At 67.5% G+C, this 40,912-nt stretch carries 40 protein-coding genes; 21 read left to right on the forward strand and 19 right to left on the reverse strand.

Annotated features, from left to right (window positions below; genetic code table 11):
* Nucleotides 1-101: 101 nt before the first annotated feature.
* From LOC57_RS12430 to LOC57_RS12440, 3 genes are all read right to left on the reverse strand, one after another.
* Entirely contained in the window at nt 102-305 is a 204-nt protein-coding gene (locus LOC57_RS12430; protein ID WP_227913533.1) for a cold-shock protein, read from the reverse strand.
* A gap of 211 nt (nt 306-516) precedes the next feature.
* Nucleotides 517-1,134: a LytR C-terminal domain-containing protein gene (locus LOC57_RS12435; protein WP_227913534.1), complete on the reverse strand. Its 618-nt coding sequence runs from the start codon at nt 1,132-1,134 to the stop codon at nt 517-519.
* 68 nt (nt 1,135-1,202) lie between these two features.
* Complete coding sequence (locus LOC57_RS12440) at nt 1,203-1,511, reverse strand: DUF3263 domain-containing protein (RefSeq protein WP_227913535.1); 309 nt, start codon at nt 1,509-1,511, stop codon at nt 1,203-1,205.
* Between the two features lie 140 nt (nt 1,512-1,651).
* Between LOC57_RS12440 and LOC57_RS12445 the strand changes: the two genes are divergently transcribed.
* Nucleotides 1,652-2,431 carry a uracil-DNA glycosylase gene (locus LOC57_RS12445; RefSeq protein WP_227913536.1) on the forward strand — a complete coding sequence of 260 codons (780 nt, stop codon included), beginning with the start codon at nt 1,652-1,654 and terminating at the stop codon, nt 2,429-2,431.
* A 28-nt stretch (nt 2,432-2,459) separates the two neighbouring features.
* On the forward strand, nt 2,460-3,314 hold the full coding sequence (locus LOC57_RS12450) for a siderophore-interacting protein (protein WP_229960094.1): 855 nt from the start codon (nt 2,460-2,462) through the stop codon (nt 3,312-3,314).
* A 290-nt stretch (nt 3,315-3,604) separates the two neighbouring features.
* Here the strand turns inward: LOC57_RS12450 and LOC57_RS12455 are convergent, their stop codons facing one another.
* From LOC57_RS12455 to LOC57_RS12470, 4 genes are all read right to left on the reverse strand, one after another.
* Complete coding sequence (locus LOC57_RS12455; RefSeq protein ID WP_331460670.1) at nt 3,605-5,494, reverse strand: threonine/serine ThrE exporter family protein; 1,890 nt, start codon at nt 5,492-5,494, stop codon at nt 3,605-3,607.
* A gap of 58 nt (nt 5,495-5,552) precedes the next feature.
* Nucleotides 5,553-6,626, reverse strand: a complete 1,074-nt coding sequence (locus tag LOC57_RS12460) for a lipid II:glycine glycyltransferase FemX (protein ID WP_229960096.1) — start codon at nt 6,624-6,626, stop codon at nt 5,553-5,555.
* A gap of 142 nt (nt 6,627-6,768) precedes the next feature.
* Nucleotides 6,769-8,343 carry an MFS transporter gene (locus tag LOC57_RS12465; protein WP_227913539.1) on the reverse strand — a complete coding sequence of 525 codons (1,575 nt, stop codon included), beginning with the start codon at nt 8,341-8,343 and terminating at the stop codon, nt 6,769-6,771.
* Nucleotides 8,344-8,379: 36 nt separating this feature from the next.
* Complete coding sequence (locus LOC57_RS12470) at nt 8,380-9,864, reverse strand: CYTH and CHAD domain-containing protein (RefSeq protein WP_227913540.1); 1,485 nt, start codon at nt 9,862-9,864, stop codon at nt 8,380-8,382.
* Nucleotides 9,865-10,006: 142 nt separating this feature from the next.
* On the opposite strand from LOC57_RS12470, the gene LOC57_RS12475 reads away from it, so the two are divergent.
* Nucleotides 10,007-10,984 (forward strand): aldo/keto reductase, encoded by a 978-nt coding sequence (locus LOC57_RS12475; RefSeq protein ID WP_229960147.1) that lies wholly within the window; start codon nt 10,007-10,009, stop codon nt 10,982-10,984.
* Here the strand turns inward: LOC57_RS12475 and LOC57_RS12480 are convergent.
* Nucleotides 10,981-11,139 carry a hypothetical protein gene (locus tag LOC57_RS12480; RefSeq protein WP_442860178.1) on the reverse strand — a complete coding sequence of 53 codons (159 nt, stop codon included), beginning with the start codon at nt 11,137-11,139 and terminating at the stop codon, nt 10,981-10,983. The genes LOC57_RS12475 and LOC57_RS12480 overlap by 4 nt on opposite strands.
* A 169-nt stretch (nt 11,140-11,308) precedes the next feature.
* Between LOC57_RS12480 and LOC57_RS12485 the strand changes: the two genes are divergently transcribed.
* The 4 genes from LOC57_RS12485 (at nt 11,309) to LOC57_RS12500 (ending at nt 15,578) form a co-directional block, all read left to right on the forward strand.
* On the forward strand, nt 11,309-13,012 hold the full coding sequence (locus tag LOC57_RS12485) for a glycoside hydrolase family 13 protein (RefSeq protein WP_229960098.1): 1,704 nt from the start codon (nt 11,309-11,311) through the stop codon (nt 13,010-13,012).
* Between the two features lie 35 nt (nt 13,013-13,047).
* On the forward strand, nt 13,048-14,064 hold the full coding sequence (locus LOC57_RS12490; RefSeq protein ID WP_229960107.1) for a LacI family DNA-binding transcriptional regulator: 1,017 nt from the start codon (nt 13,048-13,050) through the stop codon (nt 14,062-14,064).
* A 143-nt stretch (nt 14,065-14,207) separates the two neighbouring features.
* Entirely contained in the window at nt 14,208-14,591 is a 384-nt protein-coding gene (locus LOC57_RS12495; protein ID WP_227913543.1) for a DoxX family protein, read from the forward strand.
* A gap of 9 nt (nt 14,592-14,600) precedes the next feature.
* Nucleotides 14,601-15,578 carry a hypothetical protein gene (locus tag LOC57_RS12500; RefSeq protein WP_229960110.1) on the forward strand — a complete coding sequence of 326 codons (978 nt, stop codon included), beginning with the start codon at nt 14,601-14,603 and terminating at the stop codon, nt 15,576-15,578.
* A 20-nt stretch (nt 15,579-15,598) separates the two neighbouring features.
* Here LOC57_RS12500 and zapE read toward each other — a convergent pair whose 3' ends face one another.
* The gene (gene zapE, locus LOC57_RS12505) at nt 15,599-16,669 is read right to left on the reverse strand and encodes a cell division protein ZapE (RefSeq protein WP_229960111.1); all 1,071 of its coding nucleotides are present in this window, start codon (nt 16,667-16,669) and stop codon (nt 15,599-15,601) included.
* A 230-nt stretch (nt 16,670-16,899) separates the two neighbouring features.
* Here zapE and LOC57_RS12510 point away from each other — a divergent pair, with 230 nt between their 5' ends.
* From LOC57_RS12510 to LOC57_RS12540, 7 genes are all read left to right on the forward strand, one after another.
* Nucleotides 16,900-17,190, forward strand: coding sequence for a DUF1540 domain-containing protein (locus tag LOC57_RS12510; protein WP_227913546.1), 291 nt, complete (start codon nt 16,900-16,902; stop codon nt 17,188-17,190).
* Nucleotides 17,191-17,193: 3 nt separating this feature from the next.
* On the forward strand, nt 17,194-18,069 hold the full coding sequence (locus tag LOC57_RS12515) for an HNH endonuclease (RefSeq protein ID WP_229960113.1): 876 nt from the start codon (nt 17,194-17,196) through the stop codon (nt 18,067-18,069).
* 12 nt (nt 18,070-18,081) lie between these two features.
* Nucleotides 18,082-18,465 (forward strand): RNA-binding S4 domain-containing protein, encoded by a 384-nt coding sequence (locus tag LOC57_RS12520; RefSeq protein WP_227926659.1) that lies wholly within the window; start codon nt 18,082-18,084, stop codon nt 18,463-18,465.
* Between the two features lie 134 nt (nt 18,466-18,599).
* On the forward strand, nt 18,600-19,427 hold the full coding sequence (locus LOC57_RS12525) for a tyrosine-protein phosphatase (protein ID WP_229960115.1): 828 nt from the start codon (nt 18,600-18,602) through the stop codon (nt 19,425-19,427).
* A gap of 11 nt (nt 19,428-19,438) precedes the next feature.
* Nucleotides 19,439-21,277, forward strand: coding sequence for a Na+/H+ antiporter NhaA (gene nhaA, locus LOC57_RS12530; protein WP_229960117.1), 1,839 nt, complete (start codon nt 19,439-19,441; stop codon nt 21,275-21,277).
* A 94-nt stretch (nt 21,278-21,371) separates the two neighbouring features.
* Nucleotides 21,372-22,130 (forward strand): SDR family NAD(P)-dependent oxidoreductase, encoded by a 759-nt coding sequence (locus tag LOC57_RS12535; RefSeq protein WP_229960119.1) that lies wholly within the window; start codon nt 21,372-21,374, stop codon nt 22,128-22,130.
* Between the two features lie 244 nt (nt 22,131-22,374).
* Entirely contained in the window at nt 22,375-24,024 is a 1,650-nt protein-coding gene (locus LOC57_RS12540; RefSeq protein ID WP_229960121.1) for an HNH endonuclease signature motif containing protein, read from the forward strand.
* 111 nt (nt 24,025-24,135) lie between these two features.
* Here the strand turns inward: LOC57_RS12540 and LOC57_RS12545 are convergent, their stop codons facing one another.
* From LOC57_RS12545 to LOC57_RS12555, 3 genes are read right to left on the reverse strand one after another with little or no spacing between them, the layout of a single operon-like run.
* Nucleotides 24,136-24,903 carry an SDR family NAD(P)-dependent oxidoreductase gene (locus LOC57_RS12545; protein ID WP_229960124.1) on the reverse strand — a complete coding sequence of 256 codons (768 nt, stop codon included), beginning with the start codon at nt 24,901-24,903 and terminating at the stop codon, nt 24,136-24,138.
* A gap of 60 nt (nt 24,904-24,963) precedes the next feature.
* Nucleotides 24,964-26,205, reverse strand: a complete 1,242-nt coding sequence (locus LOC57_RS12550) for an MFS transporter (protein WP_229960126.1) — start codon at nt 26,203-26,205, stop codon at nt 24,964-24,966.
* 20 nt (nt 26,206-26,225) lie between these two features.
* Complete coding sequence (locus LOC57_RS12555; protein ID WP_229960128.1) at nt 26,226-26,885, reverse strand: peptidyl-tRNA hydrolase; 660 nt, start codon at nt 26,883-26,885, stop codon at nt 26,226-26,228.
* Between the two features lie 95 nt (nt 26,886-26,980).
* Between LOC57_RS12555 and LOC57_RS12560 the strand changes: the two genes are divergently transcribed.
* Both LOC57_RS12560 and LOC57_RS12565 read left to right on the forward strand, forming a co-directional pair.
* On the forward strand, nt 26,981-27,841 hold the full coding sequence (locus LOC57_RS12560; protein WP_229960130.1) for a DUF1684 domain-containing protein: 861 nt from the start codon (nt 26,981-26,983) through the stop codon (nt 27,839-27,841).
* A gap of 78 nt (nt 27,842-27,919) precedes the next feature.
* The gene (locus LOC57_RS12565) at nt 27,920-28,396 is read left to right on the forward strand and encodes a hypothetical protein (RefSeq protein ID WP_229960132.1); all 477 of its coding nucleotides are present in this window, start codon (nt 27,920-27,922) and stop codon (nt 28,394-28,396) included.
* Nucleotides 28,397-28,406: 10 nt separating this feature from the next.
* Here the strand turns inward: LOC57_RS12565 and LOC57_RS12570 are convergent, their stop codons facing one another.
* From LOC57_RS12570 to LOC57_RS12590, 5 genes are all read right to left on the reverse strand, one after another.
* Nucleotides 28,407-31,454, reverse strand: coding sequence for an alpha-mannosidase (locus LOC57_RS12570; protein WP_229960134.1), 3,048 nt, complete (start codon nt 31,452-31,454; stop codon nt 28,407-28,409).
* Between the two features lie 92 nt (nt 31,455-31,546).
* Complete coding sequence (locus LOC57_RS12575; protein WP_227913559.1) at nt 31,547-31,966, reverse strand: hypothetical protein; 420 nt, start codon at nt 31,964-31,966, stop codon at nt 31,547-31,549.
* A gap of 102 nt (nt 31,967-32,068) precedes the next feature.
* Nucleotides 32,069-32,611 (reverse strand): hypothetical protein, encoded by a 543-nt coding sequence (locus tag LOC57_RS12580; protein ID WP_227913560.1) that lies wholly within the window; start codon nt 32,609-32,611, stop codon nt 32,069-32,071.
* Nucleotides 32,608-32,982 (reverse strand): hypothetical protein, encoded by a 375-nt coding sequence (locus LOC57_RS12585; protein WP_229960136.1) that lies wholly within the window; start codon nt 32,980-32,982, stop codon nt 32,608-32,610. The genes LOC57_RS12580 and LOC57_RS12585 overlap by 4 nt, the downstream gene beginning before the upstream one ends.
* Nucleotides 32,983-33,298: 316 nt before the next feature.
* Nucleotides 33,299-34,297 (reverse strand): patatin-like phospholipase family protein, encoded by a 999-nt coding sequence (locus LOC57_RS12590; RefSeq protein ID WP_227913562.1) that lies wholly within the window; start codon nt 34,295-34,297, stop codon nt 33,299-33,301.
* A 134-nt stretch (nt 34,298-34,431) separates the two neighbouring features.
* Between LOC57_RS12590 and LOC57_RS12595 the strand changes: the two genes are divergently transcribed.
* A complete protein-coding gene (locus LOC57_RS12595) occupies nt 34,432-35,034 on the forward strand; it encodes a GNAT family N-acetyltransferase (RefSeq protein ID WP_229960137.1) in 603 nt (200 codons plus the stop codon).
* Nucleotides 34,955-35,629, forward strand: a complete 675-nt coding sequence (locus LOC57_RS12600) for a GNAT family N-acetyltransferase (RefSeq protein ID WP_227913564.1) — start codon at nt 34,955-34,957, stop codon at nt 35,627-35,629. Before LOC57_RS12595 ends, LOC57_RS12600 begins: the two co-directional genes overlap by 80 nt.
* On the opposite strand, the gene LOC57_RS12605 is transcribed toward LOC57_RS12600, so the two are convergent.
* Both LOC57_RS12605 and LOC57_RS12610 read right to left on the reverse strand, forming a co-directional pair.
* Nucleotides 35,626-36,708, reverse strand: a complete 1,083-nt coding sequence (locus LOC57_RS12605) for a PLP-dependent cysteine synthase family protein (RefSeq protein ID WP_227913565.1) — start codon at nt 36,706-36,708, stop codon at nt 35,626-35,628. The two genes, LOC57_RS12600 and LOC57_RS12605, sit on opposite strands and share 4 nt — an antisense overlap.
* A 10-nt stretch (nt 36,709-36,718) precedes the next feature.
* On the reverse strand, nt 36,719-37,990 hold the full coding sequence (locus LOC57_RS12610; protein WP_229960139.1) for an MFS transporter: 1,272 nt from the start codon (nt 37,988-37,990) through the stop codon (nt 36,719-36,721).
* A gap of 201 nt (nt 37,991-38,191) precedes the next feature.
* Between LOC57_RS12610 and LOC57_RS12615 the strand changes: the two genes are divergently transcribed.
* The 3 genes from LOC57_RS12615 (at nt 38,192) to LOC57_RS12625 (ending at nt 40,832) form a co-directional block, all read left to right on the forward strand.
* Entirely contained in the window at nt 38,192-39,364 is a 1,173-nt protein-coding gene (locus LOC57_RS12615) for an SDR family oxidoreductase (RefSeq protein ID WP_229960141.1), read from the forward strand.
* A gap of 41 nt (nt 39,365-39,405) precedes the next feature.
* Nucleotides 39,406-40,335, forward strand: coding sequence for an NADP-dependent oxidoreductase (locus tag LOC57_RS12620; protein WP_229960143.1), 930 nt, complete (start codon nt 39,406-39,408; stop codon nt 40,333-40,335).
* A 245-nt stretch (nt 40,336-40,580) separates the two neighbouring features.
* On the forward strand, nt 40,581-40,832 hold the full coding sequence (locus LOC57_RS12625; protein ID WP_227913569.1) for a hypothetical protein: 252 nt from the start codon (nt 40,581-40,583) through the stop codon (nt 40,830-40,832).
* Nucleotides 40,833-40,912 lie beyond the last annotated feature (80 nt).

The following is a 40,912-nucleotide window of genomic DNA, read 5'->3' on the forward strand; positions in this document are numbered from 1 at the left end:
ACCCCCACAAACACCCGCGGGGGCCCACCCCCGCCCGCCCCGGGGGCCCCCCCCGCTGCGGATCCCGTCCCCAAGCCGGGCGGATGTAGTGCATAACCGGCCTAGACTGCCCGGACTTCCTCGGCCTGCGGACCTTTCTGCCCCTGGCCGATTTCGAACTCCACCCGCTGGCCCTCTTCCAGGGTCCGGTAACCGGAGGCCTGTATCGCCGACCAGTGGACGAACACGTCCGTTTCTGCCTCGTCGAGGGTGATGAAGCCGTACCCCTTCTCCCCGTTAAACCACTTGACGATCCCCTGCGCCATGATGTTTCTCCAACCTAGATTCCAATGCAGCCCTCCGGCGTCGCACTTGGGCTCCGGAGCCGCCGGCCACTGCGCAGGCTTTCGATTCCAGTGGAGACCGAGGCCAGCGCCGCAGACCGGCTGGCAACACTCTAACCACAGTGACGTACATCACAAGTGGGTTGTTGATAACGTTATGGTCTTTTTACACCCTTGGGGGTTGGCGCTCTTCCTACCGGAAGCCGGGGGCCAGGACCACGGTGACGTTCGTGAATCCGGGCGATTCCACCACGGTGGGAATACCCAGGTCGGCGCCCAGCTGCTGGGCGTTCACGGCTTGGGCCGGGTTGCCGTAGTAGACGGCTGTAACCTGCTGGGGTGCTCCGGTCCAGTTCCCAACCGTGCCCACGGCCCATCCGGCACCGGACACACGCCCGGAGACATTGGCGCCAAGCCCGCTCACGCCGCTGGCGTTCAGCACCACAACCGGCTGCGTACGGTCTACCGCAGGCTCAGGCGCAGGCTCGGGCACGGGTTCAGCAGTGTCGCTTGCCGCCGGCGTGGGCTCAGCACTATCTTCGGGCTCAGCCTCTGCGGGCTCACTCGATGCGCTCGGTGCCGGCGTAGCGGTGGACTGCGCTTCAGCGGACGGCCCGGGGTTGCCCGCGCCAATGCCCAGGCGCGGCAGCACGAAGTAGGCGGCGAGGCCGATCATGAGGGCAAGCACACCCACGGTGATCAACAACCCCAGTCCGCTCGAGCGGGTGGGGATAAGGCGTTCACGGTGCACGCCCTGCCGCGCCGAGGTCTCGGGGACCTTGTCGAACTCGTCCCGGGGATATTGGCTCATGGTGGAAATTTCATCCTTGCTCTGAAGGTGCCGTGTTCAACACGCCGGCGTTGGTGGCTAACGCCGGACTAGACGCCCGTGCCCAGTCGGCGGGCGGTACGGGCCTGCTGGCGGCTCGTTCGTAGTCTACGCAATCGCTTGACCAGCATCGGATCGTGGGCGAGGGCTTCTTCGGTGTCGATCAGTGCGTTGAGGACCTGGTAATACCGTGTTGCCGACATACCGAACAAATCACGGATTGCCTGTTCCTTGGCTCCGGCGTACTTCCACCAGGCCCGCTCCAAGGCGAGCATCTGCTGTTCCTGGGCCCCCAGCGGGCTGTCCGGATCCACGGTGCCGTCCAGCGAAAACCGTTCGGCTTCTGTCGATTCCGCCACATACGCTCCCAAAAAAGATCCCGTTTATACCTACCTGCCATGCTAATTGGCAATAACACAGTTGTCATTTAGGTGGCCTGGGGAGCTTCGCCGGGAGGCGCCGGTTGTCCTTCCGGAGAAAAATACCGAAAACTGGAGCAGTGACAACAAATGAACCACCGCTCTTTGCCTACAGCGCTGTTCCGGAACCGGCGGATGACATCCCGTTCCCTTTCGCCGCCCCCACCCCCCTGTCAGCGGTGATGGCGGCGGACTGGGCCGAGGCATTGGCTCCCGCTGTTACCGGCTTCCATGAGATCGCCGCGGATTTGGACGCCGAACGGCGTGCCGGCCACAGCATCCTGCCAGCCCCGGGGAACATCCTGCGGGCCTTCCAGCGCCCGCTGTCCGAAGCAAAGGTGCTGATTGTCGGACAGGACCCGTACCCCACGCCTGGACACGCCGTCGGACTGTCCTTCTCGGTGGACTCCCGGGTGCGCCCGCTGCCGCGCAGCCTGAACAATATCTTTACCGAGCTCCATGCCGACCTCGGCGTGACGCCCGGCCCGTCGGGAGACCTCACGCCGTGGGCGGAGCAGGGGGTGCTCCTGTTGAACCGGGTACTCACCGTCCGTGCCGGCGCAGCAGGGTCACACCGCCGCCGCGGCTGGGAGGAAATCACGGAGCTGGCGGTCCGGGCATTGGCCGCCAGGCGCCGCCCGGACGGAACCCGTCCCCCGCTGGTTGCCGTGTTGTGGGGCCGGGACGCTCGAAGCGTTGTCCCGTTCCTCGGGGGCTCGCCCACGGTGGAATCGGCCCATCCCAGCCCGCTCTCCGCTTCCCGCGGGTTCTTCGGTTCCCGGCCGTTCAGCCGCGTTAATGAGCTGTTGGCGGAGCAGGGCGCCGAACCGGTGGACTGGCGGCTGGGCGCGGTACGGTAGTTTGAGCGATTCCCTAGGAGATAAGTCCATGCCAGAAACTCCCCCGCGCCAGCAGCCCGGCGATTCCGCACCGCGGAAACCGCGGCCGCTGGTGACGCTGGAAGTCCTCCGCCGGGAGCAGATCAGCGAGCACATGGTCCGGATTGTTGCCGGCGGTTCCGGTTTCGACCGGTTCACGCCCAGCACCTGCGCTGATGCCTACTGCAAAATCTGGTTCGGGCCGGACGGAGCGCCGATCGACGGCACGGAGGACCTGGAGAGCATCCGTGCCCGGAGCGAGCGCGACCAGTGGCCGGTTTCGCGCACCTACACCATCCGGAGCGTAGACCGGCTCGCCCGCGAAATCAGCATCGATTTTGTGGTCCACGGCGATGAAGGCCTGGCCGGACCGTGGGCTGCACGGGCGCAGCCCGGCCAGCACCTGACCTTCTCCGGTCCGGGCGGAGCCTTCAACCCCAGCCCGGACGCAGACTGGTACCTCCTGGCAGGCGATGAGTCCGCGCTGCCCGCTATCGCCACCGTGCTCCGGGCGCTGCCGGCCGACGCCGTTGGCCAGGCCTTCGTGGAAGTGGCCGGTCCGGGTGACCGGCAGCAGATCAGCAAGCCGGCGGGCGTGGAAGTGACGTGGCTGTACCGCGGCAGCACTCCGGCCGGCCGAAGCGGGCTGCTCGCGGAAGCCCTCGCTGCAGCCCAGTGGCAGGACGGAACCGTGCAGGTCTTTGCACACGGCGAACGTGAGGCGATGAAAGCCCTGCGGGACATCCTGTTCAGCCACCGCGGGCTGGAGCGTAGCCAGGTCTCCCTCTCGGGCTATTGGGCCGCCGGGCGCACCGAGGATATTTTCCAGGCTGAGAAGCGCACCCCGGTGGGAAAGATCCTCTAGTCCCGCGCCTGCTGGCGGCTGCCCCGAACTTCCCACGCTGTGGGACTGCTGTTACCCGTGGGGTCACATTGGCCCCTCTGGTACCGAAGCGTGGGAATTCCCGTTCCCAGCCCGAACCGGTCGTCCACTTCCACCCCGGTGGTGCCAAGTCCACTAGCCGGTGGGCCTTCTTCCGGATGGTGGATCCTCCACCCCCCCCGGCCCCCGCAGTCGGCCGATCCTGGTGTCCGATGTGCCGCCCGCACCCGGGCACAAAAAAGCCCGGCCCCTGCGGGCCGGGCTCTTTGCGGTCAGCGCCGCCGGTTGCGGCGGTCGTTGCCGTTGAGGTTCCGGGTGAAAGGCCGTCCCAGGTTGTCACCCAGGACCACGCCGCCGGAGATGGCCAGGATGACGGTAAGGGCGTCGAACAGTCCCACCGCACCTACATACATGTCCTCGGCATCGATGCTCAGCCCGTACATGGAGCGGAAGATCGCCAGCCCCGGGAACAGGAACAGGACCGCCGGCACCGCTACGATCAGCTGCGGCGCCTCCATCCGCAGGGCCACAATCCGCGCCACCATACCAATGAAGATGGCGGACACGGCCGGCGTCAGGCGCGGACCCACCCCGCCGGCGTCGGCCACCTGGTAGACCAGGAAACCGGCCACGCCAATCAGCACCGTGGGCAGAACCAGCCTGCGCGGCGACTGTTCCACAATGCAGATGGTGGCCAGGGCGATGGCCAGCAGCAGCACCGTCACCGGGAAGGAGTATTGGGATGAGGCCACGTCCGTGACGTTCAGCCGCCCCATCCCGAAAAGCGCTCCCGCCACGAGGGCGACGGCGATGCCGGCCACCAGGGCGCCGAAGGTCAGGAACGCGGACAGGAACCGGCCCGAGGCGGTAACCGGGAACCCGTTAATGGCATCCTGTACGGCCGAGACCAGCCGGCCGGTGGGCAGCATCAGCAGGATGCCGCCCGCCACCACGATGCCGGGCGAAATGGGAACCTGCATGGACCAGAACAGCATCGCCATGGCCGTAACCACGAATCCGCTGGCCGCCGTCGTAAAGAAGTCCGGCACACGCCAGCGGCCCAGCACACGCTGGAGGAGGCTGACCATCACCGTGCCGGCGAAACCCACCAAGGAGGCCAGCGGTCCCCCACCGATGAATCCGACAATGGCTGCGGAGAAGATCCCCGCGGAGAACGTGACGGCCCAGCGCGGGAACGGCTTGGGCTGGTGCGTGATCTCGCTGAGCCGGTTGGCGGCTTCCGCGCGGGTCAGGCCGCCGTCGATGATTTCGGTGACCAGCTGGTGGACCAGCCCCAGCCCGGCATAGTTGTTGGTCCAGGAGCGAACCACGCGCATCACGGTGATGGGTGTCTGGTCCTTGGGCGAATAGTTGAGCAGCACCGACTGGTTGGTGATGTCCACTTCAATGCTTTCCAGCCCGAAGGCAGCGGTGACCGCGATGATGGCGGTTTCCACTTCCAGCGCGCCAGCCCCGTAGCGGAACATGGTTTCGGCCATGCTGAGGGCCAGGTCCAGGGTTTTGCGCGCATTGGCGTCCGGGCCTCCGGTACGCACCAACGGATTGGCGTAGGGGCTGCCGGCCAGCCGCTCCACAATGGACATGGCCTGAGTGGGCGGGTTTTCGCCTTGCACGAGGCGACGCAGCATCCGCTTGGCTGCTGCGGAGGACCGGTCTGTGCGGACGGCGGTGGAGCTCAGCGGCGACGTACCTGCCGGAACGTTTTTGCGTGTCCGTGCGGGCCGTTTTTCCCGCGGCACAGCCGGCTTGCGGCTACGTTCGGGCTGCGGCGGCCGAAGGGCCTTGGACCCCACCGGGCGTACCACGGACGTGGTGGGCGGCGGCGGCTTGGGCCGGGTGCTGCGCAGTGCCGCGGTGGGAACGTCTGCTGCCGGACGGGCCGAGCCCGGGGCCTTCGACGGCGGAGTGGGCGCCTTAACGCCGCCCCGCTGGGACCCGACGGGCCTTGCTTTCCCGGTCTGGGCCTTCCCGTCCTGCGCCTTTCCCGCGGAGGCCTTCCCTGTGGAGGCCTTCCCCGCCGGTCGCTGGCGCCCGGCGGGGATGCTGATCACCGGGATCAGCCCTGCGGACGGGTCCGGATTCGGTGCCGACTCCGGATTCGGTCCGGACTTGGGGCGGTCCGGACCGGACGTGTTCTCCAAGGGGCTCACCCTTTCGCCTCTGGTTCCGGGTCCTGCCCGGTTTATCTGGTGGTACGGCTTAGTAGAACGGCTGCTGGTGGCGGCGCCAGTAAATCTGCCGCGCCGCCTTTTCACCTATGGTGTTCCAGATCCGGTACCGGACGGGATCCACCACGTAGTCATAGCAGCCAACGAAGTCGGTGACCGTTTTCGAGAAACTGGTCTTGAACAGACCCAGCCCGTGATGCGGGTGGCTCTTGTCCTTGAGCTGGTTGCTCGGCGGGGTGCCGCAGAAGTCGTAGGACGTGATGCCGCATTCGTCCTTGAGCTCGTTGATGGCGGTCCACTGGACCAGGTGCGAATCTCCGTATTGGGACCGCTTGGGTTTGGAGCCGCCGTCCTTGTAAGTGCCCTTGTTCCCGTAGGCGATGACAAAGGCGCCTACGGTGGGTTCCCCGTCTTCAAAGGCGAAGTAGAAGCGGCCCTGCCCGGCGGCCACAAAGTTGGACCAGAACCGGTGGTAGTACTCGTAGGAACGCATCTTGGCCGAGGACCGGTCCTCGATGTGGGCCATCAACTGGTACATGGTCCGCATGTTTTCCTCCGTGGGTTCCACCCGGCGCACATCGGCGCCTTCACGGATGGCCCGCCGCACGGCGTTGCGGCCGCGGGAGGAGAGGTTCTTCAGCAGCTGCTCGGAATCCGGTGTGGTGTCCAGCAGGGCGGTGGAGTCGTTGGGCTGCAGGTTGAACGTTTTAATGAAGCCGGCACCGGTGAACAGTGCCTGCACCTCTTCGCTGTCCTCAATGTCGGGCTCGACTTTGATGGCGAAGACCTTGCGCCCGGTCTGCTTGATGAAGCGGGTCAAGGCGTTCACCACCAGCGGCACGTCTTCGGGCGCGGCGACGTCGGGGCCCTTGATCAGGTACCAGAGGCTGCCCAGAAGGGGAACCTTCTTCTCGATGGCGAGGGCGTAGGTGGTGTAGTCCGGTCCCGTAAAGGCCAGGTACACGGGGTTCCAGCCGTGGTGGGACTTCACCTCCGCGAAGGATGCGGACTGCAGGACGTTGCCGCCGCCGGGGTTCGCCAGCACGTGCTTATCCCAGTTGTCGATCTCCTCGGCAGTGGCCAGGCGTGCACTAAAATCTCGCAAAATACCTCAACTAATGGTTTGTTCACTGCTTCGTTTTCAGCGCATCCGGCAGGTGCGCCGGCCTGCTCGTGAAAAGCGGGCCTCGAACCGGCTCCCAGTCTATCTGTTGCAGCACCGCCCCCACGAAACTTCCTCACCGCCCTCAGCCCGGCGCCGGCAGGAACCAGCGGACCCACGGTTCTTCTTCCGTCAGGTCCCAGGCCCGCTGGATCAGCTGCCGGTCCTCCCCCGTAGTCCGGGTCTGTTCCTGCCTCAGGTACTCCCGCCAGCTGGGTACGTCGTATATCTCCCGGAACTGGTCCCGGTCGGTGATGGAATGCACCAGTTCCCAGTGCGTGGCGCCGGTCCGCATCCGGCTGAGCCGAACCTCATGCATGGCTTGGACAAAGGCGTCGGCCCGGTCCGCCGGCACTTCGTAAGCAATCAGCACGGTCACCGGCCCGGCATCCGGCGGGGGTTCAACGGGAGCGGGGATGTTGAGGTCCGGGTTCGGTGCCGCTGCCACACTGCGGTCCAACTTGCCGGTGCCCGGCAGCAGCGGCAGCACCAGCACACTGGCGCCAACCAGGGCCAGGACGACGGCGGCAAAAGCGAGGGTGGGGGCGTAACCGGCGCCGGTGGCTCCGGATCCCCAGAACACGGCTCCCACGGCCTGGGACCCCGCGGAGATCATCAGGTAGATGGACAGTCCGCGGGCACGCACCCATTCGGGCAAGGTCAGCTGCATAGCGGCGTTGAGGGTGGAGAAGGTGAAAATCCAGGCCATGCCGCTGGCTACCAGCAGGATTGCCACGGCCCAGGCGGGCCAGTACCCGGCGGCGAACGCGCCTGCGGCGAACACCACCGAGCTGATGCCCAGCAGGGCATTTTCACCCACCACCTTGCGTGCCCGCGGCAGGAGCAGGACGCCCAGGATCGCGCCGGCGCCCAGCGCACCGAGCAGCAGCCCGTAGCCGGTGGATCCCAGCCCCAGGTGTCCGTTGACGGCCACCGGAAGCAGGGCATACAGCGCGCTGGCCGGAAACACGAAGAGCCCTAGGCGCAGAAGGATCCGCCGGATCCGCGGCGCCGCCCGGATGTAGCGCATGCCGGCGGCGAGCGCTTCGCCCATATGCTCTCGGTCCGCGGCTCCCTGATCCGGGGCACGCCATAGGTAGATGGCTGCGGCTGTGCCAATGAAGGAGACGGCGTTGAGGCCGAACACAAAGGCCGGACCCACGAGGGAGACCAGCAGTCCGGCAATGGCCGGGCCCACGGCCCGGGCAGTGTTTATTGCCACGCTGCCCAGGGCAGACGCCGTCTGGATCTCCTTGCGGGGAACCAGTTCAGGGGTGATGGCTTGCCAAGCGGGGGTGCTCAGTGCAATGCCGCACCCGATCAGGAACGTATAGAGGAGCAGGGAATCAGGGTTTAGCAGGCCCAGGGCGGCCACTACGGTGAGCGTGGCTGCGGCACCGGCGGCAAAAACGTTAGCGCCCAGGATCAGCCGGCGGCGGTTGAAGGCATCCGCCAGGACCCCGGCAACCAGCCCCAGCAGCAGGGAGGGTGCCAGGTTTGCCGTCTGGACCAGGGACACCAGGGCAGGATTCCGGCTGTTCTCCACCAGGAACCATTGCGCGCCAACGGTCTGCATCCAGGTGCCGATATTGGAGCCGAGCTGGGCCAGCCACAGGATAAGGAACATCCTTCGCCGCAGCGGCGACCAGGGTGAGTCCATACCGGTTCCTTCCGTGCGGTGCATCCGGTCATCTGGTCAGGGGCTGGAGGGAAATCCCTTCCATGCATGGGCAAACCGCTCCCGCGCCGCCTCGGCATTGGCTTGTTCCAAGGCGTGCAGCCTGCCGTAGGTGAACCCGTTTTCCCCGGCCGCTGAAGCCGCAGCCCCCATGCGCCGCAGGTAGGCACGGGTCACCACGCTGTCCTGGTACTCGCCGAGGATTTTCTGCATGTGTTCAGCGGCTTCCACCGTGGCTCCGGCTTCCTTCGGCGCCACCGGTTCCCATACTTCGGCGGCGTAGCGCAGCCGCTTAGCGTCCTTGCGGGCCTCGTGCATGGCCTCGGCGTATTCGTCGCCGTCCAGGTCCCGGGCCTCACGGACCCTGCGGTGCAGCCGTTTCCGGTCCCGGCGGATCATCCGTGCGGCCGCCGGGCCTGCAGGGTCCGCCGCCGTCGTTGTCCATACCGGTTCCGCCAACAGGGTTTCCAGCCGGTCCAGCGCGGAGAAGTACCGTCCGGACCCCAGGGCCTCACGGATGCGTCCGTAGGCCTGGCGGTAGTCATGGAGCAGTTCCTCGTCGATCCGTGCCGCGACCGGCCCCATGACCAGGTCGACGGGTTCGGCTTCCACCAGGTCCCGAAGCCGGTGCCGCATCACCTGCGCGTCCCGGGCTTCGCCCAGGACCCGGGCCAGCCACCGCAGCTCCCCGCGCAGTGAACGCGCCGGTTCCCGCTCGACGGCGGTGCGGTAGCTGGCCAGCGCGGAGCGGAGCCGGCGGGTGGCCACGCGCATTTTGTGCACCCCGTCCGGTTCTCCCCGGCGGACCCGCGGCTCGTGCCGCAGAAGCTCGGCGAACTGCTCACGCAGATAGCGCTGCAGCAGATCCCCGACCGGGCTGTCGGCGTCCAGCGCTTCCTCCGGTCCGACGGCGGGTTCCTTCCCTTCCGCCGGCTCCGCTTCCGCCGGATCCGCCCCGGCCTGCCGCAACAGCGCCTCGAGCTGGTCGGCCAGCACGGTGTCCGGCGCCGCAGCAATCCAGTTCCGGCGGATCCGGGGCACTGCTCCCGGTGCCGCACCGGCGTCGTGGACCTCAACCGTTTCATCGGCAACCCAGCCTGCCGCGCCGCCGCCGCTGTCCAGCAGCGGATACGTCGTCACCCGCGCTTCGGCGGTTTCCACCGGTTCGAGCGGTCTGCCCCGCAGCACCGCCTGGAATCCGTCCACCAGTTCCGGTGGCACATCAGCAGGATCCCCTGCCGCTGCGGTGCGTGCGTCCGCCTCCGATTCGCCGGGCAGGGCCGTGCGGACCCAGTGCGTCCCGTCCTCGTCGCTGATCCGGGACACCGCCAGCCCGTGCCGCCGCAGAGCGCTGTCCTCCGTGTCATACCGGGTCTCGGAGCGGTGCCCGGTGCGTGGTTGCCCTACCGCGGCCACTGCGGGGAGCTCGTGCAGCGGTGGAAGCATCAGCGCTTCGGCGGCGGAGAATCTCAGGGGGCTTTCGGTACCAGTTCCGGCAACCATGTGCGCCAGTATAGGTCGGCCGCGGCTGCTCCGGGGAGTCCCCCCGCACTACCGGCAGTGCGGGGCCGCAGGTAGCATCGCGGCATACGAAACTCGAAAGGGAGCGGATATCCAACCGGCTCGGAGGCCTTCGATGAACTCAATGCGGTACGTCAAACTCGGAAATTCCGGAGCCACGGTATCGGCCATCGGCCTGGGCTGCATGGCTTACGGCGACCCCGACCGCGGCACCCACCGGTGGACGCTGCGGGAGGAAAGCGCCAGGCCGCTGATCCGGCGCGCGGTGGAACTGGGGATCAACTTCTTCGATACTGCCAATGTGTATTCGGCCGGGCACAGCGAGCAAGTCCTGGGCGCCGCCGTCGCCGAATACTGCCGTCGCGACGAGGTGGTGCTGGCCACCAAGGTGCACGGCGAGATGGGGCCCGGTCCCAACGGATGGGGGTTGTCCCGCAAGCACATCCTCTGGCAGGTCGACGCCAGCCTCCGGCGGCTGGGCACCGACTACATCGACCTCTATCAGGTGCACCGCTGGGACGGGAGCACGCCGTTGGAAGAAACCCTGGCCACCCTGGATGAACTCGTGACCGCCGGCAAGGTGCGGTACCTGGGGGCATCCACCATGTATGCCTGGCAGTTCACCAAGGCGCTGTTCCTGCAGAAACAGCACGGCTGGGCGCAGTTCATCACCATGCAGGACCACTACAACCTCTTCTACCGCGAGGAAGAGCGGGAAATGCACCCGCTGTGCCGGGACCAGGGGATGGGGGTGCTCCCGTACTCCCCCCTGGCCCGCGGCCGCCTCGCCCGTCCTTGGGGAGCACGGACCGCGCGGCTGGACTTCGACGAACCCGGCAACCAGTTCTACGCCGGAAACGAAGAGGTTGACCGCCGGGTTGCCGACGCCGTGGGTGAAGTGGCCGCCGGCCGCGGGGTAAGCCGCGCCCGGGTGGCGCTGGCCTGGGTGCTGGGCAACCCGGCGGTCACGGCGCCGCTGGTCGGCGCCACGGATGCGGCACAGCTCGACGACGACGCAGCGGCCCTGGACCTGCAGCTCACCGACGAGGAGTTCCGCCGGCTGGAAGAGGACTATGTACCCCGCCCGGTGGCGGTTCTCTAGCCCTTGACGGACCCAGCGATCAGGAACCCGTCGGTGGAGGTAATGAAGGACAGCAGACCCACGATGGCCGGGATAGGCGTGGCCAGGCGCAGGATGATCGTGAAGAACACCTGGATGTGGCTGGCCCCGACACACGTCAGTGTAAGCGTGTGCACCCAATCCGTCCACCGACTTGCGCTGTGCCGTTGAAGTGGATCAGCTTGCTTACTGTTGCATGCCTCAAAAAACCCGGTATTGCGGTTCAAAAGGGGGCAAACGCGCGCTGCAGCGAAACGCAATGGAAGCGTTTGCATTTTTTGCCGGAACACACCCTAGGATGTGGGCATGCTCAGTTCTGTACTTCATGATTCTTCGGCCCTGGCCCTTGTACATCCCGCCCCTGCGGACCGTGAATGGTGGCGCTCTTCGGTGATCTACCAGATCTACCCCCGCTCGTTCCGGGACCTGAACGGTGATGGGATCGGAGACCTGCAGGGCATCACCGCAGAACTCGGAACACTGGCAGAACTGGACATCGACGCCGTCTGGCTGTCCCCCTTCTACCGGTCGCCCCAAAAAGACGCCGGCTACGACGTCGCCGACTACCGGTCCGTTGATCCCATGTTCGGCACCCTGGAGGATTTTGACGCCCTCGTCTCCGAAGCCGCCGGGCACGGCATCCGCGTCATCGTGGACCTGGTCCCCAACCACTGCTCCGACCAGCACACCCTCTTCCAAGCCGCCCTGGCCGCCGGCCCCGGCTCCCCCGACCGGGACCTGTTTATCTTCCGCAACGGCACCGGAGAGCACGGAAACAACCCGCCCAACAACTGGCAGTCCCACTTCGGCGGCCCCGCCTGGACCCGCATCACCGAACCCGACGGCACCCCCGGTCAGTGGTACCTGCACCTCTTTGACTCCTCCCAGCCGGATTTCAACTGGGACTCACCGGCAGTGCACGCGGAATTCGAGCAGACCCTGCGCTTCTGGCTGGATCGCGGCGTCGGCGGCTTCCGCGTGGACGTCGCCCACGCCCTGATCAAGAAATCCGGGCTGCCGGATTGGGGCGGCCGCGCCGACGGGTCCTCCTCCGAGGGCTACCCAGGGGCCGAGGCCCCCATGTTCGGACAGCCCGGCATCCATGACATTTACCGGTCCTGGCGGAAAATCCTGGACTCTTACGACGGAGACCGGGTGCTGTGCGCCGAAGCGACCATCGACCCGCTCGACCGGCTGACCGACTGGGTTCGGGCCGACGAAATGCACCAGACCTTCAACTTCGCCTACCTGCACCACCCCTGGCATGCCCCGGCAGTGCGCCACGTCATTGAATCCTCGCTGCGCGCCTTCGACAAGGTAGGCGCCCCTACCACCTGGGTGCTCTCCAACCACGACGTCGTCCGGCATGCCAGCCGGTTCGGCATCACCACCCATCAGGAACGGCCAGGCGACGGAATTGGATCATCGGATCCGCAGCCGGACTACGGCCTGGGCATCTCCAGGGCCCGCGCGGCAACCCTGCTGATGCTGGGCCTGCCCGGCGGCGTGTATCTGTATCAGGGCGAAGAACTGGGTTTGCCGGACCACACCACGCTGCCGGATGAATACCGCCAGGACCCCACCTTCCACCGCACGGAAGGCGCACGCCTGGGCCGGGACGGCTGCCGGGTGCCGCTGCCCTGGACGCCGGACGCCCCGGCACTGGGATTCAGCGACGCCGGCCAGGCCTGGCTGCCCCAGCCTGAGGGGTGGAACGCCCTGGCCCGCGGCGTCCAGCAGGCCGATCCCGATTCCACGCTCAACCTCTACCGGACCGCACTGGAACTGCGCCGCAGCCTGGACCTGGGCAACGGTTCGCTGGCCTGGTACCCCGGGTACGATCCGGAGTCCGTCCTGGCCTTCGTCAACGGCGGCACCGCGGCCCTGATGAACATGGGCAGCGACCCTGTGCCGCTGCCCGACGGAGAGCTGGTGGCGTGCAGCATCAACGGCGCCGTCATGGACGGTGACCTGCTGCCCAACCACAGCGCCTGGGTTCGGCTAAGCTAGCCAACCGCACCCGCAATCGCTCCGGAGGAACACCCGTGCCAGGAATCAAAGACGTCGCAGCCCACGCCGGCGTCTCCGCAGCCACGGTGTCCCGCGCGCTCAGCGGCAACGGTGCGGTCTCCGCAAGCACCCGCCGGAGGGTGCTTGCGGCAGCGGAGGAGCTGGGCTTCGTCATCTCCTACAACGCTTCCTCCCTTGCCTCGGGCCGGACGCGGAATGTGGGAGTGGTGTTGCCCGGTGTGGGGCGCTGGTACTTTGCCAAGGTGCTGGAGGGCGCGGCGTCGGCCCTGATTGAGGCGGGCTACGACCTGACGCTGTACAACACCGGGGACGGCCCGGGGCACCGGGAAAGCGTGCTCAAGGAGATGCTGCGGCGAAAACGGCTGGACGCGGTAATCACCGTTGCCCTGCGGCTCACCGATGAAGAGCTGGCCCAGCTGCGGGCGGTGGACAAGCCCATTGTGGCCATTGGCGGTCCGCTCCCGGGCACCGCGGCCATCCGTGTGGACGAGGTTGGCATTTCGGCCCTGGCCACCGGGCACCTGATTTCCCTTGGACACACGAGGATTGCCCATATCGGCGGCGGTGAGGAACTGGAGCGGGACTTCCAGCTTGGCGGAACCCGGCGCACCGGGTACGAAGGAGCCATGCGCGATGCCGGCCTCACGCCCGAGCCGGGCTGGGTGGCCAGCGCTGAATTCTCTGTGGCCGGTGGTTTCCGGGCCGCCAAAGCCCTGCTGGCCCGGCCAGACGTCCGCCCAACAGCAATTTTCTGCGCCGCTGACGAGATTGCCGTCGGCGCCATCCTGGCCGCCCGGGACCTGGGGCTTCGGGTGCCGGAAGACCTCTCCGTGATTGGGATTGACGGCCACGACATGGGCGAAGTCTTCGGTCTGACCACCATCTCGCAGAGCCCCGAGGGGCAGGGGGCTGCTGCTGTGGCCGCCGTCCTGGCGCTGATGCGCAACGAGCCGGTGGACGATTTCGGGTTTTTCCCCACCGAGTTCGTGGTCCGTTCCAGCACAGCTGTTCCCGGCAGGTTGCGCGCCTGAACGATCCGGCGGACGCGTGTCACATTGGTTATTGCGCCACGCCCGTTATTGCAGAGATCCCGCGGGGACGGCCATGCTTAGGTTGAGATTGGTCCACTGCCTCCTTTTCCCGCGCCCTGTTACAGAAAGACGTCTGGATACGCATGCTGTCTTTGGTCTTATGGCTCATCCAGCTGGTGTTGGCACTGCTTTTTGCCGGGGTCGGATTCATGAAGCTGTCCCAGCGGCATGCCCGGCTTGTGGACAATCTTCGCTGGCCGGAGGACTTTCCCGCCGGCACCGTGAAGCTCATTGGGCTCCTCGAGGTTCTGGGCGCCGCCGGGTTGGTGCTGCCGGAGGCAACCGGGTGGCTGCCTGTGCTGACCCCCGTTGCTGCGTCCTGCCTGGCGCTGATGATGGCATTGGCCATAGTGGTCCATGTCCGCCGCGGAGAGCGTAACCGCATTGCCTTGGCGGCCATCCTGATGGCCCTCTCGCTGGTGGTTGCACTGGGCAGGTTCGGTGCCTTCTCCGCCCTGGGCATGTAGGAGCCTCGAGTGGCTGCCGCTTCCAAACAACCCGAAAATCCGCCCCTTGCCCGCGTGGTGGCGGACCTCTACGCGCTCCTGCCCTCCGAGTTCACCGCCGCCCGCAACGCCCGCGCCGCCGATGCCGGACGGAACGGAGACAAGGACCTGGCCAAACGCATCAAGGCCCTGCCCAAACCGTCCACCGCAGCCTGGCTCGTGAACCTGCTGGCGGACCGGAAGCAGGATGACCTCGCGGCGGTGCTTGACCTCGGTGCTGCCCTGCGGGAAGCGCAGGAGGACCTGGACCAGAAGCAGCTGCGCCGGCTGAGCACCGAACGCCAGCGGCTGCTGCGTGCCATCGTCCGATCGGCCCGGGACCTGGCCGCGGACCTGGGCCATCCCGTCAGCGAGGCCCTCGCCGGCGAGGCGGAGCAGACCCTTTGGGCCGCAATGACTGATTCAGCGGCCGCCGACGCCGTTGCCAGCGGACAGCTGGTCCGCTCCCTTGCTGCCAGCGGCTGGGAAGAAGTGGACCTCGACGGCGCAGTAGCGGATCCGGACTCGGTGCGGCCCGCCCGGAGCGGGTCCGGGGACCGTACCGCAGCCACCAGCGGGACAGCTCCAAGCCCGGCGAAGGGCGCCGGGAAAGATTCTGCCGCCGACAGCCGCCGCCGGGCCGCGGCCGAACGGTTGGTCCGGAAGCTGCAGTCCGAACTGCAGGACGCCGAAGGCGACGAACGGACAGCGCAGGAGGCGTTCGACACCGCCCAGCAGGAAGTAGATGAAGCAGCCGGCCGCCGCGACCGGCTGACGGATGAAATCGATGACCTGCGCGAACGGATCCGGGAGCTCGAACGGGAGGTCTCGGCAGCAGACCGGCAGGCCGGGCGGCTGGAACGCGAACGGGACACTGCCCGGCGGGCGGCCCGCTCTGCCCGCCGCTCCGTGGAAAAAGCCCGCCAGAAGCTCGCCGATGCCCGGGACGCAGCCGACGCCGGGAAATAGGTACGGAGAATGAAGGCGCCCTACGGGACCGGCCGGAGCATGCCGAACCGGCTGCGAATCCGGGCCAGGTCGGTGGGATGGCCCGTCCCGGGGAACACGCCGTCGTAATCCGGCAGGCCGATCACATCCAGCCGGCACCCGGCGTCGTACAGCACGTCCACCACATTGCCGAAGCGCTGCCAGCCGTAGGGGCTGGAACCGCCGGTTTCCGGCACGCCGCAAATCACCCAGTGCCGCCGGGTGGAGGCGAGCTGCAGATAATCCGAGGTGGCGGACTGGGCGTGGCAGAGGTCCTCGAAGTCGAACCAAAGCTGCGTCCCGTCATCGCGCAGGGCCTGCAGCGTCCGGGTACCCGGGGTAAGCTGCGCCGCTTCCTCCGGCCCCGGCAGTGACAGCCCGGCGCGGGCCAGCAGGGCCGGAGCGCACCGGCGCAGGTGATGCCCCGCGGCGAAGCCGTTGGTGTTCCGGGCGGTTGTTCCGGCGGTAGGCACGGTCCGGTAATCCACACCTGCATCCAGCGCCACTACCTGAATATTCCCGGTGATCAGTGCGATTCCCGGTTCAAAGAGGTGATGGAACATCGGATCGGGCAGCAGCTCGGCAGGGGCGTAGTTGGACGTGGCCACCAGGACTATCCCCCGATCCAGCACCATGCGCAGCATCCGGGTGATGAAGGCGGCATCGGCCGGATCATTGACGTGGAACTCGTCGAAGCACAGCAGACGCACGGTGCCCAGCATCTGGTCCAGTGCAGCGGCGAACGCTGACTCGCGCCGGTAGCCCGGGTTGCCGTAGCCGGCGAAGACGCGGGCGTGCAGTTCGCGGAAGAAATCGTGGAAGTGCAGGCGGCGTTTGGCCTGGATGTCCACCGACTCGAACAGGGTGTCCAGCAGCCACGTCTTGCCCCGGCCCGGCGGCCCCCACAGATAGACGGAGGCGTTCCCGGCGGCCGGTTCGGGCGAACGCGCTGCAGCGGCGGCGCTCACGAGGGCGGGCAGGGCGGCCAGCTGTCCCCGGTCCAGGTCCATGCCCTGCATGCCGGCGGCCCGGCGGAATTCTTCAGCGGCATTGTCAGCCTGGACGGTACACATGCTTCCGTTCTACCCAACCGGCAGTCCGGCACAAAATGCGTACCGGCTGTCCGGCCGGCTGCGCGCGGCATAACCGGGCCGCCTAACAAGGCTGCAAACCGGCACAAACCGGCACAAATAGGTGCAGGAAATTCGGCCTAATTATTCCAACCGGGCGGTGGTACGGTCGGAGTCCGGCACGGAACGAATAACCATTGCTGCAAGCGGACTAGCCCCGCTATGGAGGAATCATGACCGACCATGTTGCCAATGTCCAAGACTGCTCCGTCACCAACTGCGACTTCAACCATGAGGGCTGTACGGCTTATGCCATCACCGTGGGCGGATCGCGGGAGCATGCCAGCTGCTCCACTTTCATTGATACCTCGGCCACCGGCGGCCTGCCCAAGGTCCTGGCCCAGGTGGGCGCCTGCCAGCGCAACGAGTGCAGGTTCAACGACCACTTGATGTGCGACGCCCACGACGTACGGGTAGGGCCGGGCGCCGAACTGGCGGACTGCCTGACCTACCAGCCTCGGTAACCGATGCCCTCAGTTCTTCTCGCCTCCAACGTTGAGCTGCCCGAGCCCTGGCCCGGCGGTTTCGCCCCGGCCGTGGCCGCTCTGGCCGGCGGCGGAAAGGTGCAGCGGCGGTTTGGCGTGGCCGCCGGGAACCGGGTTCCGGTTCCCGCGGGGACCGAGGTCTGGCTGCTGCAGCGCGGCAGCGACCTGCGCGGCCCGCGCGGGTTGGTTGGCCACGGCACCGTGCCCGGCCCCCTTGCTTCCGGGGGCACCACCCTTGAGGTGGATTTCGATCTCTTGCTCCCCTTGGGCGAGCAGTTGCCCATCGCCCTCCTCCTTCAGCGGATGCCCGGGCTGCCTTGGGCTGGACGGGCCGGCCTGAGCGCACTTCCCGACGCCGCGGTTCCGGCCCTGCGGCGCATCTGGTCCGAATTCATCGGCCCCCAGCCGGACCCGGTGGTTCCCGGCCCGGGGTCCGTTGGCGGCCAGTGGCTGCGGCAGCAGCACGTGAACCGGTTTGAGCAGGACGCCGAGGCGCGGCGGGTGTGCCTGGCTTTCCACGGTGATGCCTGCGCTGCCTGCGGACTGGACCCCGCCAGCCGGTACGGCGCAGCAGGTGCCGGCGTGATTCAGGTGCACCTCCTGGTTCCGGGTCCGGATCTCGCCGAGGACTACCGCCTGGATCCGGTGAGCGATCTGGTGCCGCTGTGCCCCACCTGCCACGCCGTGGCCCACACCCGGGTGCCGGACCCGTTGACCCCGGCCGAAGTGCGCGGACTGCTAGCTGCTTCAGGAAAAGACGCAGGGACCGGCCCGGGAACCGCCGTCGTCGGCCGCGTTGTCAGTGCACGCCAGCTGCAGGCGCAGGAAGACGCTGACCGGCTGCGGGGATTTCGCTAGACTCGAAGATCCATGAGCATTCCAGCGAGCACCTCCAAATCCGTCCGCGTGGACGCCTGGCTGTGGGCCGTGCGTGCCTACAAAACGCGGTCCGCGGCCACTGCCGCCTGCCGTGCCGGGCACGTCCGGCTGAACGGCAACCCGGCCAAGGCCGCGCAGCCGGTACAGCCCGGCGACACCATCCGTGTGCGCCAGCCCGGTTTCGAACGGATCCTGGAAGTACGCCAGCTGATCAGCAAACGCGTGGGCGCCGAGGCGGCGTCGCACTGCTTCACCGACCACACGCCGGCCCGTCCAGCAGCCCCCGCGCTCGGCATTCCGGTGCGGGACCGGGGCGCCGGCCGGCCCACCAAAAAGGACCGCCGCGAACTGAACCGGCTGCGCGGCGGCAGCTAACCTGCTGCGGCGGTGTCACAGCTCACAGCGGGGGCAGCCGCACACGAGCATTTGCGTGCCTAAGATGGTGCCAACTGTTCTCCGGGACGCTGCCGGCACCGTTGCGGACCACATCCAGCAGAAGGAACCCAGGTATGCCGCAAGCACCAACTCCTCCCCCGTCCCGGCTTGCGAACCTGCGCGATTTGGGTGGCATCGCGGTAGCGGGCGGACAGGTCCGGCCCGGCTTGGTCCTGCGCGCCGACGACGTCGCCACCACCACGCCGGAGCAGGTCGCCGAGCTGGTGGAGGCAGGCCTGCGCACCGTCATCGATCTCCGCTCCCCCGAGGAAGCACAGCGGACCGGGCGCGGTCCGTCCGCCAATCACGGTGTGGAGTATCTGGCCCTGCCCCTGACTGATGCCATGGGTGCTCCGACCGAGCGGGCCAGAGACCTCCTGGCCTCCGTCCGCACCCCTGAGCATGTGGGCCGCTGGTACGCGAAGATCTTCACCGCCCAGAAGGAAAGCCTGGTGCGCGGACTCGAAGCCGTGGCCGATTCCCCGGGCGCCGTGCTTTTCCATTGTGCTGCCGGCAAAGACCGCACCGGCCTGTTCGCCGCGGCGCTGCTTTCAGCGCTGGGAGCGGATCCGGAGGCCATTACCCAGGACTACGCCAAGACGCAGGAACGGTTGCCTGAGGTATACCGGCGGATGGGGTTGAAAGACCTCAGCGGCGGCCTGGATATTCCGATGGACCACCCGGTGCTTGCCGCGCATCCCGCAGCTATGCGGGCCATGCTGGACACGCTGGCCGGACGGGCCGGTGCTGCAGCCGGGGCTGGCGGGGCCGGTGGCGCCGACGGGGCCGGTGGCGCCGGCGGGGCCGGGGCGATGGCGGTGCTGCGTGCCGGCGGACTGACCTCGGAGTTGGTGGGCAAACTTCGCAGCCGGCTGGTGCAGCCGGTGCCGGCCCAGGTGTAGGGGGCCTTCCGGTGTCCGCCCGCCCGCAGCGCATTGCCTCTGCCCCCGGGAGGGTCAGCACGGGCCCCAAACGGCCTGCTGCCCTGTTGCTGCTGGCCACGCTCGCAGCGGTGCTGTGGGCCAACGGAGTATGGGTGAGCCCATCATTGGCCGGCTCCTACGAGAAGTTCTGGGCGGCTACCGTAGAGGTGCGCGCCGGCGGAATGGACCTCGAACTGACCCTGCGCGAACTGGTCAACGATGTTTTGATGGCCGTTTTCTTTTTCGTCGTCGGGTTGGAGGTGCGCCGGGAATTTGCCCTGGGAGAACTGACCAACCGGTCCCGGGCCGTGGTCCCGGTGGTGGCCGCGGCCGCGGGTTTGGCGGTACCGGCAGTGATTTTCCTGCTCTTAACCATGGGGACGGACAACGCCGGAGCTTGGGGTGTGGTCATTTCCACGGACACTGCCTTCCTGCTGGGCGCCCTGGCCATAGTGGGCCCCAAAGTTCCCGGCCGGCTGCGGATCTTCCTGCTGACCCTGGCGGTGGTGGACGACGTCGCCGCCCTGAGCGTCATCGCTGTGGTCTACACCGATCACTTGAATCCCCTGGCCCTGATCCTGGCCTTCGCCGGATTGGTCGCCGTCTTCTGCACCCGGTACCTGTCCCGGGGCCGCGGTCCCGCCTATGCCGTCCTGGCGGTACTTACCTGGCTGGCCTTCTACGCTTCGGGCGTGCACCCGACCCTCGCCGGCGTCGGCATCGCCCTGCTGGTTCCGGTGTTCGCACCCGGCCGGCACCAGGTGGAACACGCATTGGACCTCGCCCGCGTTTTCCGCCAGTCGCCCAACTCCGGCTATGCCCGTGCTGCCGCGTCCAGCCTGCGGGAATCGATTTCCATTAATGAGCGTCTGCACAGCGCATACACCCCCTATGTGGACTATGCGATTCTTCCGCTTTTCGCCCTTGCCAACGCGGGGGTCCGGCTGGACGGGCAGTCCCTGCTGCGGGCAGCGCAGTCGCCGCTGGCGTGGGGCATTGTGTGCGGCCTGGTGCTGGGGAAGTTTATTGGCATTTTCGGGGCCTCGGCGGTACTGAAGCGGCTGCGGATTGGGGAATTCGGTCCTGGCCTGACTCTGGGTCGGATTGCCGGCGGGGCAGCGCTTTCCGGCATCGGCTTCACCATTGCCCTGTTCATCATCGGGCTGGCCATCCCCGATCCCGGCGTGCAGAACGAGGCACGCGTCGCTGTCCTGGCCGCGTCCGTCCTCGCTTTCGCCGCAGGGGCGGCGGTCTTCGGAGTCCTGGAGCGGCGGCGTCCCGCGGTTCCGCCGGGACAGGTCTTGGCGCGTCCGGTGAATCCGTCCCGGGACCATGTGGTGGGCCCGCCGGACGCCCCGCTTACGCTGGTGGAGTACGGGGACTATGAATGCCCGTTCTGCAGCAAGGCCACCGGCACCATCATGGAAGTACGGGAGCACTTCGGACCCCAGCTGCGCTACGTGTGGCGGCATTTCCCGCTCTCCCGCGTCCATCCGAATGCCGTGGCAGCTGCGGAAGCGGCCGAGGCAGCCGCTCTGCAGGGACAATTCCGTTCCTACAGCTCCTACCTCTTTGAGCACCAGGATGACCTGCTGCCCGAAGACCTGCTGCGCGCTGCGGAAGAGGTGGGACTCGACATGGAACGCTTCGAGGCGGACCAGCGCTCCGCCGAGGTCAGCAACCGGGTTTTGGATGATGCCCTCGACGCCGAGTCCATGGACCTGAACGGCACACCCACGTTTTTTGTCGGCACCCGCCGGCATCACGGGCCCTATGACGCCGCCACCCTCATTGCGGCATTGGAAGCGTCCCGGCCTTCCCCGTCCTGACCCGGCGCAGCCGGCTAGCCCCGGCGCAGCCGGCAAGCCCCGGTGCTGCCAGTCAGACCCGGTGCAGTCGGTCAGCCGGGTAGGCTCTGTAGCCATGGAAAAGAAGATTTTGGTCACCGGAGCGGGTCGGGGCATCGGCGCCGCAATCGCAGCGGCCCTCGCGGAGGCCGGCTGCACAGTTGCGCTGCATACGGGTCACGACGGCGAGGCGGCCCGCCGGGTGGCTGCCGCCCTTCCCGGGACCGGGCACGCCGTCGTCGTCAGCGATCTGTCCTCGCCGGAGGAATGCGAACGCGTTTTCGCTGAAGCAGTGGGGACCCTGGGCGGGTTGGATGTGCTGGTCAACAATGCCGGGGTGTTCCGGGCGCAGCCGGTGACGTCCGGGTCCTATACCGACTGGCAGCAGGCCTGGCGGCAAACCCTGGACGTGAACCTGGTAGCACCGGCGAACCTGTGCAGGCTGATGGCCGACCACCTGATGTCCCGTCCGCAGGGGCCCGACGGCGGCCGGCTGGTCAATGTGGGCTCGCGCGGGGCGTTCCGCGGGGAACCCGAGAATCCCGCCTATGCGGCCAGCAAGGCCGGACTGCACGCGCTCACCCAGTCCCTGGCCCTGTCCCTGGCTCCGCACGGCGTCTTCGCCGCCGCCGTCGCTCCGGGTTTTGTGGATACCCGGATGGGCCGGCCCGCTTTGGAGGGAGAGAGCGGTGTGGCGATCCGGGCGCAGAGTCCGTTCAACCGCGTGGCCGAGCCGGAGGAAGTCGCGGCCACCGTGGCGTGGCTGGCGACCGAGGCGCCGGTGTGGACCAGTGGCACCATCATCGATGTGAACGGTGCGTCCTACCTGCGGTGACCGGTGGGGGGTCTCTGGGGCGTATTGAGTGGCGCCTTCCGGGGTGCCTTCCGGGGTGCCTTCCGGGGTGCCTTCCGGGGTGCCTTCCGGGGTGCCTTCCGGGGTGCCTTCCGGGGTGCCTTCCGGGGTGCCTTCCGGACCTAGGTAGTCGCATTCGAAAGTCGGGTATTTGTACTTTTCCGAGGAGTCGTTTTGGCCCTGTTTTGGGCCCGGAAATGTCAGTGCCTAGTGAAATTCTTGAGGCATGGATCAGCTCGGGAACACCGAAGGGATAACCGACGAGCCAGGGACTGCACGCCGGAGCGCCGAGGGGTGGGCTGGTACCAAGGACGCGTCGGACACGGATCGCACATTAGCGGTGTTTCGGGCGGACCCGGGTGCCGGCACTGCCGCCGACGGCGGGCGTGCCTGCGGAACCGCGGGCGCAGCGGGCCCCGGCACCGGTGACAGTGCCGCAGATCCGTCCGTTTGCTCAGGTTTTCCGGATGGTTTCAGTGGAACCCTGGCGCTGGCGAACCTCGAATCCTTCGACAACCAGGCAACCGGTGAAGTCCTGGTCCGGGTCGCACACCTGATCGCGTGGGCGGAGGCGCAGCGGGCCCGGTTGCTGAACCGGATGGAAACCATTTTCCGGGAGGATTGCGCCAGTGCGACCGGCCGGGTGGAACCCGGGATGGCTTTCACCCTTGCCGCAGCGGAGTGTGCCACCCTCCTGCAGATACCGCACGGCACCGCCCAGCGGCTGATGTTCGAAGCCGGCCTCCTATCTGGCGCCCATACGGCCACGCTGGAGGCACTGCAGGACGGGAGCCTCAGCTACGGGCATGCCCAGGTGGTGCTGGACCAGTGTGAGAGTGTTCCTGCCGCCGAGCTGCCGGATTTTGAAGCTGCTCTTCTGAAGGCGGCACAAGGTCAGACCCGGTCCCAGTTCTCCGCCAAGGCCCGCCGGCTGCGGGAGAAGAAGTACCCGCAAACCCTTGAGGTCCGGCACCTCACTGCGTTCGAGAAGCGCCGAGTCTCCCTGGACCGGGAAGAAGACGGGATGTCCTGCCTGTCGGCGTATCTTCGTGCGGCGGAAGCACAACAGATCTACACCGCGCTGAGCACTGCGGCCCGCGGCGAACAGTCTGATGGGGATTCCCGGACCACGGACCAGCTGCGCTCGGACATTCTGGCCCAGTTGCTTATGGGCGGTCTTGGTTCTGCCCGGTTCGATGACGGGAGTGCACGCCGCAGAACGCGCACGGGACCTGACGGTGGTGGTTCCGGTGACGGTGGTAGTGCTGCTGGCCGCGCAGCAGGCAGCGGGCCGGAGAAAGCCCTCGCTGACGAGGACGCCGATAAATCCAGTGTCGACAAATCAGGCATCCTGCCCAGGGCGGAAATCATGGTCCTGATCAACTCCGAAACCCTGTTCGGCGCCAACGAAGACCCAGCCGAACTGCACGGCTACGGGCCCATCAGTGCCGAAGCAGCCCGCCGGCTCGCCCGCAACGCGACCCACTGGACCGGCCTCGTCCAGGACCCGGACACCGGGGAAATTCTGAGCGTGGGCAGGCGGCGGAAGGTCCCGGCCGGGCTGGCCCGTTGGTTGCGTGCCCGGGATGGGACCTGCCGGTTCCCGGGATGCCGGGTCAGCACTGCGGTCTCGGAAATTGACCACACTACGGATTGGGCGGCCGGAGGTCCCACCGACCACGGCAACCTGTCCCATCTGTGCCGGCGGCACCACCGGTTCAAAACACTGGGATTCTGGAAGGCCCGGCAACCGGAACCGGGCGTGATGGAGTGGACCTCACCGAGCGGACGGGTCTACCGAACCGAACCGTTTCTGGAACTGGCGCCACCACGCCCTGTACCGGACCGCTTAGGGGAAACAGTTCCGCCGTTCTGAGCAGAGCACCGTCAGCGAGCGCCGCAGTGGGATGTAATTTGCGAGCCGGCCCGGCTCCCCCCAGCAAAGCTCGCCGCCAAAACCCCAGCCAAAATCCCCAGCCAAAACTCCCTAGGCCTGCGGCGGCTGTCCGTTGCTGGCGGTCGTGCCGCCATCCACGGGAAGGATCGCCCCAGTGATGAAGCGAGCGGCATCGGAGGCCAGGAACAGGATCGCGTCGGCCACTTCATCGGGCTGCCCGATGCGGCCCAGGGCAATCCGTTCCGCGAACTTGGCCTTCTGCTCCTCGTCGTCCTTCTTGTCCTCCACCAGATCGGTCCAGATCAGCCCTGGAGCCACGGCATTCACGCGTACCCCGTCCTTGCCGTGGTCCAGTGCCACTGCGCGGGTGAAGTTGGTGACCCCGCCCTTCGCAGCGTTGTAGGCGCTCATGTTCCAGTCCGCGGCCATACCGGAAACGGATGACGTGTTCACAATGCAGCCGCGGCTTTCGATCAGGTGAGGCATGGCCGCCTTGGTGCCGTAGAACACTCCGGAAAGGTCGGTGTCCAGCACCCGGTGCCACTCCTCGACCTCGGTCTCCTCCACCGGCCCCTGGGAGAGCGTACCGGCGTTGTTCACAAGGATGTCCAGGTGCCCGTGCGCGGCGACGGTGTCTTCAACCAGCTTGCGGACATCGTCCCAGTTGCCCGAATCGGCGACGACGGCGGTGGCCCGGCCGCCCGGCAGATCGGCCAGGGTTTCATTGATTTTTTCGGCGACTGTGTCGGTCATGACCACGGTGGCTCCTTCGGCGGCGAACCCGCGGGCCGTAGCCTCGCCAATGCCCGATCCGGCGCCGGTGACGATTACGACCTTGCCCTCAAAACGGTTGTCCATGTGCAAAGCCTTCCTCTCAATAAGCAGGTGCCAGCGGTAGTGCCAGTCCTTACGAACCTATCACCGGGCCTTTTGGGCCGTCTCCAGTTCGTCGTCCACATAGACCGGTGCAGCGGCCCGAATGCCCGCACCTACCATCACCACGGCTGAGCCCAGCACGATCGCCAAGGGCAGGGTCCAACTGCCCGAAACATCGTGCAGCGTGCCGATGGCGAACGGCCCCAAAGCGGCCAGGAGGTACCCCACGGGCTGGATGAAGCCCGAAAGCCGGGCGGTGGTGCGAGGCTCCCGCGAACGGGCAGTGATCAGGGCCAGGGCGGTCGGGAAGGCAAACCCGGCCAGCCCCAGGCACAGCGCCCACAGCCAGGGCAGGGTGGCCGGTGCCAGCAGCAGTCCCGTGTACCCGGCCAGCATTAGAACGCCCAGGCCCGCAATGTAGAACCGCAGCCGGGAGGAGCGGGCCACGAGCGCCGGCATGATCAGCCCGCCGGGAATGCCGAGTGCTGCGATGATGGCCGCCATCAACCCCGCCTGCCCCTGCTCGAGGCCCGCATCGCGGTAAATCTGCGCCGCCCAGCCGAATTGCACGTAGGCGTGCATGGACTGCACCCCGAAGAAAATGCTCAGCGCGACGGCGGTGCGGGAGGAACGCATCTTCATTTCCCTGCGTTGCCGCTGTTCTCCCGCCACCACGTCGCGGCCGGTTTTAACCGCGACAAGGGTCCACGGGACAAAGGCCACCAGGGCCGCTGCACCCCAGATACCCAGGCTCAGCCGCCAGCCGTTGGGATCCCCTCCGGCCAGCACCCCGCCGAGCAGCAGCGGCAGGGTTGCTCCCAAAGCCAGGGTGGTTCCGTAGATCGAGTTCATCAGGGCCAGCCGCGCCCCTCCGTGGCGCTTGATGAACGCCGGAACCAGGATGTTGCCCACCGCCATGCCGGCGAAAGCCAGCACCGTCAGCAGCAGGAACAGGGCAGCGGAATTCACCAGGGACCGGAGCAGCAGCCCGGCAGCGATGGCGGCCAGAGCAAGGAGGATGGACCCGTTGATGCCTGCTTTGCGGGAAATCGCGACTGCGAGCGCCCCGACTACGGCGAAGGTCAACCCGGGCAGCGCAGTAAGCACTCCCGCTGCGGTGGCACCGATCCCCAGCCCGGCCTGCAGCTCTGCCAGCACCGGCCCCACGGACGAAGCACCGGGCCGCAGGTTCACCGCCACCAGGATGACGGCCAGCGCTGTCAGCAAGAGGGGAAGGGAAGGCCGGGTTCCGTGTCCTGCAGGCGTCTTCCGCGTCTGGCTCATTCGAAACTCTCTACCACGCCCTAGGGGCGCGGTGCGGGTTCGTCCGCGGCGATTACAACAAAAGCCGTGGCGGTGTCGGGGGCGATTTCGGTCATTCCGGCGTCGACAATCAGCGGACCGGTTCCGTCGCTTCCGGCCAGTGCAGCGAACCGTTCCCCTGCAGTGAAGCGGACGCCGGCGGGCTCGCCGGCCTCATGCCAGGCCAGTTGCTCGGCGAACGGCAGCTGCAGGAACCAGGACAGCAGGGCGTGGGCGGCCTGGGCTGAAGCCTTCCCCGTGGACATCTCAAGGTCCGCGTTGAGGACGATCACCGGCGCGGACCGCGGCCAGGGCGCCGGTTCGTCGTCGGGCAGCTGTGTGCCCGAGACCTGCAGCTTGGCCAGGTCCTTGGGCATCTGTTCGTAAGTGACCGGTTCAAAGGCAATGGACTGCGCCCGGCCCACGGTGACAGCGCCCGACGGCGCGGCAGCGGCCAAGCGGGCAAAGGTGGTGGGATTGGCACGGCGCACGGTTTTCGTGAACCGGCCGTAGAGCCAGTTTTCCCAGGCCTCGCTGTCCCCGGTGGCGGCGTAGGCGCGAACGCTGGCGACAGCGGCTGCCGCCACGGCGTCACGGTGCGCTGCGGGGTCGGTTTTGTCCACAAGCAGGACAATGGGCTGGACTTTGTCGAACGGCTGCATAACTCCAGTTTTCCATGACCGCCGGCGGGGAGGCGGACAACCGGGTTGCAGCGCTGCATTCCGGGGAAACGGACGGATCTGGGGATACTGGTTCCATGAGCATTGACGACAAAGCCCGCACTGAGTGGCTCCGCTTCTGCGAACGGCGCAATGCGTCCCTGGCAGAGGAGCACGGATGGCTCAGCCTGTCCGGTTTTTATTGGCTGCCGGAGCACCCCGCCAAGATCGAGGGCCTGCCCGGGCTCTGGTCCGGGTCCGACGACGGCGCGGTGCTGGCGGCCGCTGCCGCTGACGGCCTGCGGGTGCTGGCCTCTGGTGAACCGGCACAGGGCCGGCTGACGACGTCGTTGGCGGACGAGGAATCACTGAACTGGGTCGGGTTCCGGGCCGGAAGCGGCGGGCAGGTTGTGCTGGAACTTGCCCGCAGGGCCGGGCGGTATGCGCTGCGTCCCCGTGACGCTGCCTCGCCCGTGCGGACGTCTTTTGGCGGCGTGCCCGTCTACGAATACGCGCCGGAGTGGGTTCTTTCCGGCCGGTTCGAACCGTACCGCCAGCCCGCGGAAGTGCCCATCCGGACGGCCCATCCGGAAGTTCCGGGGGTACAGCGTTCCGTGGGCGAGGTTCTCTTGTTCCTGCCAGGGGATGCAGCCGAACACCGGTTGCAGGTCAGCGCCGCCGGTCCGGGCACCCTCAACCTGACCTTCCACGACAAGACCAACGGCAGATCAACGGCCGGGTGGCGCAGCCTGACGTTCCCCGCCCCTGCACCCGGCGCTGAAGCCGGAACCGGAACCGGGGCAGGCACAGCGACGGGAGGCACCGTAGTCCTGGACTTCAACTTCGCCGTGAACTATCCCAGCGCCTTCACTGAATTCGGCACCTGCCCCATGCCCGTCGACGGCAACCGGATTGGTGCAGCCGTGGAAGCCGGCGAGAAGCGCCCGGACGCCGTCTAACCTGCCTCTGGTGGTTGCAGGGCCCAAAGTGGGCACCACCCCTGCCCCTGTCTCCGCTGCGGCGGTAGCGTTGGCCGCATGAGCGATCGTCAGCCCCAGCGGCACAGCTCCGAGAAGGCCCCCGCCGGCTCTGCTCCGGCGGCGAAACGCGGCGCCGAAAAGGCCACTGCTGCTGACCGCGACGCGGAGAAACAGTGGCAGGTCATGGAACGGGACGGCGGGCTGTTTACCGTCTCGCAGATAGCCCAGCGGCTGGGGTTCGGCGGCGGACAGAACGCCATGGCGCGCCAGCTCACCGGCAAGGGCCGGATACTGGCCGTCCAGCGCGGCGGGCATTTCCTGTATCCGGGGTTCCAGTTCGAGCCTGCCGGCGGGCGGGTCATCCCTGCAGTCAAGGATGTCATCCGGATGGGACGCTACGCCGGCTGGCCGGACGAGCAGATTGCCCTGTGGTTTTATACCCCCAACCGGCAGCTGTCCGGCAAACGCCCTGTCGACGTGCGGGAGAACGAGGAACAGCTGCTGAGGGTGGCGGAAGAGAACATCTCAAAGTAGAACCCCGGTGTCAGGCCCGGCGGAAACGCAGTGTGACCAGTTCAAAGGGCCGCAGCCGCAGCACCGGTCCGGCAGCTCCGGAGACCGCCCCGGATACCTCCCCGGATACCTCCCCGCCCAGCACATCCGATTCGACCGTACGTTCCAGCAGGTCGGTGGCCTCGACCGCCGTGTATGGGAAGTCAGTGCGCAGCTGGGCCCCCGCCCGGCTGCCGTGCGCTTCGTAGAGCCGCACCACCACGTCCCCGCTGCGGTCCTCGGCCAGCTTCACCGTTTCCACCACCACCGCAGGACTGCTGACCCTGATCAGCGGTGCCAGGTGGGTCCGGGCCGTTCCGGTCACGGTGCGCAGCGGCAGGTTCAGCCTGTAGCCCTCCGCCACGGCATCAGGAATCCCGGAGGCGGGCCGAAGCGAATACCGGAACCGGTGCAACCCCTGGTCGGTGTCCGGATCCGGAAACAGCGGTGCCCGGAGCAGGGACACCCGCACCATGGTGCAGGGCCGCCCGTCCACCACCTCGCGGAAAGTGTCATGTCCATAGGTTGAATCGTTGGCCACGACGACGCCGAAGCCCGGCTCGCCCACATGGATCCACCGGTGCGCCACGGTTTCAAACCGGGCCGCATCCCAGGAGGTGTTGGCATGGGTGGGCCGGAAGATATGGCCGAACTGGATTTCCGACGCCGCCCGGTCGGCATGCACGTCCAGCGGGAAGGCCAGCTTGAGCAGTTTTTGCCGCTCGTGCCAGTCCACCTCCAGGTCCAGGTCCACCGCTGAACCGTCCGGGCTCAGCGACACCCGCTCGGTGATCCGGGAGTGCCCGAAGGAACGTTCAATCCGCAGCACCCGTCCGCCTGCTTCCGGCACCATGGCCTCGGGCTGCATCAGATCCGTACTGCTGAAGCGGTAGTGCGCGTCCAAGTCCCAGGCATCCCATTGGTTGGGAGTGTCGCGGAAGAGCTGGAACAGGTTCCCGGGCCGGCCGGGCGGGAACGCCTCCCGGCCGGAGCCGGACTCGATCAGGGAACTGAACAATCCGTCGGCAGTAACCTGCAGCCGCAGCCGGCCGCTGCTGATGCGCCAGCCGCCGCCGGACGGTTCCCACGTCCCCGTCCCCGGCCCCGGCACCGGTCCCGCGCCCGACGCCGGCGTCCCCTCCAGCGGATACGGCCCCGCATTCAACACCGCCGATTCAGCGCCCTCCCCCAGCAGCGCCTGCGCCGCGTTGCCGATCAGCACTTCCAGTTCCGCGGCCACCCGGACATAGTTCCGCTCCGCCTCCTGATGGACCCATGCGATGGAGGTGCCGGGCAGGATGTCGTGGAACTGCTGCAGCAGTACCGTCTGCCAGGCCAGTTCCAGCTCGCGGTAGGGATAGGCGGCACCGGTACGGAGTGTGGCGGCCGCGGACCACAGTTCGGCCTCGTGCAGCAGGGCCTCGCTGCGGCGGTTTCCTTTTTTGGTGTTGGCCTGGCTGGTGTAGGTGCCGCGGTGGAACTCCAGGTACAGCTCACCGGACCACACGGGCGGGTCCGCCAGTTCTGCCGCGGCCGCCGTGAAGAACTGTTCGGGGGTGGCGAGCCGGACAGTCGGGGAGCCTTCCAGGGACTGCGTCCGGTGCGCGGCGGCGAGCATTTCCCTGGTGGGTCCGCCGCCGCCGTCACCCCAGCCGAAGGGCACCAGTGAACTGTTGGCGAACCCCTTCTCCGCGAACTGCCGCTGCGCCCGTGCCAGTTCCTGCCCGGACAATTCAGCGTTGTACGTGTCCACCGGCGGAAAATGGGTAAACAGCTGCGTGCCGTCGATGCCTTCCCAGCGGAAGGTCGAGTGCGGCATGGTGTTGGTTTCGTTCCAGGAGATCTTCTGGGTCAGGAACCAGCGTGCTCCCGCAGCCCGCGCGATCTGGGGCAGCGCGGCGGAGTAGCCGAAGGAATCCGGCAACCACACCACTTCCGGTTCCACCCCCAGCTGCTCCCGGAAGAACCGTTTTCCGGCTACGAACTGGCGGGCCAGGGATTCCCCGGAGGGCATGTTGGTGTCCGATTCCACCCACATCCCGCCGGTTGGCACAAACCTGCCTTCACGCACCCGTTCGGCCACCCGGGCGAACAGCTCCGGATAGTGCTCCTGCAGCCAGGCGTACTGCTGGGCGGAGGACGCCGTGAAAACGAACTCCGGTTCCGTGTCCATCAGCTCCAGCACGTTGGCGAACGTCCGGGCCACCTTCCGGACGGTTTCGCGCACCGGCCACAGCCAGGCCGAGTCAATGTGGGAGTGCCCGACGGCGTATATCCGGTGCGCGCTTGCATAGGCGGGTGAGTACAACACGGGCGCCAACTGCTGCCGTGCGGCCGCTGCAGTACCTGGCACGTCCGCAGGGTCCACGGCAGTGACTGCCCGTTCCAGGGCCCGCAGGATCTCATACCGCCGCGGCAGATCCATGGGCAGTTCGTGCATCAGCCCGTTCAGGGTCCAAAAGTCCCGGACCAGGTTCCACACGCCGGCATCGAACAGGGCGACGTCGGCGGACCGGAAGACATACAGCGGCGCCTCCCCCGCGGTGTTCCGGTCTCCCAGCGGCGTAGGGGCGAAGGTGAACCCTGCGGCGACATTCGGGTTCGACGCCGCCTCCACGTAAAACTCAAAGGCCTCGCCAGGTGCCTGGGGCAGGGGAACAAACATGTTCCTCGGCTCCACCGCCTTCACAATGCCGCCGTCCGGCGTGTAGACCAGCGCCTCGGGCCCGAATCCAGGACCACCCCCGGGGAACCCCAGGTCGATCAACAGCTCTGCCCGGTTTCCGTTGCCCGGTTCCCAGCCTTCCGGCACGGTACCGGACACCCGGAACCAGGTGGTCCCCCAGGGTGCGCCCCACGGCGAACCGGTGCTGAAGGGCCGGTAGTCCCGGCCCACCGCCAGGGAGAACGGCACCGGTTCCCCCGGCGCCTCCCAGACCGCGAGCGCCGCCGCCTGCCGCTCGCGCCATACCCGCCCCGGCAGACGTTCACGCAGGAAGCGGTTGATTCGGGCCTCGACCAGCTCACGGTTCTCGTGCATGCAGTGCCCCTTGGCTACTCCCGGCAGTGGGTCCGCCCGAGGCTAGTACATCCGGTGCCGTTTGAGCTACGCCCGGGAGGCTGCGGGGCCCCTTACAGGGCGATGGCCGCTTCCATCTCGCGCACGAAGTCTTCGGTCTCGGCGGCGTTGCGGAATCCGTAGGAGACCTCACGCACCGCTTCCTGCCGGGTGGACGGGACCGCGTAATACTTGGTCGCCGCGAAATTGCCGGGTTCTTCCACCGGCTCCACCAGGGGTTTGTGGTTCAGCTGCGCGAACTGGCGCAGGGTCGGGTCAATCCGCCACTGCCCGGTTTCCACCCAGAAATGGTCCCCCATCCCCGAGCTGCCGCTGGCGACCCGGATGCCTTCCATGCCGCTGCGCGCCAGAAGCCAGGCCAGCGTAAACGACGTCGGAGCACCCAGCCCGGAACCGTAGGGAATATGGTCTTCGGCCACAGCGGCTGCCCGTTCGGCGAGGCTGATGGCGTCCTGGAGGCTGAGAGTTTGCATACCTCCATGATCCCAGCCGGAACGGGGGTCCGTTGCCGGGGCGCCGGCCGAGACTCAGGCAGCCCGGCAACCCCGGCAGCGGGTGTAGTCACCCGTGTGCTGTCAGGACGCGGCCCGGCCGGGTTCCGGGCGCCGCATCCGGTCCGTGGCACGGCGCACCGACGGATCACGTTCGGCGTTCTGCAGCAGGCGGTCGAAGTCCGCCAAGCCCACGTCCCCGCACCGGTAGGACAGCCGGGCCTCAGGCCGGCTGCCTGCAGGAGTTGGCTTCCGCCGGCCGGTGAGGGCGATGCGCAGCTGCCCGCCGCCGTCGTCGTTAATCTGCAGCTGCCGTGTTGCCGCCAGCTCCCGCACGCCCCGGGTATCGACGGCGGGTGCGTTGTAGAAGTATTCGCGGACTACACGGGTCAGGGACTCGGCGTCGGTGCGGTCCTGGCGGGGCCAGCGGACCAGCTTGTCGGTGGCTGCCTGCACCGGGTGGAGGATGAAGCCGAACCCGATAAGCACCGTCACCAGGTCCCCGCCGCCCAGGAAGAGGAACAGCATGGCGGCCATGCTCAGTCCGGCGACCGTGCGCAGCGAATGGCTCCGCCGCGGGCTGAGCGGTATGGGGACCAAAACCGGACTGGTCTGTGCGGGCATCATGACCAGCCGCCCTTCAGCCCCGCCAGCGCCTCGGCTTCGTGGGCGAGCCGCGCAGCTTCGTGCAGCTCCCGGTCATATCTGCTTCGGCTGTGGATCAGGGGATCCTGTTCGGCCCCTGCTTCCAGCAGACGCAGCCGGTTCCGGTGGTTCTCCGCAGTCTGGGCCAGCTTCAGCTGGGATTTGGAACTTGTTAGCTTGTGCATCAATTCCTCCACACGGGATTCCTTGGTACGGACAACGTCAAAGTGGTGACGAGCCGTGGCTTCGATGCGCACCGCGAGGTCATACATGCGGTGCGCGGTTTGGGCGAGGCTGACAGCCTGGCCGCCGGCCAGATGCTCCTCGGCTATGACGGCTTCCAGGCTTTTCATGCGGGTTTCATAGGACCGCGTAACGGCACCGTAGTGCCGCACCACCTCCCATGCCGCCCGGGCCTGGTTCCGAAGCACCTCCTGACTCGCCGCCGTGGCGGCAATCGCCGCGTCAAGCCGGTCGCAGGTTTGGGTGTAATTGTCTGCGGGTTGCCCGGTCCCGAACTGCACATGCACTATTCGACGGACCCGCCTCAAGTTTTCGCCCACAGCTGCCTCTCTCATCGCCGGATCGGGAAGAGTTGCCGATACAGGGCGCTGCACAACAGCACTTTTCCCATAATTCTTCCGCTGATTACTTCCGCCGCCAAGGCCCTCACCCCTCCGGAAGCTGCCGGGCCAGCCGGTCCAGGTCCGCGGACGTGTCCTGCACCATCTTCTCGGCGGTCGCTATCAGGCCCTCCAAGTTGTCTTGGCTGGCATCGTCGGACGCATTGCTGGCCGCTGGCAGCAGGTCTGTCTGGATCCGGACATACCTGTCGCCCAGGATCAGCTGCAGGCAATCCCGGGCCAATTGTCCGGGCCCGCTCAACACCATGGCCAGGTCTTTTTCCAGGACCTGCAGTTCGGGGGTCTGCTGGGTCTGTTCCGCGCCCAGCCGCAGCCCCGCGTTACGGGTCCCGGTGCTGGTCCCGGTGCCCAGGGAGACCAGCAGGACGCCGTCCACAGCCTGCGGCAATACCGAACCCAGCGAATATCCCAGCAGTGCGGGATCATCAGCAGCCAGCCCGCCGTCTGCCAGTTGCCGGGCCGTCCCCTCCGGATCGGTGTAGGGCACCGCCGGGAAGTACCGGGGCAGCGACGCCGTTGCCTGGGCCGCCAGCGCCATGGATGCGTCGCCCAGGACAGAGGGTTCCAGCCCGCCGCCGGCAAAGTACAGGGCTTCGGTGCGGGCGAGGTCGCAGGTGGTCACTGCTACCGGCCGGACCGCCCGGGACAGGGGCTCATCACCAAGTGCCTCCCCCAGATAATGCTGCAGGGGTTCAGCAGCGTAGCGCGGGGCACCGGCATACTGGTCCGCGGTTTGAGGGGCACCGGCCTGCGGATCTCCGGCGTGCGGATCTCCGGGATCCTGGGGGAAAATTTCCTCGGCGCTGTCCAGATTCAACTGCCGCACCTCGTCGGCGCTGTACGGCGTTCCTCCGTTCCGCGGCGAGACCAGCGCGAGGGCAGCCATGCCGCCGGCCGAGGTGCCCACCACCAGGTCAAAGAGGTCAGCCGTCCGCCGTCCGGTCTGTTCCTCCAGCGCCATCAGCCAGGTGATTGGAATGATGCCGCGGATGCCACCACCGTCAATCGAAAGAATACGAAGCATAAACGGCTCCTGACGGCGGCAGCGGTGGTCCGGTCCCATTAACCCTGCCCGCCCCGGCATAGCCGGTCAATGGAGCGGGCCGTTTCCGGCACCTGCTCTCCGGCACTGCGGGACGGGTGTGGCAGACTGCGGGCATGCAAATCCATCCTGCCCCGCTGCTGGCCGGGTCCTTCCGCGTGCGCCGGGCCTGCCGGGCCGACGTCGGGCCGATCGCGGCGCTATTGGAGGCAGACACGCTCGGGTCGCCGGAAGCACCGCACCCCAATCTGGACACCTACCGGCGCACCTTCGAAGCCATCGATGCGGACCCCGCCCATTTCCTCGCCGTCGTTGAGGACGGCGCCGGAACCATTGCGGCCACTGCCCAGCTGACTCTGCTCCCGTGCCTGGCGGCCGGAGCCGTAACCCGGCTGCAGGTGGAGGCGGTGCATGTTCGCGCCGATCTCCGGTCACGCGGTCTGGGAGCTGCACTGATGGACTGGGCCCTTGTCCAAGGGCGGCAAAACGGTGCCGGACTGGCCCAGCTCACTTCCAATCTCAGGCGCGAAGACGCGCACCGGTTTTACCGAAGCCTTGGCTTCGAGCCCACACACATCGGGTTCAAGCACCACCTCACCGCGAACCCCAAGGAAACCGGCACCGAGCAGGAGGACCACAATGTCCCGCACAATCGGAACGGTGAGCCCGAACGGCGGGACACTGACAGTCCGGCCCGCCAACCAGGGCTCCCCGGCTGATCTGCAGGCCGTCTTCGCCGGGCGCGGGGACCCGCACCGCTGCCAGTGCCAGTGGTTCAAGGCCAGCCGGGAGCAGTGGCGGGCCATGCCGCAGGAAGAGCGGGCTTACCGGCTGCGGCAACAGGCCAACTGCGGCAGCCCTGACGCCGGATCAACCAGCGGGCTGCTGGCGTATCTGGACGCCGAACCTGTTGGCTGGTGCGCGGTGGAACCGCGCACCGCCTATCCCCGGCTGGAACGGCTGCGGGTTCCGTGGAGCGGGCGGACAGAAGACAAGACCGACGATGGCGTCTGGGCCGTCACCTGCTTCGTCACCCGGACGGGCTACCGGCGTCAGGGGGTGAGCTATGCACTGGCACGGGGTGCCGTCGGATTCGCCCGGGAGCGGGGAGCCAGGGCCCTGGAGGGCTACCCCATGCTGACCGAGCCGGGAAAGGAGGTGGCCTGGGGCGAACTGTTCGTAGGCAGCCGCAGTGTTTTCGATGCCGCTGGGTTCACGGAGGTCAGCCATCCCACCCTGCGGCGGGTAGTGATGCGGATCGATTTTGAGGCCGCGGCGCCTTCGTTCCCGGACACCGCCGGAGTTTCCCCCTAGGGCGCGGGCCACTTTCCGGTGGCGAAGAGTTCCTGCAGCCGGGCCTCTGCGGGAGCCGGATCCAGGCCCCGGGAAGCCAGCCAGTCGTCGTCGCCGTAAGACGCCGCATAGCGGTCCCCCGAATCGCACATCAGCGACACGATGCTGCCGGCCTTGCCCTGTGCTTCCATCTCGGCGGCGAGCTGCCATACGCCCCAGAGGTTGGTGCCCGTGGACGGCCCCGCATGCAGCCCGGCCACACTCCGCAGGTGCCTTGCAGCGGCCACGGAGGCGGCGTCGGGCACCTGGATCATGTGGTCGATCACGGCCGGAATGAAGCTCGGTTCAGGGCGCGGCCGGCCGATCCCCTCGATCCGGGACGGTCCGCCCACGGCGGGCACATCGGGGGTCTGCCAGGCGGGGAAGAAGGCCGAACGTTCCGGGTCCACCACCGCCAGCCGGGTGGGATAACGGTGGTAGCGGATGTACCGGCCCAGGGTCGCGCTGGTCCCGCCGGTGCCAGCGCCCACCACAATCCATTCGGGCACCGGATGCTCCTCCAGCGACAGCTGGGAAAAGATCGATTCGGCAATGTTGTTGTTGCCGCGCCAATCCGTGGCCCGCTCGGCGTAGGTGAACTGGTCCATATAGTGGCCGCCGGTGCTGCGGGCAAGGTCCTCGGCTGCGGCGTAGACCTCGGAAGGATCGTCCACAAAGTGGCAGCTGCCGCCGTACTGCTGGATCAGCGCGATCTTCTCCGCACTGGTGGTCCTGGTCATCACGGCGATGAACGGCACGCCCAGCAGCTGCGCAAAGTAGGCTTCGGATACGGCCGTGGACCCGCTGGAAGCCTCCACCACGGTGGTGCCTTCCCGGATCCAGCCGTTCACCAGTCCAAAGAGGAACAGGGACCTGGCCAGCCGGTGCTTGAGGCTGCCGGTCCGGTGCGTCGACTCGTCCTTGAGGTACACCTTGACCGCCCAGCCCGTGGGCACCGGAATTTGGAACAGGTGTGTGTCGGCGGAACGTGCCGCCTCGGCTTCGATCCGGCGGATGGCGTCTTCGGCCCAGCTGCGGTCCCGACTGGTATGGCTATTCACCTTCCCCACCCTACGTGGCGGCAGCCACCTCATCCGGCAGCTCGGCAGGCGTCGGGCCGCCCCGGCGTGGAACCCCCATCCGCAACAGGAATACGCCCTGCAGCAGGGCAATGGCCACGGCCGCCCAGAGCGTCGGCACGGCACCGGCCACGGCCAGCAGCATCGCACCCAGAAGCCCGCCAACCACAAAACTGCCCTGGGTGATGGTCCGGCGGGTGGCCGAGAACCGGGAGAGCATCGCGTCAGGGGTCAGCTGAGTGAACAGCGCCGTGCCGTTGACGCTCATGAATCCCAGCGCAAGTCCGAACAGCGTGAAGGAGACCCCTATGCTGGGCACCGCAAGCTGCGGCCACAGAGCGGCGAGCGGAATCAGGGCAAAGTTCAGCGGCATCATCAGGCCGGCAAGCAGCATGGCACGCAACGGCCCGATCGCCCGTCCTAGTCTCGGAGCGGCCACCGCGCCCAGGATCCCGCCGACGGCGCTGACGGACCAGACGGCACCGAAAACAGCCGGATCCAATGCCAGCTCCTCCAAGATGAACCAGGTTTCCGCGGCCTGGTACAGCCCCGCAGCAAAGTTGTTCGTAGCCGTGGTCAGGACCATGGCCAGCAGCAGCCGATGGCCGGTCATGAACCGCCAGCCGTCCGCGACGGCGGCTCGGACGGACGGGCGCTCAGTTTTCGCCGTGCCCGGTTCGTCGTCGGGCAGCCGGGCCAGGCCGACGGCGGCCACCAGCTGGGCCAGGGCGCTCAGCCCCAGCGCGGCGGGTGCCGGCAGCAGCTTCACCAGCTGCCCGGTGGCTGCCGGACCGACCAAGGAGATCACCTGGTCGGTTGCCATCAGGGATGAGGCGGCCTCAGGAATCCGCGGCCTTCCCACCAGTATGGGCAGCAGCGATGTCTGGGCGGCCATGAAAAACGAGTCCGCAATACTCACTACCACCAGCACCGCCAGCAGCTGCCATGCAGCCAACCAGCCCAGGCAGAACAAGGCCACGGCGCAGCCGTACGCAGCCGCCCGGATCCAGGTCATCGTGAACATGGTCCGGCGCCGGCCCCAGCGGTCCACCGCTACTCCGGCCACCAGCCCGAACAGCAGCGGCCCCGCGCTGCTCAGCGGCGCGACCAGGCCTACCTCGGCCTCGGTGGCGTCCAGGACGGTGATCATTGCTACCGAGACGGCGAACATGGCCACTGCATGCCCGGCACGCTCCACCGCGTTGGCCAGCCACAGCCCCCGGAAGGCACGCTTGGACCAGATGGAACCCGATGTGCTGCCCAATGCCGCTCCCCCGCTAGCCCGTCTGTTCACCCGGAGAGCGGACTGACCGGCACCAACGGGTCCAGTCACCCTAAGAGACCAGCGGCCGGGAAGTGCGCAAGACCACGGTGCGCCGCCCCGCAGGCATTTTCATAAGTACCCTGATAATCGTTATGGTCAAAGGGAACCATTCCGTACAGCAGGTCAGCACCAGGAGGACCGATGAATCAGGACAACGTCTCCGAAACCGCCGAATCGCACGCCGGCGCCAACCCGTTGCCCGGCATCATCGAGCAGGACCAGGCACGTTCGGCCGAGCAGGCAGCACCGGACCGGCCCTCATCCGGTGTGGTCCTCGTGGCGGGTGCCGGCGGCGTCATCGGACGGCATGCCGCGGACGAGTATGCCCGCCGCGGCTGGAAGGTCCGCGGTGCCAGCCGCCGCCCGGTCCCGGGCGCCGCATGGGAGCACCTCTCCGTGGACCTCCTCGACGCCGGCACGGCCCGCGACGGTCTTGCCGCGGCGTCGGACACCACACACCTGGTGTTCGGCGCCTACATTGAGCGCCCGACGTCGGCCGAACTATCCGAGGTCAACACAGCCCTGCTGCGCAACACCTTGGACGCGCTGCGCTCGGCCGGTGCTCCGCTGCGCCACGTGACGCTGTACCAGGGCGGCAAGGCCTATGGCGCGCATCTGGGCTATTTCAACGCTCCGGCGAAGGAACGCGACCCGCGGCTGATCCAGCCCAACTTCTATTACGACCAGGAAGACCTGCTCCGCCAGGCAGCCCGGGAGCGCGGATTCGAACTCACCGTGCTGCGCCCGGAAGGCGTGATCGGTTACGCCACCGGCAACCCCATGAACCTGCTGATGGCCATTGCCGTGTATGCCGCCGTCAGCCGGGAACTGGGCCAGCCGCTGCGCTTCCCCGGCACGGTGGCCGCCTACGATGCGCTCTACCAGGTCACCGATGCCGAGCTGCTGGCCCGGGCCGCGGTCTGGTCCGGGTCGGAGCCGGCGGCCGCCGGGGAAATCTTCAACATCACCAACGGTGACCAGTTCCGGTGGCGGCAGCTCTGGCCGGCATTCGCTAAGCATTTCGGCATGGACTACGCCGAACCGCAGCCCGTTCCCCTGGTGGACGCCATGCCGCAGTACGCCGAGCTGTGGGAGCAGATGACCGAGCGGTACGGCCTGCAGCAGACACCGTATGCGGATTTGGTGCGCTGGGAGTTCGCCGACTTCATTTTCCGCTCGGAGTTCGACAACGTTTCTTCCACCATCAAGGCACGGCAGGCCGGTTTCGGCGACTGCCTGGATTCGGAGGACCGCTTCCTGGAGCTCTTCGACGCCCTGGCAGCACAGAAAATCATTCCTGGCCCCGCCGCCTGACCTGTTCCGAAACCACCGGCACCACCCAAGAGGAGTTCCCCGTGAAGATTGTTGGCGTCCGCACCTTCGGCGGCCCCGAGGTCCTGGAGATCCTCGAGGCGCCCGAGCCGCATGCCGGCCGGGGCGAAATCCGCATCCGTGTCCGCGCGGCCGCGGTAAGCCCTACGGACACGGTGCTGCGCTCCGGCGCCCAGGATATGGGCAGCATGGAACCGCCCTACATTCCCGGCATGGACGCTGCCGGTGTGGTGGACGAGGTGGGCGACGGCGCCCGGTGGCGGATCGGTGACGAGGTCATGGCCCTGGCCCTGCCCCGGGAAGGACGCCGCGGCGCCTACGCCCAGTACCTGGTGGCCCCGGCAGACTCCGTTGCCCGCATTCCGGGCGGCATCGGCCTGGAGGCTGCCTCCACCCTGCCAATGAACGGCCTGACCGCCGTCCAGACCCTGGAAAAGCTGGCCCTGCCCGAGGGGAAGGTCCTGGCCGTCACGGGTGCGGCCGGAACACTGGGGAACTACCTGGTCCAGCTGGCGAAGGAGGCCGGGCTCACCGTGGTGGCCGACGCAGCGGACAAGGACGCCGATCTCGTCTCCGCCCTGGGTGCCGACTATGTGGTGGAGCGCGGCGACGACGTCGCGGAGCGGATCCTCGAACTCTTCCCCGAGGGTGTCGACGCCGTCGCTGACGCTGCCGTCATGAACGGGTTGGCTGCCCGGGCGGTGCGCGACGCCGGCGGGTTCGCCACCTACCGCGGATGGGACGGTGATCCCGGCCGCGGCGTGAGGGTGCATCCGATCCGGGTGGTTCAGGAATACCATTCCGGCGCGAAACTGGACCGGCTGCGCGCCCTGGCCGAGGCTGACCTGCTGAGCCCGCGGATTGCCGACGTCATGCCGGCCGAGCGGGCCGCCGAAGCCCACCGGCGGCTGGAAGCCGGCGGGCTGCGCGGCCGGATTGTGCTCACCTTCTAACGGTTTTTACGGCAGGGGGTATCCCCGGCACGCGCGGCACTGCTAGGGTCCGGGGCATGAAGATTCTGACTTTCGAGTAGCGCGCTGCTGCGCCCTCTCGAACTTTCGCAGACAACCATTTCCAGCTTGTTGAGGCGCGGCCTCCGAGTCCTTCCGTCTGCACTTCCCGCTTGCGGCCACGCTCTTTGGCCTGCCCGCGGAAGGCCCGTGCCGGCGTCGACGGCGCCAGTGACAGGAGTACCACCATGCGTGCACCAAAAAAGAAGGCAACCACCAGCCCGCTGCATGTTTCACCGGAATTATCCGGGCAGGCAGCGGACCTGCACATCAACCTGGCCCCTTCGGCCGAGGCACAGCTCGGAGGAGACGGACGCGACCGTCCTGCTCCCCCGGCTGAAGCCGGCCTGCCCGGCTGGCAGAGCCTGGGCAAGGACACCAAGCCCACCCGGGCCCACACCACCCGGCAAGGCCCCCGCGAGCGCAAGGTCCGCTGGTAGGCGTAGCCGCTCCACGGTTGGAGCCACGGCCGGGGGGGGGCCGGGGGGGGGGGGCCGGGGGGGGGGGGGGGCGGGGGCGG

This window comes from Arthrobacter sp. zg-Y750 (genome assembly GCF_020907365.1).
Classification (GTDB): domain Bacteria; phylum Actinomycetota; class Actinomycetes; order Actinomycetales; family Micrococcaceae; genus Arthrobacter_B.

What these genes read in the sequence shown, in the direction of transcription:
- LOC57_RS12435 (WP_227913534.1), bottom strand. Translation starts at nt 1,134, where the DNA reads ATGAGCCAATATCCCCGGGACGAGTTCGACAAGGTCCCCGAGACCTCG.
- LOC57_RS12475 (WP_229960147.1), top strand. Translation starts at nt 10,007, where the DNA reads ATGCGGTACGTCAAACTCGGAAATTCCGGAGCCACGGTATCGGCCATC.
- LOC57_RS12535 (WP_229960119.1), top strand. Translation starts at nt 21,372, where the DNA reads ATGGAAAAGAAGATTTTGGTCACCGGAGCGGGTCGGGGCATCGGCGCC.
- LOC57_RS12590 (WP_227913562.1), bottom strand. Translation starts at nt 34,297, where the DNA reads ATGCTTCGTATTCTTTCGATTGACGGTGGTGGCATCCGCGGCATCATT.
- LOC57_RS12450 (WP_229960094.1), top strand. Translation starts at nt 2,460, where the DNA reads ATGCCAGAAACTCCCCCGCGCCAGCAGCCCGGCGATTCCGCACCGCGG.
- LOC57_RS12625 (WP_227913569.1), top strand. Translation starts at nt 40,581, where the DNA reads ATGCGTGCACCAAAAAAGAAGGCAACCACCAGCCCGCTGCATGTTTCA.
- LOC57_RS12515 (WP_229960113.1), top strand. Translation starts at nt 17,194, where the DNA reads ATGCCCTCAGTTCTTCTCGCCTCCAACGTTGAGCTGCCCGAGCCCTGG.
- LOC57_RS12525 (WP_229960115.1), top strand. Translation starts at nt 18,600, where the DNA reads ATGCCGCAAGCACCAACTCCTCCCCCGTCCCGGCTTGCGAACCTGCGC.
- zapE (WP_229960111.1), bottom strand. Translation starts at nt 16,669, where the DNA reads ATGTGTACCGTCCAGGCTGACAATGCCGCTGAAGAATTCCGCCGGGCC.
- LOC57_RS12555 (WP_229960128.1), bottom strand. Translation starts at nt 26,885, where the DNA reads ATGCAGCCGTTCGACAAAGTCCAGCCCATTGTCCTGCTTGTGGACAAA.
- LOC57_RS12495 (WP_227913543.1), top strand. Translation starts at nt 14,208, where the DNA reads ATGCTGTCTTTGGTCTTATGGCTCATCCAGCTGGTGTTGGCACTGCTT.
- LOC57_RS12430 (WP_227913533.1), bottom strand. Translation starts at nt 305, where the DNA reads ATGGCGCAGGGGATCGTCAAGTGGTTTAACGGGGAGAAGGGGTACGGC.
- LOC57_RS12465 (WP_227913539.1), bottom strand. Translation starts at nt 8,343, where the DNA reads ATGGACTCACCCTGGTCGCCGCTGCGGCGAAGGATGTTCCTTATCCTG.
- LOC57_RS12600 (WP_227913564.1), top strand. Translation starts at nt 34,955, where the DNA reads ATGTCCCGCACAATCGGAACGGTGAGCCCGAACGGCGGGACACTGACA.
- LOC57_RS12545 (WP_229960124.1), bottom strand. Translation starts at nt 24,903, where the DNA reads ATGGACAACCGTTTTGAGGGCAAGGTCGTAATCGTCACCGGCGCCGGA.
- LOC57_RS12580 (WP_227913560.1), bottom strand. Translation starts at nt 32,611, where the DNA reads ATGATGCCCGCACAGACCAGTCCGGTTTTGGTCCCCATACCGCTCAGC.
- LOC57_RS12575 (WP_227913559.1), bottom strand. Translation starts at nt 31,966, where the DNA reads ATGCAAACTCTCAGCCTCCAGGACGCCATCAGCCTCGCCGAACGGGCA.
- LOC57_RS12570 (WP_229960134.1), bottom strand. Translation starts at nt 31,454, where the DNA reads ATGCACGAGAACCGTGAGCTGGTCGAGGCCCGAATCAACCGCTTCCTG.
- LOC57_RS12615 (WP_229960141.1), top strand. Translation starts at nt 38,192, where the DNA reads ATGAATCAGGACAACGTCTCCGAAACCGCCGAATCGCACGCCGGCGCC.
- LOC57_RS12550 (WP_229960126.1), bottom strand. Translation starts at nt 26,205, where the DNA reads ATGAGCCAGACGCGGAAGACGCCTGCAGGACACGGAACCCGGCCTTCC.
- LOC57_RS12565 (WP_229960132.1), top strand. Translation starts at nt 27,920, where the DNA reads ATGAGCGATCGTCAGCCCCAGCGGCACAGCTCCGAGAAGGCCCCCGCC.
- LOC57_RS12540 (WP_229960121.1), top strand. Translation starts at nt 22,375, where the DNA reads ATGGATCAGCTCGGGAACACCGAAGGGATAACCGACGAGCCAGGGACT.
- LOC57_RS12585 (WP_229960136.1), bottom strand. Translation starts at nt 32,982, where the DNA reads ATGAAAAGCCTGGAAGCCGTCATAGCCGAGGAGCATCTGGCCGGCGGC.
- LOC57_RS12595 (WP_229960137.1), top strand. Translation starts at nt 34,432, where the DNA reads ATGCAAATCCATCCTGCCCCGCTGCTGGCCGGGTCCTTCCGCGTGCGC.
- LOC57_RS12510 (WP_227913546.1), top strand. Translation starts at nt 16,900, where the DNA reads ATGACCGACCATGTTGCCAATGTCCAAGACTGCTCCGTCACCAACTGC.
- LOC57_RS12520 (WP_227926659.1), top strand. Translation starts at nt 18,082, where the DNA reads ATGAGCATTCCAGCGAGCACCTCCAAATCCGTCCGCGTGGACGCCTGG.
- LOC57_RS12470 (WP_227913540.1), bottom strand. Translation starts at nt 9,864, where the DNA reads ATGGTTGCCGGAACTGGTACCGAAAGCCCCCTGAGATTCTCCGCCGCC.
- LOC57_RS12485 (WP_229960098.1), top strand. Translation starts at nt 11,309, where the DNA reads ATGCTCAGTTCTGTACTTCATGATTCTTCGGCCCTGGCCCTTGTACAT.
- LOC57_RS12560 (WP_229960130.1), top strand. Translation starts at nt 26,981, where the DNA reads ATGAGCATTGACGACAAAGCCCGCACTGAGTGGCTCCGCTTCTGCGAA.